A 57,671-nucleotide genomic window follows, 5' to 3' on the forward strand; every position below is an offset into this window, starting at 1 on the left:
CGTGGTGTAGTGGTTAACATGCCTGCCTGTCACGCAGGAGATCGCCGGTTCGACCCCGGTCGGGACCGCCATTTTAATAAGGCTCGGTAGCTCAGTCGGTAGAGCAGAGGACTGAAAATCCTCGTGTCGGCGGTTCGATTCCGTCCCGAGCCACCATTTATTTTAATAAAATACGCCGGCTTAGCTCAATTGGTAGAGCAACTGACTTGTAATCAGTAGGTTGGGGGTTCAAGTCCTCTAGCCGGCACCATGTAAGTTTCGGAGGGGTAGCGAAGTGGCTAAACGCGGCGGACTGTAAATCCGCTCCTTCGGGTTCGGCAGTTCGAATCTGCCCCCCTCCACCATTTACATAGGGGCATAGTTTAAAGGTAGAACTGAGGTCTCCAAAACCTCCAGTGTGGGTTCGATTCCTACTGCCCCTGCCAAATATATTTACACAACATGGCGGTTGTGGCGAAGTGGTTAACGCACCGGATTGTGGCTCCGGCATTCGTGGGTTCGATTCCCATCAGTCGCCCCATTTTTATTTTAAAAATTACAAATAATCTAATGGATACTTACATATAATTAAGTAAGAATTCGATGGGCTATAGCCAAGCGGTAAGGCAACGGACTTTGACTCCGTCATGCGCTGGTTCGAATCCAGCTAGCCCAGCCATTTTTGCGGAAGTAGTTCAGTGGTAGAATACAACCTTGCCAAGGTTGGGGTCGCGGGTTCGAATCCCGTCTTCCGCTCCAATAAAATTTAATATGGCGGCATAGCCAAGTGGTAAGGCAGAGGTCTGCAAAACCTTTATCACCGGTTCAAATCCGGTTGCCGCCTTTTCTTTTGTGCCGATGTGGCGGAATTGGCAGACGCGCACGACTCAAAATCGTGTTCCTTCGGGAGTGTCGGTTCGACCCCGACCATCGGTATCATGAACGGCGTAATAAAAGACTCTACACCAAATGTGTAGAGTCTTTTTATGTTTTCATCACACTATAAAATAAGCAAAAATGGTGTGTTGGTGAAATGGTTATAAATGATTAAGGTAAACTTATTCATTTAGTACATGCGATACAGTTGGGGAAAACTACAAAACAATAAAGGGATAAATTTTTATCCCTTTATATAATTTCATTATTTTATAGAGAATTTCTCCAACCTGGTGACATGAAGTTAAATCCGACGCCACCAGTAGATATTAGTACATGATCAGCTGTTAATTTCGTAATTTCTAAGAACTTCTTTTCAAACTCTTTTCTGTTGTATTTGTACATAGTTGAGTGGCATGACCACATGTGCGTTGAAGTACTCAACCAGTCTCCTAATTCCTTTAATTCAGAAAACGACTCAAATCGAATTGGTTCATCTAATTTCATGAATCTCACTTGATAGATAGTTGGGTTTAATTTTTCTCCTATTCCTTTAAAAGCATGTGATTTTTTGTCTTTTGAATGTGTCATAATTCACCCTCCATCTTTTCTTCAAATTTTTTCCTATTTTTATTATACAACAATAGAAAACAATTATGGGAATAATATGGAAATCTTTATTGGCAATATAAAAAGACTGTAACAGAAATGTTAGAGTCTTTTTGTTAAATTATACTATGTGCTTCTAAAATTCGTAATAAACGTAGGAATTCATGTATAATATAACTTGTCGAAAGAACAAAATGATAGTGATTTATATTATGTCTGTAATATGAATTAAAAATGAACTTTTTATATTTCTTTTAAAAATGTGTTGAACACACATTATATTTCATATTAATATTTTTATGTAGATTTAAAACGGGAAAGAGAGTGGAAAGTATGGGCCGTAAATGGAACAATATTAAAGACAAAAAAGCATCAAAAGATGCAAATACAAGCCGTATATACGCGAAATTTGGGCGTGAAATTTATGTGGCAGCAAAACAAGGCGAGCCAGATCCAGAATCAAACCAAGCACTAAGAGTTGTATTAGAGCGTGCGAAAACATACAATGTTCCAAGAACAATTATTGATCGTGCAGTTGAAAAAGCAAAAGGCGGTTCAGAAGAAAATTATGACGAGCTTCGTTATGAAGGATTCGGACCAAATGGAGCTATGGTTATTGTAGATACACTTACAAATAACGTAAACCGTACTGCAGCAGATGTACGAGCTGCATTTAGCAAAAACAGTGGTAATATGGGTGTGAACGGTTCTGTAGCTTACATGTTTGATGCGACAGCTGTTATCGGCCTTGAAGGTAAAACATCAGATGAAGTTCTTGAAATTTTAATGGAAGCAGATGTAGATGCACGTGACATTCTAGAAGAAGAAGATTCTGTTATCGTGTATGCTGAACCAGATCAATTTCATGCAGTACAATCTGCACTTAAAGGTGCTGGCGTTGAGGAGTTTACAGTTGCAGAATTAACAATGCTTGCACAAAGTGATGTAACACTTCCTGAAGATGCTCAAGCACAATTTGAGAAAATGGTTGATGCATTAGAAGATTTAGAAGATGTTCAACAAGTTTATCACAACGTAGACTTAGGAGAGTAATACGATAGATGACCCTTTTCGCTTAGCGGATAGGGTCTTTTTTATGAAGTTAATTAAGGTGATGAAGTATTAAAGGTATTTTGTTGTAGGTAGGGAATATGATTATAGGGATATATAAAATATTCATTATCTCTAGGAGGCTTAATATGGAACATAAGACACCAAAGCATATCGTTGCTGTAGCAGGTTATTTAACAAATGAAAAAAATGAAGTGTTATTAACAAAAGTGCACTGGCGAGCTGATACGTGGGAGTTGCCAGGAGGACAGGTAGAAGAAGGCGAAGCGCTCGATCAAGCTGTCTGTAGGGAAATAAAAGAGGAAACAGGGTTAACGGTGAAGCCTATCGGAATTACAGGCGTTTATTATAATACTTCTATGCATATTCTAGCTGTCGTTTTTAAAGTAGCATATATAAGTGGTGAAATAAAAATTCAACCTGAAGAAATACAAGAGGCTAAATTTGTTGATTTAAATGAAGAGAACATAGATGAGTATATAACGCGTCCTCATATGAAATCCAGAACGCTTGATGCAATGAGAGCAACACATTTTATTCCGTATGAAACGTGGGAAGTACAGCCGTATAATTTAATAGGAAGATTGTAAAGAAAAGAGTAGCCGATTTGAGATACATTCGAATCACTACTCTTTTTTTGTATACTGTTTAAGAAAAAGGTCAAAATAATAATAGCACTAGTATTGATTTAAGGAACGTTTGTTCTATATAATAAATCTATATGTTATATACATTTAGATTACTAGATAGTCAAAAGTATATATATTTGTAGATGATATAATTAAAGTGTAAAGTGAAAATATAATAGTCTTAAGGGTTTCTCTTTTATTGGTTATTCGTACTTTAATATAACCTATATTCAATATTTCAGATGAATAGTAGATAAAAAAAGACTGTGATACAATACTTTTTTATCCAACTATTTGCTGGGCAGTAAGCTTGATTAATGAGGGCCGATTAAAGTTTCACTTTATACCTTACAATGATGTAAGGTACGTGTAAGAGAAATCGATGGGATATTTTTTTACAACAATGTATTCTTAAAGTAAGAGTTATATGCTGTGTGGAAAAGAGGTGTTCAAGATGAAAGAACGAGTATTATCTAGGGTGAACTATCATCAAAAAGTTGCATTAAATCCAATGACTAAACTTTTTTATAAAGCCATTATATTATTATTATTGTTAAGTTGTACGTTATTATTCATTGGAAATGTAATGATTGAAAAAAGTGATATTAGTAAATTACATGTACCGGCTAAGTTAGAGGTGCCAGAATCATTAACACATGCATTTATTGCGACAGAAGATAAAAGATTTTATCATCATAACGGTTTAGATTATATAGCAATTATTAGGGCCTCTGTTGAGAATATAAAGGCTGGTGGTGTCGTGCAAGGGGGAAGCACAATTACACAGCAGCTATCTAAAAATGCCTTTTTAACGAATGAACGTACATTTTCTCGGAAGTGGAAAGAGATTTTTTATACGAAAAAAATTGAACGCACATTTACGAAGGATGAAATATTAAAATTATATGTAAGTAATATTTATTATGGAGAAGGAGCATGGGGAATTGAAAAAGCAGCAAACCTTTACTTCGGTAAAAAGGTGAACCAATTAACGTTGGCTGAAAGTGCAATGATGGCTGCTGTAGTAAAAGCACCTGCTTATTACTCACCTGCCCAAAATTATGATAAAGCAGTAGAGAGACGTAATGTCGTTTTGAGACTAATGGAGAAAGAAGGCTATATAAGCCATGATGAGTATGTTCAAGCAGTTAGTGAGAAATTGGTAATTCGTCATGATATAAAAATAGAGCAGTCGATGTTAAATAGCGCGCGTAAAAAAGCAGTAAGTTAAGAGAAGTTCCTACAGAGGAGCTTCTTTTTTTTGAATAAATTGTGACAAATTGTGACACAATATCGTCACAATTATTGTGTTTTTGTAATTTATGTGAGCGTGTTCATTGCGTGACGTATATAAGTGTTGATATTATGTGTATTGTGTACAATGCTGTATACAGAATATGAATTTAAAGAGGAATGTATATGAAATCAAATAAACTCATGGCTCTTGGTATAGTTTTTTCTATCGCAGTATTAATTGTAATTGGAACAATTGCGTATAGCATCATAAATGACAAAAAAGATAAAGGGAATGAGATGTTTGCTTATTCTACGCAACAATCTTTAGGGAAAGATGATGCTCCAGTTAAGGTAGTTGAATTTGGAGACTTTAAATGTCCTGCTTGTCGTACTTGGGATGTAACAGTATTACCTCGATTAAAAGAAGAGTATATTGATAAAGGCAAAGTGCAGTTATATTTTATTAACTTCCCATTTATCGGAAAAGACTCAGATTTAGGTGCAGCAGCTGGTGAAGCAATTTATAAACAAGATAAAGATTCATTCTGGATTTTCTATGATGAGATTTATCAAAATCAAAAGAAAGATACGGAAGAATGGATTACAGAAGATTTGCTTCTTAGCATTGTGAAAGAGAAACTGCCAAAAGTTGATGTAGAGCAATTTAAGAAAGACTTACACAGTAAAGACATTAAAGAAAAAGTACGTAAAGATTCAGATCGTGCTCAAAAATTAAAAGTTCAAGGTGCTCCTTCTGTATATGTAAACGGAAATCTTGCAAACCCTGATTTCGATAGTATGAAGAAGGCAATTGATAAAGAATTGAAAAAGTGATGAGGTCTCTCATCACTTTTTCGACTTTTTTCGATAAAATTCTTGCCTCTACTTTTTTTACATGCTATACTACTTTACATAAGTTATTCTAATATCTTATATGTAATTCATATTTGCGGGTGTAGTTTAGTGGTAAAACAAGAGCCTTCCAAGCTCTGGTCGAGAGTTCGATTCTCTTCACCCGCTCCAAATTATATTAAATGTTTTTCTATAAATTGTGATCAACGCAGTGTTTCGTTTCCGAGATAAACGAGGCATTGCGTTTTTTAATGTTTGAAAAACCTAATTACATGCGAAAATAGAAGTAAATAATAGTATTCCAAACGTGAATTACTAACCAATAGAGTCGTTACATAAGGGACGGATTCATCTGAGGAGGCGGTTAAGAGTGGATTTTGAACAATTAAAGCAAGATGTAATTGCGTATAGTAAAACAATTGGCATAGATAAAATAGGCTTTGCGAGCGCTTCTCCTTTTGAGGAATTAAAGCAGCGCTTAATCCAGCAACAACAATTAAATTATCAATCTGGATTTGAAGAGCCTGATATAGAGAAGAGAACGAATCCGCAACTTTTATTACCGGGTGCTAAATCAATTATTGCGATTGCTTTAGCATATCCTTCAAAATTAAAAAATGCACCATTAAGTAAGCGTGGCGAACGCCGTGGGATTTTTTGTCGTGCTTCTTGGGGACAAGATTATCATCTTGTTTTACGAGATCGTTTGCAAAAATTAGAAGCATATTTAATTGAAAAACTGCCGGATATAGAAGTGAAGTCCATGGTTGATACAGGTGAATTAAGTGATCGAGCTGTATCAGAGCGTGCAGGCATTGGCTGGAGTGGTAAAAACTGCTCTATTATTACACCTGAATTTGGTTCGTACGTATACTTAGGAGAAATGATTACAAATGTTCCATTCCCGCCAGATAAGCCGATAGAAGATCAATGCGGGGGCTGTACGAAATGTATCGATATTTGTCCTACCGGTGCTTTAATACAGGGGGGACAGTTAGATTCGAAGAAGTGCATTGCGTTTTTAACACAGACGAAAGGATTCCTACCTGAAGAATATCGCGATAAAATAGGAAATCGTATATATGGATGTGATACGTGTCAGACTGTTTGCCCGAAAAATAAAGGAATGGATTTTCATAATCATCCTGAGATGGAGCCGGATCCTGAGCTAGTTAAACCATTATTAACGCCACTTTTAACAATTAGTAATCGTGATTTTAAAGAGAAATATGGGATTATGTCAGGGTCATGGAGAGGGAAAAAGCCACTGCAAAGAAATGCGATTTTAGCATTAGCACATTTTAAAGAAGCATCGGCAATTCCAGATTTAATTGGTGTTATGAAAGATGACCCAAGACCGGTACTACGCGGAACGGCAGCATGGGCACTTGGGAAAATTGGCGGAGATGGAGTAGGCGAAGCGATTGAGAAAACGATGGAACGTGAGAAAGATGAAGAAGTGCTTCATGAAATGAATCGCGGGCTTGAATTGTTAGCACAGAAAAAAGAGTAGATAATATTTCCCTTTTTCATATTGTAATATGGGAGGGAGACAGAATGGTTGTAAAAACGAAGATTGAAAACCAAGTACAACAATTTTTAGCATATATAACGGAGAAAAGAACGAATGTGGATGGTATTGCTGAGGATTTACTACAAATGGCACTGAGAAAGAAACAATTGTTTCAAAGGCGTAGTGCACATATAGTGAAAGCAACTGCGGATGTTTCTTTCATTAGACAATTAAATAGTAATGACCATCAAGAAATTGATTATCAAATACATTTTAAATATTTAATTAAGCATAAAGAATTATTTTATATTGAAGAGGAACAATTAAAACGAAGAGTTTGTTTAAATAATAGTCGAATTATAGGCGATTCTGCTATTGAAGTGTCAGAAGAAATTAGAATGGGTGAGACATTAGAAAGGGATATTACGAAAGAGAAGTACGGTTCTTATCAGTATAATCGTTTAGAGGCAGTGAAATATGCAGAGCGTTGGTGGGATGACCGGAATCCTATGTATCGTAATTTCCCTGATAATTGTACGAATTTCATTTCTCAATGTCTTCATACTGGAGAAGTACCTATGAACGGGTATCCTAATATTCGTAAAGGATGGTGGCAAAGGGAGAATCAGTGGAGTTGGAGCTGGGCTGTTGCACATTCTTTTTATTGGTATTTGTCAGGTGCTACAACAGGACTTCGAGCAGAGGCGGTAGAGAGGCCAGAAGAACTTATTCTTGGAGATGTCATTGCTTATGATTTCGAGGATGACGGAAGATGGAATCATACGACGATTGTAGTAGCAAAAGATGCAGATGGTATGCCGCTTGTAAATGCACATTCAGCGAATAGCCGTCGACGTTATTGGAACTATGAAGACTCTAGTAAATATACACCACAAATGAAATATAAATTCTTTCATATTATTAATGGGTAGAGATTTTTCGCTCAAGTGGTATAATACGTAGTAGACAAAAAACAGAGGTGAATATCGCGTGGGAGTACATGTTGTTTTATATCAGCCAGAAATTCCAGCAAATACAGGGAATATTGCTCGTACTTGTGCAGCAACTGGAACAGAATTACATTTGATTAGACCGCTTGGATTTTCAACGGATGATAAAATGTTAAAGCGTGCAGGATTAGATTATTGGCAGCACGTAAAAATTACGTATTATGATTCAATTGAAGAATTTTATGAAAAAAATAAAGACGGTGAATTCTTCTATTTAACAAAGTATGGCGAGAAAGCTCATACAGCGTTTGACTATAGCAAGCGTGAGAAGGATTACTATTTTGTATTTGGAAGAGAAACAAACGGCTTACCAGCTAATGTAATCGAAGAAAACTTTGATCATTGTTTACGTATTCCAATGACAGATAAAGTACGTTCATTAAATTTATCTAATACAGCAGCAATTTTAATTTATGAAGCGTTCCGTCAACAAAATTACCCTGGATTAGATTTAGAAATCGTTTATTAAAAGTCGCCATATGGCGACTTTTTTTTATAAAATAAAAATAATATATAATCATACATTTAAAAGAGAGGACATAATCATATAGAATGGGATATATGATTAAAAATAGATAAGACGGGTTGAGATAAATATGAAGGAAGAATATAGTAATCAAAATACCTTTTTAAGTATGATAGATATGGATTTAATTAGACAAGGATTATTACATGCTATTCAAGATTTAGTATTCATATTGAAAGTTATTGATAATGAAACGTTTCAATATATGTATGTGAATAAAATAGGAATGGATTATGCTAGGTTAAGCGAAGAGTGCTATGGAAAAACTTTTGCAGAAGTATTACCAAAAGATATAGCGGGGATATTGCAAAGGCAATATGCAAAAGTAGTGAGAGAAGCGAAAGCACACACCTTTTGTGATGTAGTCAATTTACCAAAAGGTGAGATACATTATGAATCTTCACTTAATCCTGTCTGCGACGAAGAAGGAATATGTCAATTTGTTATTTGCATTACAAGAGATATTACAGCTCAAATTGAGGAGAAGACAAAGATAGAGGAAAAACAAATGTTATTTAAGTCGTTACTGGAATATAATAATGACTCAATTATATCTATAGATTCTATAGGGAGAGTTACATATGCAAATCCGGCAACGTATGAAATATTTGGATACCGGTATGAGGAATTAAATAATAAATTTATTTTTGAATTCATTAATAAAGAATATGAAAAAGATTTTCAAATTATATTTAAGGGATCGATGCAAGGAAAAGCAAAACAAATTGTTTCAAAGAAATATGTTCATAAAGAAGGGTACGAGCTATATATTTCTTTGAGAACTATCCCGATTATTGTGAACGGTGAAATTGTTGGGGTTTATATTGTTACGAGAGATGTTACAAGGCAAGTATTAAACGAAATGCGAACAGAATATTTAGCTTACTATGACCAGTTAACGGGATTAATGAATAGAATTTCATGTACAAATAAGTTAAATACTTTTTTAAATGAGAGTGTAAATTTTGCACTTGTATTTATAGATTTAGATGAGTTTCATCGTATTAATGATACATTTGGTCATAAAGAGGGAGATAAAGTATTACAAAAAGTTACAGAATGTTTAAGCAATCTAAAAATAGAAGGTATGCACTTATTTAGAGAACACGATGATCAATTTGTTATGTTGATAGAAAATATAAAGAAAGAATATGTAGAGGAAGTTGCAAAAAGCATACTGAAAAATATTAGTGAATATTTTGTAATCGAAGAAGAAGATGTATATTTAAGTGCATCAATTGGAATTGTAATGGCTCCAGCAGATGGAGAAGATGAAAAAATACTATTTCAGAGGGTCGATGCTGCTTTAGAAAAAGCAAAAGAAAAAGGAAAAGGACATTATCATTTTTATTGTAGTGGATTAGACTGTGAGCGTGAACAAAGGTTTATAATAGAAAACCAGTTACATCGTGCTATAGAAAAAAATGAATTTTTCTTATATTATCAGCCACAAATTAATATTGAAACGAAAAAAATAGCTAGTATGGAAGCTTTAATAAGGTGGGAGAATAAGGAATTAGGATTTGTTTCTCCAAACCAATTTATTCCGTTGGCAGAAAGAACAGGATTTATTATTAAGCTCGATGAATGGGTAGTAAATCAAGTGTGTCAGCAACTGCGCGAATGGTTAAATAAAGGATATGAAGTGGTCCCAATTGCGGTTAATATTTCAGCTAGACACTTTCGTTCTATTACATTAATAGAGATGATTACACGGGCTTTAAATAAGTACAATGTATCAGCTCATTTATTAGGGATAGAGGTTACAGAAGGAGCTCTTATACATAAAGATATATCAAAGAGAGTGTTACTACAATTAAAAGAACAAAATTTAAAGATTCATTTAGATGATTTTGGAACAGGCTATTCATCTTTAAGTTATTTAAAAACATATCCAATTGATACTTTAAAAATTGATCGTTCTTTTATGGAAGGTATACATATAGATGAACGTGATACGAATATTACAGCTGCAATTATTCATTTAGCTCATACTTTAGAATTGAATATAATTGCAGAAGGAGTAGAAAAAAAGGAGCAAATACAGTTTTTGAAAGAAAAGAATGTGAAGCTTGTACAAGGTTATTATTATAGCCGACCACTATCCAAATATGATATGGAAAATATGTATTATAAATAAAAAAATGATGTGCTAAAAGCACATCATTTTTTATGTGTACCTGGTTTGTCATTGTAACCGGATGTAAAAATAGCTGTAAGAAATGTGAGTGATACACCTAAAATTAATAATAATTTCATACTAATATCCTCCTTACTGTTTTCGGTTTATGAGTTTTATTTATTATCCAAAATGTATGTAAGGTTCTTAGAAGAAAAGAATTTATTTATAATGAATAGCAGTGTAAAAATGTTAATACCTATATTATACAGAATTTTCTTTGAATTTTGGAGAGAATTTTAGCGTGCTATTATATATTTCGTTTTGATTTAAAGAATGTTTAAGGACATCCTAGCATACCTTTTATAATAATCCGATTGAACAAGGAGATGGGGGAGGAGCTATAATGGATATTCTAAAAAAGATTGAACAGCATCGAGCAGCAGAAGAACGTTTACAATGGGAAGGTACGTTTGCGGAGTATTTGGAGCTTGTGAAAGAAAGACCATGGGTGGCTCAAACAGCACACTCTCGCATTTACAATATGATAAAAGACGCTGGAATTGAAGAAGTTGATGGTAGAAGAAAGTATAACTTCTTTAGTAATCAGCTCTTTGGATTAGAGGATGCTCTAGAACGTCTTGTAGAGGAATATTTTCATCCATCTGCAAAACGATTAGATGTTAGAAAAAGAATTTTATTATTAATGGGTCCTGTTAGTGGAGGGAAATCAACGTTAGTTACAATGTTGAAACGAGGATTAGAAACATATTCAAGAACAGATCGCGGAGCAATTTTTGCAATTAAAGGATGCCCAATGCACGAGGATCCACTGCATTTAATTCCACATCATTTACGAGATGATTTCTTTGATGAGTATGGGGTTAGAATTGAAGGGAATTTATCACCACTAAATGTCATGCGTTTAGAGCAAGAATACGGATCAAGAATTGAGGATGTAGTTGTAGAGCGTATTTTCTTCTCTGAAGATCGCCGTACAGGGATTGGTACATTTAGCCCGTCTGATCCAAAATCACAGGATATTGCAGATTTAACAGGTAGTCTGGACTTTTCTACGATTGCAGAATATGGTTCAGAATCAGATCCGCGTGCGTATCGATTTGATGGAGAATTAAATAAGGCAAACCGAGGAATGATGGAGTTCCAAGAGATGTTAAAATGCGATGAGAAGTTTTTATGGCACTTATTATCGCTTACGCAAGAAGGGAATTTCAAAGCGGGAAGATTTGCGCTTATTTCAGCAGATGAATTAATTGTAGCGCATACGAATGAAACAGAGTATCGCTCATTTATAGCAAATAAGAAAAATGAAGCATTGCACTCAAGAATTATTGTAATGCCAGTTCCTTATAATTTACGAGTAAGTGAAGAAGAACATATTTATGAAAAAATGATTCGTGAAAGTGATGTATCGAATGTTCACATTGCACCACACACACTTCGCGTTGCAGCAATGTTCACTATTTTAACTCGTTTAAAAGATCCGAAGCGTCCGGATATTGATTTAATTAAAAAGATGCGTTTGTATGATGGAGAAACGGTAGAAGGTTATAATGCGATTGATGTAGAAGAATTACAACGCGAATATCAAGATGAAGGTATGAAGGGTATTGATCCTCGTTATGTCATTAACCGAATTTCGTCTACAATCATTCGAAAAGAGGTACCATCTATTAACGCGTTAGATGTACTTAGATCTTTAAAAGATGGGCTAGATCAGCATCCATCCATTAGTAATGAAGACCGTGAACGTTACATGAACTTCATCTCATTAGCGAGAAAAGAATACGATGAAATCGCGAAGAAAGAAGTACAAAAAGCGTTTGTTTATTCATATGAAGAATCAGCTAAGACGCTTATGGATAATTACTTAGATAACGTTGAGGCGTACTGCAATAAATCGAAATTACGTGATCCGTTAACAGGAGAAGAAATGAGTCCAGATGAAAAATTAATGCGCTCAATTGAAGAGCAAATTGGAATTTCAGAAAATGCTAAGAAAGCGTTCCGTGAAGAGATTTTAATTCGCATTTCTGCTTATGCCCGTAAAGGAAAACGCTTTGATTATAATTCACATGAACGTCTTCGTGAAGCGATTCAGAAAAAACTATTTGCTGATTTAAAAGATATAGTGAAAATTACAACATCAACGAAAACGCCGGACGAAAATCAGCTTAAGAAAATCAATGATGTTGTTGCGCGTTTAATTGATGAGCATGGTTATAATTCTTCTTCAGCAAATGAATTACTACGCTATGTAGGTAGCTTGTTAAACAGATAGTTTGATAACAAAACGCTGTCTCTTGTATTTTGCGGGACAGCGTTTTATTATCCGTTCATATGTGTATAAAGTGTCATACCTTGTCCAAATGTAATAAATTAAGATGCAATTTTATGAATTTATTGTCAATTATTTTTACAATATGCATATGATAGAGTAACCAACCATTCATACGAAAAAAGCCAACACAATACAATATGTTGCAAAGTAAAAATGTGTGCAACAATGCATTGTGTTTCTTTCTTATCAGTGGCTGAATATTTCTTTCTATTTATGTGAGTGGCAAAATTTTGTTTAGGATGCTCGGGGTATTGTATGAAAAACGTTATAAATGTTTATGGGATGATTTTCTGTGGGCAGTTACCTTTCAAATATTCTAGCTTGCATATTACAGAACAAAATTTATAGATTGCTGTTCATACAGGAAGACAATTACAGTAAGGAGGGAAAGGAATGGGCGAAGAAAATCAACCAAATTATACGATTTCACAGGAAAACTGGTCCCTCCATCGCAAAGGATATGACGACCAACAGCGCCATCAAGAAAAAGTACAAGAGGCAATTAAGAATAATTTACCCGATCTTGTAACAGAAGAAAGTATAGTTATGTCTAATGGCAAGGATGTTGTAAAAATACCAATTCGTTCTCTAGATGAATATAAGATTAGATACAATTATGATAAAAATAAACATGTTGGGCAAGGAAACGGTGACAGCAAAGTTGGTGATGTCGTTGCGAGAGATGGATCAGGTGGTCAAAAACAAAAAGGGCCAGGAAAAGGGCAAGGAGCAGGAGATGCAGCTGGGGAAGATTACTATGAAGCTGAAGTCTCTATTTTAGAATTAGAGCAAGCGTTTTTCAGAGAGTTAGAACTGCCTAATTTAAAGAGAAAAGAAATGGATGAAAACCGGATTGAACATGTTGAATTTAATGACATTAGAAAAACAGGATTATGGGGAAATATCGATAAGAAACGAACAATGATATCCGCATATAAACGAAATGCGATGGGTGGTAAAGCATCTTTTCATCCGATTCATCAAGAAGACTTAAAGTTCCGCACTTGGAATGAAGTATTAAAGCCAGATTCAAAAGCTGTTGTATTAGCGATGATGGATACGAGTGGATCGATGGGAATATGGGAGAAATATATGGCACGTAGCTTCTTTTTCTGGATGACAAGATTTTTACGCACAAAGTATGAAACAGTTGATATTGAATTTATTGCTCATCATACAGAAGCGAAAGTCGTTACAGAAGAAGAATTTTTCTCAAAAGGAGAAAGTGGCGGAACAATATGTTCTTCCGTATATAAAAAAGCATTAGAACTTATCGATAATAAATATTCACCAGACCGCTATAATATTTATCCATTCCATTTTTCAGATGGTGATAATTTAACATCAGATAATGCTAGATGTGTAAAACTTGTTGAAGAGCTAATGAAGAAGTGTAATATGTTTGGGTATGGGGAAGTGAATCAGTACAACCGCCATAGTACACTCATGTCAGCCTATAAAAATATTAAAGATGATAATTTCAGATATTATATTTTAAAGCAAAAAGCAGACGTATTTCATGCGATGAAAAGCTTTTTTAGAGAAGAATCAGGTGAGAAAATGGCATAACCTCTTTTAAAGAGGTTCTTTTTTTGTAAACTTTTTATTTTTTTAGTTGACAATGATAATGAAAATCATTATCATTTACTCGAGAAATGATTACATTTTGAATTATATATTTCGGAGGAGATGTAAAGTTGAAACAAAATAAAAGAAAACGTATAAATGCAATGATTATAGCGGCGGCGTTATCACTTCCGTTTGCTGTGTATTCAACACCTGCTTTAGCGGCAGTAGCAATTGAGGCGAATAAAACTGGACAAGGTTTAGGAGATGGTACATATGACGCTGTTATTAAAGCGTATAAAGATAAAACGAATGAAGAGTCTATGGCAGCTGTTTATATAAAGGATCCGAAATTAACAATTGAGAATGGAAAGAAAATTGTAACAGCAACGTTAAGTGATAGTGATTTCTTTCAATACTTGAAGACAGAGGATATTCACACTCCAGGTGTGTTTCATGATGTGAAAGTAATATCAGAAGACAAAAAGAAAAATGGAACGAAAGTGATTCAGTTTGAAGTAGGGGAATTAGGAAAAAGGTATAATATGCGAATGCATATTTATATTCCAACAATGGCCTATGACAATAAGTACCAAGTACAGTTTGAAGTAAATACATTGAATTTAGAGAACAATGTTCCAGAAAAACAAAAGGAAAATAAAGAGGAGCAACAAGGTGAAAACGGAAATGTAATATTAGATAAGCAATTACAAAAATATATTAATAAATATAACTTAAATAGAGATAATGTAGATGCGCCAATCACAAAGAAAGATTTATTACAAATTAAAACTTTATCCATTTATTCAGGTAAAGGAATAAATAAAATAACTGGTTTAGAGTATATGACAAACTTAGAGAAGTTGACGTTACGAGAGTCTAATGTAAAAGACATATCAGCCATCTCGAAGTTGAGAGGTTTGAAGTACGTTGATTTAACGTCTAATTCAATTGAAAGTATTCACCCAATTGAGCAGTTAGAGAATATTAATATGCTTTTTTTAAGAGATAATAAAATTTCTGATCTTACACCATTAAGTAAAATGAAAAAAATTAAAACATTAGATTTAATCGGTAATAACATTAAAGATATCCAGCCATTATTTACATTATCAACTATGAAACAATTATACTTAGCAAATAATCAAATCAGTGATCTTACGGGAATTGATCGATTAAATAATGTGGAACTATTATGGATAGGGAACAATAAAATTAATAATGTTGAATCTATTAGTAAAATGAGTAATCTTATTGAACTAGAAATTTCTGATAGTGAAATAAAAGATATATCACCATTATCTCAATTAGGAAATTTACAAGTGCTGAATTTAGAAGAGAATTATATCTCTGATATATCGCCGTTGAGCACTTTAACAAATTTACATGAGATAAATCTTGGAGCTAATGAAATTTTTGACGTAAGGCCTGTTGAGGAATTAGGTAAGCGAATTTCAATTGACATTCAAAGACAAAAAATCTTTTTAAATGAAGCAAGTGTAGATGAAGAAATAAAAATCCCAGTATACAACCTTAAAGGAGAGCCACTTCAAAATATTAATCTACAAAGTGAGGGGGCTACTCTGAATAACGGATTTATAAAATGGAATAGTCCTGGAGAAAAAATATATGAATTTAAACTAGATACTAATTCTACTGAAAGTAAAATAAGATTTAATGGCACGGTTATACAGAATATAGTTGAAAAACAAAAAGAAAGTCAAAATGTAATTCTCGATAAAACTTTACAACAACATATTAATAAAGAGAATTTAGGTAGAGAGAATGTAAACGCTCCTATCACAAAAGAAGATTTATTACAGATTAAAAAATTAGAGATACTTAAAGAAAAAGGAAATGAGATAAAAGATATAACAGGTTTAGAATACATGACGAATTTAGAAAAACTTACTTTAGAAGGAGTAGGCCTGAAAAATATTGAGTTCATCTCAAACTTGAAACAATTGAATAATGTGAATGTATCTCATAATCAAATTGAAGATATAACACCACTATCTTCATTGGAAAATTTACAGTGGTTAAATCTTGCGGACAATCATATTAAAGATGTAACGGTTATTGGTTCCATGCTAAACTTATTTAGCTTAAATCTAGCTGGAAATGAGATTCGTGATGTAAGGCCGTTAATACAATTAGGTCAGTGGTTTACAATTGATGTTGGAAGACAAAATATCATTTTAAATGATGCAAAAATAAACGAAGAAATTCAAATTCCTGTATATGATTTAGAAGGAGAAAGTATTGAAAATATTCAATTGGTAAGTGAGGGAGGGACGTTTAATAACGGAGTAATAAAATGGAGTACCCCAGGTGAAAAGGTGTATAAATTTGATTTAGATTCTGATGAAATTAGCATCAGGTTTAACGGAACAGTTATACAGAATATAGTGGAAAAAGAAGAAGAAAAAGAGCCGGTAAAAGAAATTGAAGAAACAAAAGAAGAAGTGAAAGAGCCGGTAAAAGAAGTTGAAGAAACAAAAGAAGAAGTGAAAGAACCAACAAAAGAAGTTGAAGAAGCGAAAGAAGAAGTAAAAGAGCCAACAAAAGAAGTTGAAGAAACAAAAGAAGAAGTGAAAGAACCGGTAAAAGAAGTTGAAGAAGCGAAAGAAGAAGTAAAAGAGCCAACAAAAGAAGTTGAAGAGGTAAAAGAAGAAGTAAAAGAACCAACGAAAGAAGTTGAAGAAACAAAAGAAGAAGTAAAAGAACCAACGAAAGAAGTTGAAGAAACAAAAGAAGAAGTGAAAGAACCGGTAAAAGAAGTTGAAGAAGCGAAAGAGGAAGTGGACGAGCCAACAACAGGAGTTGAAGGATCGAAAGCGGAGGTAAAAGAAACAGGAAAAGAAATTGAAGGTTCAAAAGACGCGGTAAATCAATCAGCAGTAGTCCAAGAACAAAACGTGAATAATCAAGTTGTGAAAGAAAATAAACCAGCTGTTAATAAGCAAGAAGAAAGTAAGAAATCATTAGGAGCAACAGGTGGACAAGAGAATACATCAACATTACTTTCAGGCATAGCGTTAGTTCTTTCAGCACTGAGTATGTTTGTATTTAGAAAGAGATTATTTAAGAAATAAAAAACGTTTTATCTTATTATAACGTAAGATGATTATATGAGTTTTTGAGAAGACATTATCATGGCGATTTCATTTTGAAATATGCTTATGGTGATGTCTTTTTTAGAAGGATATAAATGGAAAAGGTGTGAATATATTAGTGAAGGAGGAGAGGTTATGTATGTCAGTTCTATTTTGAAAATTGAAGAGGTGGCAGCATTTATTGCGAATATGAATAAAGATGCTACTCATCATGTTGGCTATTGTGGAGATGAGAAAGAGGAGTTGTTACAGACAATTATTCATGATTTTTCAGATATAGGCTGGGAACAATCTTTTGTTGCTACTTATGAGAATAATAATTTAATAGGTTTATTAGGATTTGATGTGGATGAAGTAAAGAAATGTGCAGAGATATGGGGGCCGTTTATTATCGCAGAGAATTGGGAAGAAGTTGCTTTACATATGTGGAAGGAACTTATAGAAAAGGTGCCTTTTCATATTGAGAGATTTTATGGTTTTTATCATGTGGAAAATAATAATTGTGCCCGTTTAATGAGGAATTTACATGCAAAAGAACAAGGTCGACATAGTATTCTCGTTTTAAATAATATTGTGGAGCACCGTATTATATGTAATGTAGAAGAGGCTTTACCACAAGTGTTTGAGCAGTTTATCGCTTTACACAATCATGTGTTTTCTAATACGTATTATGACGGAAACGAAATTATTGAACGTTTAAGTAATACGAATAAATTATTTGTAAGTATGAAGAATGATAAGTTAGAAGGTTATGTATATGTGGAAGTAAATCCAGAGTTTCAAGAAGCGAATATCGAATTTATTGCAACCGCTGAAAATAGTAGAAGAAAAGGTGTCGGAGAGCGGTTATTACAAAAGGCAATTCAGTATATTATTTCCTTCCAAGGAATGAAGGAGATAGAATTATGTTTGAATACGAATAATGATCGTGCGATGAAATTGTACAAGAAAGTAGGATTTGAGGAGAAGGCATGTTTACAACACTATATAATAGAGTGAAAACCCATTCGTATGAAAATTATATTTCATACGAATGGGTTTTATTAATCTACTTTTCCCTCAGTTGTTACGGATTCAGAAGTAATTTGAGGTGCTAATCGTTACATAACCTTTTTTATTTTTTTGGGGATTTCTTTCGTTTGCGAATTAACATCTTCTTTTTTTAGCTCTTTAAAAAGAGAAGTGACCATAAGAACGACTACAATAGAAAATGGTAGCGCAGCAATTATAGCTGCGATTTGTAGTGCATTTAATCCTCCAGCTTGTAATAAAATAGCGGCAATTATCGCGATTGTTAATCCCCATATAAGTTTTAAACTATTTTTCGGTGATAAGCTTCCGTTACTCGTTTGCATTGAAACAACAAATGTTGCTGAATCGGCAGAAGTAACGAAAAATGTGGCTACTAAAATTAACCCGATAATCGTTAAAAAGGTAGAAAATGGTAGATGTGAAATAACAGCAAATAATCCAATCTCTGTACCATTTTTTGCAATTTCATCAGCTATTCCAAGCGATTGGAACATTTCCATATGAATTGCGGTACCACCAAATACTGCAAACCAAAATGTACAGATAAGAGTTGGGACTAATACAACTCCAAAAATAAATTCTTTTATTGTGCGTCCTTTAGAAATACGTGCGATAAATGTGCCGACGAATGGAGACCAAGAGATCCACCATCCCCAATAGAAAATAGTCCAGTTTTCAATCCAAGAAGAAGATTTTTCACTAAATGCTCCTAAATTTAATCCCATACTAGGTAAAGCGCCGATATAAGAACCGAGTGTAGATGTGAAATATTTCATAATAAATACAGTTGGTCCTAAAAGTAAGAAAGAGATGAGTAAAATACCTGCAAGAGAGAAATTCAAGTTACTCAAATATTTAATCCCACGATCTAAGCCAGTTTGTGCACTTGTTAAATATAAAACAGCGAAGATAGCTATAAGTACGAGCTGAGTAAGTAAAGTGTTATGAATGGAAGGGAATAAATAGCTTAATCCTCCAGCAATTTGTTGAGCACCAATCCCAACAGATGGTACAATGCCAAATACCGTGGCTAAAACAGCTAGAATATCAACTGTTTTTCCAATACGAGAATTTTTCGATCGATTAAATAATGGAGTAACTGTAGCCCCAATTGTGCTACCTTTTTGTTTGCGGAATGTGAAATATGCAATTGTTAAAGCGACCATTGCGTATAGTGACCACGGAAAGAGTCCCCAGTGGAAAAATGAATATTGCATAGCGAGTTTGGCGCTTTCTTCTGTACCTGCTTTTCCTGTTAACGGATCTGTAAAATGTGAAATCGGTTCAGCGATTCCATAAAAGAGGAGTCCAATTCCCATTCCTGCCCCAAACAACATGGATAGCCAAGATGGATAATTATATTTTGGCTTTTCTCCATCTTTACCAAGACGAATAGAACCGTACTTGGAAAATGCTAAATAAGCAGCCAAAATAATCATTGTAGTCATAAGTAGAGAGTAAAACCATCCAAATTTATTGAGGATAAATGAGTTTAAAGAAGATGTAACACTTTGTAAATCGTAGCCTTGTATCCAACTTGCTGGGGTAATTCCCCATATAATGAATAATGTTGTTAGCAAGAAGGAGATATAAAATACACTGTTTTCTTTTTTTATCATAGAATCCCACCCTTATTTAATAAAGTTAACAATTATAATAATCATAACAATTAAGTTTTTAATTGTCAAAAAATTCCCTTTTTATAATGTGAAAGGATGCAATTTGTTTTAGGGAGGTAAAGAGCAATGCGTTCACGATATGTACAAATTATAGGAAGAAATAATATGAAATATTGCATTTTATATTGTTACATCCAGATTTTATGTTAAATTCTTGAATGGAATATTAAAATAGGGGGTCAGGATATGAACAAGAAATCAAAGATCAATAAAGTGATGCTTAGCATTAGTACAATGGCTTTATCGTTAGGCGCACTTCAAACTCATGCAGCAGCGGAAGAAAAAGTACCGTATAACGTGTTAAAAACGAAACCGGTTGGAATTGAAAAGTCGGTAGATGAAGTTGGACATATTTCAAAAGTTGATGAAACTTTATCATTTCAAGAACGTTTAAAAGTAGGAGATTTTTCACAGCGACCAGCATCTATTACGAAGAAAACTGCAGTAAAGCAGGTTAAAGAAAGCTATTCAATGGCTGATTTAAACAAAATGAATGACCAAGAATTAGTTGAAACGTTAGGCAGTATTAAATGGCACCAAATTACAGACTTATTCCAGTTTAATGAAGATACAAAGGCTTTTTATAAAGATAAAGGAAAAATGCAAGTCATTATAGATGAATTAGCTCATAGAGGTAGTACATTTACGAAAGATGATTCAAAAGGAATTCAAACGTTTACTGAAGTGCTGCGTTCAGCTTTTTATCTTGCATTTTATAATAGTGAATTAAGCGACTTAAATGAAAGAAGCTTCCAGGATAAATGTTTACCTGCTTTAAAAGCAATCGCAAAAAATCCAAACTTTAAGCTTGGTACAGTTGAACAAGATACAGTCGTATCTGCGTACGGTAAATTAATTAGTAATGCTTCAAGCGATGTTGAAACGGTTCAATATGCATCGAATATTTTAAAGCAATACAATGATAATTATACTACTTATGTAAATGATCGAATGAAGGGACAAGCAATATACGATATTATGCAAGGTATTGACTATGATATGCAGTCGTACTTAACTGAGGCTCGTAAAGAAGCGAATGAAACGATGTGGTATGGAAAAGTAGATGGGTTTATTAATGAAATAAATCGTATTGCTCTTCTAAATGAAGTAACGCCAGAAAATAAATGGCTCGTTAATAATGGCATTTATTTTGCTAGCCGTTTAGGGAAGTTTCATAGCAATCCAAATAAAGGATTAGAGGTTGTTACACAAGCGATGCATATGTACCCGCGCTTAAGTGAACCGTATTTTGTTGCGGTAGAACAAATTACAACAAATTATAATGGTAAAGATTATAGCGGGAATACAGTAGATTTAGAGAAAATACGTAAAGAAGGAAAAGAGCAATACTTACCAAAAACGTATACATTCGACGATGGATCAATTGTGTTCAAAACAGGAGATAAAGTATCAGAAGAAAAAATTAAGAGACTATATTGGGCTGCGAAGGAAGTAAAGGCACAGTATCACCGTGTAATTGGAAATGACAAAGCGTTAGAGCCAGGAAATGCGGATGATGTATTAACGATCGTAATTTATAATAGTCCAGATGAATATCAGTTAAATAGACAATTGTATGGATATGAAACAAACAACGGTGGAATTTATATTGAAGAGACAGGTACATTCTTTACATATGAGCGTACACCAGAGCAAAGTATTTATAGTTTAGAAGAGTTATTCCGTCATGAATTTACTCATTACCTGCAAGGTAGATATGAAGTACCAGGTCTATTTGGAAGAGGAGATATGTATCAAAATGAAAGGTTAACTTGGTTCCAAGAAGGAAATGCAGAGTTTTTCGCAGGATCTACTCGTACGAATAACGTTGTACCAAGAAGGAGTATAATTAGCGGATTATCATCTGATCCTGCAAGCCGTTATACAGCAGAGCGTACACTATTTGCTAAATACGGTTCTTGGGATTTCTATAATTACTCGTTCGCATTGCAGTCTTACTTATATACGCATCAGTTTGAAACATTTGATAAAATTCAAGATTTGATTCGTGCGAATGACGTGAAAAATTATGATGCATATCGTGAAAATCTAAGTAAAGATCCTAAGTTAAATAAAGAGTATCAAGAGTATATGCAGCAGTTAATTGATAATCAAGATAAATATAATGTACCGGAAGTAGCAGATGATTATTTAGCTGAACATGCACCGAAATCGTTAACTGAAGTGAAAAAAGAAATTAGTGATACGTTGCCTATGAATGATACAAAAATGACAAAACATAATTCTCAATTCTTTAATACATTTACATTAGAAGGTACGTATACAGGTAGTGTCACAAAAGGTGAATCAGAAGATTGGAAAGAAATGAGTAAAAGAGTAAATGAATCTTTAGAACAATTGGCGCAAAAAGAATGGAGTGGCTACAAAACTGTTACAGCATACTTCGTCAATTATCGTGTGAATAGCTCAAATGAATTTGAATATGATGTAGTCTTCCATGGAATCGCAAAAGATGATGGAGAAAATAAAGCTCCAACGGTTAATATAAATGGCCCTTATAGTGGTCTTGTAAAAGAGGGAATTCAATTTAAAAGTGATGGCTCAAACGATGAAGATGGAAAAATTGCTTCTTATTTATGGGAATTTGGAGATGGAAGCACAAGCGCAGAAGTGAATCCAGTACATGTATATGAAAGAGAAGGTTCTTATAAAGTATCGTTAAGAGTAAAAGATGATAAGGGAAAAGAGAGCAGAAGCGAAACAACTGTTACGATTAAAGATGGAAGTTTAACAGAATCAGAACCAAATAATCGTCCAGAGGAAGCAAATCGTATCGGGCTAAATAGTACTATAAAAGGTAGTCTTATTGGCGGGGACCACACTGATGTTTATACATTTAATGTAGCATCAGCGAAAGATATCGACATTTCTGTTTTAAATGAGTATGGAATTGGGATGACATGGGTACTTCACCATGAATCAGATATGCAAAATTATGCAGCTTACGGTCAAGCCAATGGGAATCATATAGAAGCGAAATTTAATGCAAAACCAGGCAAGTATTACTTGTATGTATATAAATATGATAATGGCGATGGAACGTACTCATTATCAGTAAAGTGAAACTTTAATCATTCATCCCCCAATGATTATTAGCCCACACCAATCGGGGGAAAATAAGCGCTTTTCCAATGTATGTTTAACTTTACTTTTTGTGGAAAATAGTATATTATATAGATATATAATATATCGGTTATTTTCTAGGAGGAGCCTGTCACAATAGGTTTCTCCTGTTCTTTTTTATGGGCCTGTTTTACAGGCTTTTCTTTAAAGAGTAAATAACTGAAAATTAAGAACTATAATCTTTGAAAGAGGTGGGGCATACACATAACAAAAAAGGGATTGTTTAAGAAAGGGGGATAAGAAATGGTCTTGTTTGGTTATCCACTTGAAACAATTTATTTATATGGATTTATTATTGCTACTATACTCACTGTTATTTATATCTTCTTTGGAGATATATTTGAATCGATATTTAGTTTTGGGGGCGGATCTGTATCCGTTGTTACTTTATTACTTAGTTTCTTCGCCATGTTATGTGGGCTTAGTTATATAGGAGAGTACTTATTTTCCTTTAATAGTATTACTATTTTCGGGGCTGCATTTGCTATATCTTTTATCGGTGTTTTCATCATGAAAATACTAATTTTAAAACCGATTGCAGAAGCAGAACAAAATACCGTACAACGTATGGATGAATTTATCGGTTGCAAAGGAGAAGTCATTACGACAATTCCTACAGAAGGATTTGGTGAAGTATTAATTTTATCCCAATTTGGAAGTAATGCAATCCCAGCTAAAACTGTTGGAAAAAAAGATATTTCGCAAGGAACAGAGGTTATTATCGAGGGAGTCCAAGATGGTGTTTTACTTGTACAAAACATCGCTTATTCTTTAAAAAAACCAAAATTATAAGGGGGAATTTACATGACGATTCCATTAATTATCGGTGGAGTTTTACTGGCAATTTTAATTCTACTCATTTTAGTATTCATTACGAAGTATCGTACGGTTGGTCCAGATGAAGCGTTAATTGTTACAGGGAACTGGCTTGGTGGAGGAAAGAATGTTGTTACCACTGATGATGGAAAGAAGATTAAGATTATCCGCGGGGGCGGTACTTTCGTAGTTCCAATTATGCAAAGAGCAGAGCCTTTAAGCCTATTAAACTACAAATTAGAAGTTGGTACACGTGATACGTATACGAAGCAAGGTGTTCCAGTTACAGTAAATGGTGTTTCTATTATTAAAGTAGGTTCTACAATTGAAGAAGTATCTACTGCAGCTGAGCAATATTTAGGAAAAGAAACAGAAGAGTTAAAAGTAGAAGCAAAAGAGGTTTTAGAAGGTCACTTACGTGCAATCTTATCTTCTATGACAGTAGAGGATGCGTATAGTAATAGAGAGCAATTTGCTCAAAAGGTACATGAAGTAGCTTCTACAGATTTAAAGAAGATGGGACTTCGCATTGTTTCTTTCACAATTAAAGAAATAATGGATAAAAACGGATACTTAGATGCGCTTGGTCAGCCGCAAATTGCGACAGTTAAGCGTGATGCAACAATTGCAAATGCAGAGCGTGAAAAAGAAGCACGTATTGAAAAAGCACGTGCTGAAAAAGAGGCAAAAGAAGCAGAATATCAACGTGATGCACAAATCGCTGAAGCTGAAAAACATAAAGAATTAAAAGTACAGTCCTATAAGAGAGAACAAGAGCAAGCACGTGCAGATGCGGATCTTTCTTACGAATTACAACAAGCGAAAGCACAACAAGGTGTTACAGAAGAGCAAATGCGCGTTAAAATCATTGAGCGTGAAAAGCAAATCGAGTTAGAAGAAAAAGAGATTGCGCGTCGTGAAAAGCAATATGATGCAGAAGTTAAGAAAAAAGCCGATGCAGATCGCTATGCTGTTGAGCAATCAGCGGAAGCAGAAAAAGTAAAACAAATTAAAAAAGCCGATGCGGATCAATATAAGATTGAAGCAGAAGCGAGAGCACGTGCAGAAGAAGTACGTGTAGAAGGTTTAGCGAAGGCGGAAATTGAAAAAGCACAAGGTCAAGCGAAAGCGGAAGTACAAAAAGCGCAAGGAACAGCAGAGGCAGATGTTATTAGATTAAAAGGTTTAGCAGAAGCAGAAGCGAAACAAAAAATCGCAGAAGCATTTGAATTATATGGTCAAGCGGCAATTATGGATATGGTTCTTAAAATGCTTCCAAGTTATGCGAAGGAACTTGCAAGTCCGCTTAGTAATATTGATAAAATCACAGTTGTCGATACAGGCGGCGGTGGTAAAAATAGCGGGGCCGGAAAAGTTGCGGGTTATGCGACTGATTTAATGGCAACGATGCAAGAAACGTTAAAAGCTTCTTCTGGCATTGACTTAAAAGAGCTATTAGAAGGATTTGCAGGAAAAGGAGCGGTACAACAATTATCAAGCGATAAACCTGTTGTATCTGTAGTAGAAGATGAGAAAAAAGAAGTAGATAAAGAATAGTAAGGTGGAAAGAACCTCTAGTAAGTGAAATACTAGAGGTTCTCCTATGAATTATAATATTTCGAATAATATACATTTTTATACATTGTTTTAATTATTTAATTTATATAGAATGAAAAAGATATGTATCAATTCTTTAGATGTATAAAAAGATAGAGAGTCTCATTGATACATTTAAATCGTATTATTTTTATAGAAAGATTAAATGTTAATTAATTACATTTAAAACGGTATGGAGGGGTAGAAGTATGTTTCAAGGGAAATTAAGGAGTAGTAGTTTAAAAACAAAGTTACTTGTATCATTTATTATTATTTTAATTCTTCCAAGTATTGTAATTGGTTGGACGTCTTATCAACAGGCGAAGACGAATTTTAATGAAACAATTTTAAACTCGGCGAAAGATAATATAAAAATTTTGGATAATGTAATTAATAAGGAATTGGATAGTAAAAAAATAGATGCAACTTATTTTACGAAATTATTTACACAATCAAGTTACCAAGCAGATCAAATTCAAAACATACAAAATAAACTAGAAGAATACAATAAACTGCATCCAGAAATGGAAGCAATCTATACAGGATCTAGTAATGGACAGTTCATTCAATCACCAGCTATTCAGATGCCAGATGGATATAATCCTACAGAAAGAGATTGGTATAAAGAGGCAGTGAAGAAAAGCGGAGAAGTAATTGTAACTGCTCCATATAAGTCAAAAACGACAGGAAATATTGTTATTACACTAGCAAAACAAAACGAGGATAAAAGTGGAGTTCTTGGGATTGACTTAATCATTAATGATATTGTTACTACTTCTAAGATGGTTAATATCGGTAAGGAAGGATATGTAGCGATATTTGATCAAGATAAAAATGTAGTAGCGCACCCGAAAATGAAGCCAGGAGAGAAATTAGAAGAGAAACTTAGTAAAGAATTGTATAAACAGGAAGCTGGGGATTTTCATTATTCATTAGATGGTGAAGATCGCAATATCACTTTTAAAACGAATAAGAAAACTGGATGGAAAATAGCAGGAATTATGCCTTCCAAAGAAATTATCGAAGCGGCTGAACCTATTTTCTATAAAACAATAACTGTTCTTGGAATTTCACTAATAATCGGTGGGATTGTAATTTACTTCATAATTGCGTCTATTATTAAACCGTTAAAACAACTTGTCATATCATCGAAGAAGATTAGTGAAGGTGATTTAACAGAATCAATTACAGTTCATTCTAAAGATGAAATTGGACAGCTAGGAGAAAGTTTTAACGAGATGGCTGCATCGTTACAAAGTGTCATTTCCAATATAAACACTTCAGCAAGTCATGTAGCGGCATCTTCAGAAGAATTAACAGCTAGTATGAAGCAGACAAGCGAAGCAACGGAACAAATTACACAGGCGATAGAGCAAGTATCAAGTGGTGCAGAAATACAAACGAAAGAAGTTGAAGAAGGAGCAACATTGTTAGAAGAAGTTACAGAAGGAATTCAGCGTGTTGCAGATAGTTCTTCATTAGTATCTACAGCCTCTATGTATACGAAGAAAAAAGCTGAAAATGGTGGGAAGTTAGTTGAACAAACTGTGAATCAAATGCAATTAATTCATGAGTCTGTTTCACAGTCAGACAAAATCATTGGTTTGTTAGACGATAAGTCGAAACAAATTGGAGCAATCCTTGAAGTGATTCAACATATTGCAGAACAGACAAATTTATTAGCGTTAAATGCGGCAATTGAGGCTGCGAGAGCTGGAGAGCAAGGAAGAGGATTTGCAATTGTAGCAGATGAAGTGCGAAAGCTAGCAGAACAATCAGGACAGTCTTCTACGGAAATTGGGAAACTAGTGAAAGAGATTCAATTTGATATAAAAGAAACAGTAAGCTCTATGAATCAAGTTGGAGCAGAAGTACAATCAGGACTTGTAGTTGCAAATGAAACGAAGCAAAGCTTTGCCGAAATATTGAAGTCTACAAATGATACAGTTGTACAAATTGATAGCATGGTAGATGTAGCAAAACAAATGACGGTAGATGCAAAACAAGTAAGTGCATCTATTAATGAAATTGCAGCTACAATTGAAGAAAATGCAGCAAGCGTTCAAAATATTGCTGGTTCTTCAGAAGAACAATTAGCTTCAGTAGATGAAATAAATGCAGCAGCAGTCCATTTATCACAAATGGCAGAAGAATTACAAGAGATGATTAGTAAGTTTAAAGTGTAATAACAAATATTAAGAAACGAGGTAATAATTTTACTTCGTTTCTTTTTTTATGAGAAGAAAAAGAAAGAAATATAGAGTAACCGTGTTATGATTAAGTATAATTAAAGAGACTGTATATTCTTTAAATTCTATCTTTAATCATGTTAGGGGAATGGTTTTGAAATTTAAAAAATTAAAACTCCAACCGAGAATTACATTAACTATTAGTACACTTATTTTAGTGGTACTTCTGCTAACGAGTTATTTATTTTATTACATATTATCTGAAACGGTAGAAGAGCAAATTGGGAAACGGGCTTTGCATGTTGCGAAAACAGTTGCCGCGATACCAGAAATTCAGGAAGCTTTTCAAAAAGAAAATCCAGCTTCTATTATTCAGCCAATCGCAGAAAAAATTCGAATGGATACAGAGGCTGACTTCATTGTAGTTGGAAACAAAGAGGGGATTCGTTATGCGCATCCTGAGCGAGATAAAATAGGAGAAAAAATGGTTGGCGGAGATAATAAAGGCGTTTTATTAGAAGGAAAATCATATGTTTCGAAAGCAACTGGATCATTAGGCCCTTCATTACGCGGAAAAGTTCCAATCCGTAATCAGGAAAATGAAATCATTGGTGTGGTGTCTGTTGGATTTTCAATGGCTGATATTCATGGAGCGGTAGAAGTGTATGGAAAGCGTGTATTTTGGATTACAATAATAGGGCTATTAATTGGAGTAATCGGCTCTATATATTTAGCGGCAAGTATAAAAAGAATGATGTTCGGGATGGAACCAGAAGAAATTTCATCTTTATATGAAGAGCATAGTACAGTGATTCAATCTGTACGTGAAGGGATTATTGTAATCGATAAAAATGGCATGATTAGTTTAGTCAATCAAGCAGCTTATGATATTCTTTCGCTACATAAACAACAAAATATTATTGGGGAATTTATTTTAAATGTAATTCCTAATTCAACGATACTAGATGTACTTCAAACTGGTGAAGAACAGTTTGATCGCCAATTAAATATAAAAGGACAGGCTGTTATTGCGAACCGTCTACCTATTAAAGTAAAGAATAAAGTAACTGGCGTTGTATCGAGCTTACGTTTGAAATCTGAAATGGATCAGTTAACAGCAGAATTATCTCAGACGAAGCAATATACAGAGGCATTACGAGCGCAAGCGCACGAATATAACAATTTATTGTATACGCTTTCAGGTCTTATTCAATTAGAATCATACGAAGATGCTTTAGAGCTTATTCATAAGGAAACAGCGGTATATCAAGATTTTGTTCAATTTATTATGAAGCGGATTCAAAATCCATGGCTAGGTGGAATTTTAATTGGATTTTATAATAGAGCACGAGAGTTGAAGATTGATTTTATGCTAGATAGAGAAAGTGGTTTAGAAAAATTAAGTCCACATATTGAGAGTAATTATGTCGTTTCTATTTTAGGAAATTTAATTACGAATGCATTTGAAGCAATTGAAAAAAATGAAGAGAATGATAAGAAAGTAAGGATGTTTGTAACTGATATTGGAGAAGAAATATTAATTGAAGTGGAAGATTCAGGGCAAGGGATTCATGATGAAATAATTACTAGCATATTCTATAAAGGCTTTTCGACGAAAGAAGGAGGAGAGCGAGGATATGGATTAGCAAAAGTGAAAGAGTTAGTAGAAGATTTAAATGGAAGTATTGCAATTGAAAAAGGGGATTTAGGTGGTGCGTTATTTATTATTGCACTACCGAAAGAGAGAGGCGAATAGTAATGGGTGAGGAGATTGAAGTATTAATTGTAGAAGATGATATTCGGATTGCTGACATTCATCGTCGTTTTACTGAGAAAATTGAGGGATTTAAAGTAATTGGAACGGCAACGACTGGAGAACAAGCGAAAGAATGGCTAGAGCTTGTGAAGCCACAGCTTGTTTTATTAGATGTGTACTTACCTGATATGCAAGGAACGGAACTTGTCACATATATTAGGCATCATTTGCACGATACAGATATTATTATGATTACAGCGGCATCGGAAACAGATGTAGTGAGGCACGCCCTGCGGGGCGGAGTAACAGATTATATCGTAAAGCCACTAATGTTTGACCGATTTAAAGCAAGTCTGGAAGGCTATCAAAAAAAGATTATACAGTTAAAGAAAAATAATCAATTATCTACGGAGCAAATTGAATATTTATGGTCTCAAAGAGGGGTGAAGGGAGATCAAATAGAATATGCCCCGAAAGGGATAGATCCTTTAACTTTAGCGAAAATAAAAAAGCATATGTTAACAGTTAATGAAGAAGGGATTACAGCAGAGGTGCTAAGTTCAATGGTAGGCGTAAGCCGATCAACTGCAAGGCGTTATTTAGAGTATTTGATATCTGGGAAGAAAGTCCACGCAGAGCTAATATATGGAAGTGTTGGGAGACCCGAGAGACGTTATTTTCTTGTTTCTTCATAATAAAAAACAGTAGAGGATTTTATTCCTTCTACTGTTTTTTTGCATCTTATATTGGAATAATCCCAATTACAATTCCGGTAATTAACATAACCATTGTCGTTCCAACGGCCCACAATAAAGTGAAGCGTTGATGTTCACCGAAATCAACTTTTGCCATTCCGACCAATAAATAAGTGGAAGCGACAAGAGGACTTAATAAGTGAACGGGTTGCCCAAGTAAGGAAGCACGTCCCATTTCAGCTGCACTAATTCCGTAAGTAGCAGCAGCTTTCGTCAAAATAGGTAATACCCCGAAGTAAAATGCATCATTAGACATGAAAAATGTGAATGGCATACTGAGAAGTGCTGTAATAATTGGCAATTGTGGTCCAAGTGCATCTGGTATAAGAGTTACTACACTGTTAGCCATTGCATCTACCATTTTTGTTCCAGATAAAATACCAGTGAAAATACCGGCAGCAAATACGAGAGAAACAACTGCTAATACATTCCCAGCATGAGAAGCAATACGTTCTTTCTGTTGCTCTAAGTTTGGATAGTTAATCATAACAGCGATAGCAAAAGCGACTGTAAATAAAACAGGTAATGGCATAACTTCTAGTATGAGACAGACAAGTAATGTGGCGGTTAATAAAAAGTTAATCCATAGAAGTTTAGGGCGTTTATGCACTGCTGCTTCGACAGTTGCAGCTTGCTCATCCATTGTTTGCATTTGTTTTAAATACTGTACATCCATAATTCCTAAACGTTTTCTTTCTTTTTTTCCAAGATAGTAGGCAACGAAAACAACCCAAATTGCACCAGCAATCATTCCTGGAATAAGAGGTGTAAATAATTCGGAAGCCTCAAGCCCAAGTGCGCTCATAACACGAGCTGTGGGTCCACCCCAAGGTGTAAGATTTGTTACCCCTGCCCCTAACATAACAACTCCAGCTAATATGAGGGGGTTCATTCCAAGGCGCTTATATAGTGGATACATTGCGGAAACTGTAATCATGTATGTTGTTGTACCATCACCATCTAGAGAAACGATAATAGTTAATATAGCCGTTCCGACAACGATTTTTAAAGGATCTCCTTTTACAAATTTTAAAATCTTACTAATGACAGGATCGAATAAACCGCTATCAATCATAATCCCAAAATATAAAATAGCGAACATAAGCATAATACCAGTAGGTGCTAATTTTTGGATCCCCTCTAACATCATAGGTCCCATATCGGCATAGAATCCGCCAATTAATGCAAAAATACTCGGAATTAATATTAATGCTACTAGCGCTGACATACGTTTCGTCATAATTAAAAACATAAAGACAAATACCATCGCAAATCCAAGTAGTGCTAACATGTAATTTCCCCCTCAAAAGAATGATTGCGCTTTCAAAATAGAATAAAAATTCAGAAAAAGGTTTTTTATTTATAATAAAAGCATCTATTCAAATGGTAAATAATTTGAAAAATAACATCATTAGAAGCATAATTTTTATTTTGTTCATTTTGTTCACGGTAGTTAATTTGAATTTTTAAAAAGTAAGCTGCTTCTCGTAAGAATGGTAGAATAAGATGAAAATAGTGAAGTGTGAAATAGGGAGTAGATGTTATATGAAAACGAGAATTGAAGAGATTTATAGCTCTTATGAAGGAAAAGTAGAGGAGATTTTTATTAATGAATCTTCTTACGTATATGAATGGGAAAAATTACTGATGATCCGAAAAAATGACGGTGAGCTTAAAAAAATTGCAGTCGGGATTAGTGGAAATATAAGATTGGTAAATGTAGAAGTTGGACAGGAAATTAGTGCGGATACATTATTAGTTAAATTAGAAGATGATTTGTTAATTACAGGTTGCGAGTGATGAGAGATGTGTAGAAATAACTACACATCTTTTTTTGTTTCCTATATTACAAAAAGCACATTGTTTTTTCACAAATCTCACACAACCTTTTGGTATTCTTTTCGTGGAGTATACGGTTTCTAGGGAGGAATATTGATGAAAGTAAAATATGTCGTACTTGCTATATGTTTATGTTTCGTATTTACGGTAGTCGGGTGTGGGAAAAAGGAAACAGCAGCTGTTGCCATTGATGAGAAACATGATAAATGTGATATTTGCCAAATTGGGGTAACAGATAATCAATTTGCAACAGAAATTATTTTAGAAAATGGAAAAGCGTTAAAGTTTGATGATATCGGTTGTATGTATAAATGGATGGAGATCAACTCAGATGAAAAGACGAAAGAGAAATTTGTCCGAGATTATGATTCGAAAGATTGGATTTCGTTAGAAGACGCTACTTACGTATATGATAAAACAATAACGACACCGATGGCTTATAATGTCATTTCATTTAAAAATAAAAAAGATGCAGAGAGCTTTGTATCTAACTATAAGGGGAAAGTTCTTTCGTATAAAGAGCTAGCAGAGCATAAATGGGAAATGAATAAAGAGATGATGGGGAAACCGAAAGCAGGAAATCATGGTGGACATCATTAATAGAAAAAGACAACTATGTAGTTGTCTTTTTCTATTATTACTCAGGTGCAAATATAGAAAAGGTGTAAAATTTTTAGCAGAACGGTTACAATGGAATATAGTAACCTAAAGCAATCATTTATGTACTTTTTAGAAATGTATACAAATGCGGTAAAAACGTGCTAAACTAATTGCTTCATAATGTTAATGATGGGGCCATCAGGCGTATCATTTCAATAGGTTGAGAAACATAGTATAAGCTTAAGATAATCCGATTAAAGAAGGAATCTAAAGGGCTTATGGATAAATGTACTCAAGAAGAGTTATTGTATGTGATGGAGGAATGGTTAAGAAAACATTATCTTTCATAGGAGCTGTAGTTGTGAGAAAACAAAAAATTTTATTATGTATTTTATTAGGACTTTTAATGACGGTAGTGGCTTGCGATAAGCAAGAAGAACCAGAATCGAAACCGGTTCATGTGAAAAATGAGAAGAAAAAAGAGAAGCATAAAGAACAGGAAGAATCTAAAGAAGAGAAAAGTATAAATTTAATGGACAAACAGTTGTTACTTTCAGCTACTCTTGGAGACACAGAGACAGCTATGAAGTTGATTCAGGATGGAGCGAATATAAACGTAGAAGGTGACAACGGAGAAACGCCTGTCCTTGCAGCGACGTACCAAAATCATGTAGAGACAGTTAAAGCATTAATTGGTGCAGGTGCTAATATTGAAATTAAAGATGAGAAAAAAAGTAATCCACTTCTTTATGCAAGTAGAGAAGGATATACGGATATTGTAAAAGTATTAATTAATGCAGGAGTTAATACGAAAGAAACGACTAGGTCAGGTGGGACAGCACTTATTTCTGCATCTGAGCGTGGCCATGTAGAGGTTGTTAAAGAATTATTAGAGCATACAGATATTGATGTGAATTATAAAAATGAACGTGGTGGAACAGCGTTATTAGAAGCAATTGTATTAGGAAATGGTAGTGAAAACCATAAGAAAGTAATTCAATTACTTATTGATCACGGTGCAGATGTAAACATGGCTAACAAGGAACATCTGACGCCACTGCAATACGCTGAAAAAAGAGGTTTTAAAGATATTGTAAATATGTTGAGGGTAGCTGGAGCGAATGAAGTAGTACAGCCACAACAACCAGTAGAGTAAAAAACGAAAAATAATCCCATTTAGATAGACAGAATGAAGAAATCAGTTAGTATGATGGATTCAGTAATGTGTATTTGAATGGGATTTTTATTTTGAACATGAAAAATAGATTATGAATGGATGGTAAATGGAGTAAATAAGGAGGCAACCTTATTTGGCAATTGTAAAAAATGAAAAAGTAGTTTCTGTTTGTTGCAGTGCCAGAAGTACGCCCGTAGCTGCTGAGGCAAGTGTGGAAACTTTAGCGGAGTTTCAAGGGAACGGATATGGTACTGATGTTGTTACAGCCTGGGCCATATCAATACAAGAGAAAAGGCGCATTCCACTTTATAGTACTGCTTGGGATAACTTTAGTTTGCAAGCAGTGGCAAGCAAACTAAAAATCATTAACTATGGAATGAATTTACATATTGATTGAATTTTAAGTATTGTTTCGTTCTATTTATTTATATTTTAATATCTAGATTAATGTAAATAATGATATGGTGAATATTAACATTCGATTAACACCTAATTAACAATCTATCAAAACTGACTTAATAAATGCGTAATATAGTAAAGGTAACAAAATAACTAGGGTAGAGAACATTTGAGAACACCCACTTACATATAATGTGCCACTTTCTTAGGTGTGCTCTATTCCTTAGAGTTCAAATAAGGAGAAAGGCGTTCTATGTAAGTAGGTGTTTTTAGTTTGGATAAAAATAGAACAGTTAGGTGGAATAAATGTTTAAAGAACCTTATATTGCGATGATAAAGGATTGGAAAGGATACAAAGCATACAAAAAATTGCCGAAAACAGTTTTTCTTATGACTGGTTCAATGCTGGAATTACCAGAGCGTGTATATGAATTGCAGAAACATGGACATGATGTATTTCTTCATTGTGATTTTATACAAGGCTTAAATACGAATACAGAGGAAGCGCTTTTGTATATTCAAGATGTTATCGGGGCACAAGGTATTATTTCAACAAAGGGTTCAACAATTCGAAATGCTAATAAAATTGGATTGAAAACAATTCAACGTATTTTTATTGTAGATACTTTATCTCTTACTAAATCAATTGAAAATTGTAAAACGACTAAACCAAATGCAGTAGAGATTATGCCGGGGATTATGCCTTCTATTATTAAGCAGCTAGTAGAGGAAATAGAGTTTCCTATTATTGCAGGAGGGCTGATTCAAACGCGAGAAGATGCGGAAATTGCAATTCGTGCAGGAGCAAGTGCGATTTCAACAAGTCATTATGAAGTATGGATACAAGAAGAAAAAAGGAGTGCAACCTTGTGATTGAATTGAAAAATGTTTCAAAGGTATATAAAAATGCAGAAGAGACAGCGGTTAAAGGCGTATCGGTTCATATTAAGAAGAGTGAATTTTTTGTTTTAGTTGGACCTTCGGGATGCGGGAAAAGCACATTATTACGAATGATCGCTGGCTTAGAAGAGATTTCTTCAGGAGATTTAATTATTAATGAACGTGTTGCAAATGATCTAGAGCCGAAAGACCGTAATCTATCAATGGTATTTCAAAATTATGCATTATATCCACACTTATCTGTAGAAGAAAATATTTTATTTGGACTTAAGGTAAGAAAAGTACAAAAAGAAGAGCGACAAAAGCGATTAATGGAAGCTATTGAAATGGTAGGACTGAAAGAGTATGTGAAAATGAAACCAGGCCAATTATCAGGCGGACAAAGACAGCGTGTTGCACTTGCCAGGGCAATTGTGAGTCAAGCGCCAATCTGTTTAATGGATGAACCACTTTCGAATTTGGATGCGAAATTACGTGCGCAAATGAGAATTGAAATTAGAGAAATTCAGCAGCGATTAGGAATTACGATGATTTACGTTACCCACGATCAAATAGAAGCGATGACTATGGGTGATCGTATCATGGTTTTAAATAAAGGAAGTATACAGCAAGTTGGAACACCACTTAACATATATAACGAACCAGCAAACGAATTTGTTGCAAGCTTTATAGGTTCTCCTTCTATGAATATAAATCATGGGGAAGTAAATAAAGAAAAAGGTGTATTACATATAGGACAATTGCAAATTCCATTATCTATTAGACAGTTAAAGCAATTACCAGAAGGAACAATTCGCATAGGCATGCGCCCTGAGCATATTGCACTGTCTGAGGAGGGACAAGAAGTGACGTTGCAATCTGTAGAAGTATTAGGGAATGAATCTATATTGAACTTTGCGGTAAATGGAACAACTTGGAGTGCGAAAGTTATCGGACAGTTACTCCTGAACAAAGGTGACAAAGTAAAATTATTATTCTCGCAAGAAAAGTTATGCTTCTTTAACGAAAACACGAATGAACGCTTAAAAGTGGTAGGTGAAGAAGAGTTGAAAGTGGTGGCGAAATAATGATCGAAGTAAGTAAGTTACCAGTTCAAACAAAGGTGTCAAAAAAGAAAAAATTATGGGAGAGAACGAAAGATTTAAGAATAGGATTATTGTTTTTGGCGCCATCTATTTTGCTATTTTCGATTTTTCTGTTCTATCCATTGTTTAGGACGATTTATTATAGTTTTTATTTAACCGATATACATGGAGAAGCTAATCTTTTCGTTGGCTTAGAAAATTATCAATATTTATTCTCTGATCCAGCCTTCTACAAAAGTATAAAATCAACTTTATTATTTGTTTTATATACAGTTCCTACGAGTATTATATTTGCTTTGTTTCTTGCATTGATTGCAAATGGAAAGGTAAGAGGTATTGGGTTATTCCGAGTTCTGTTTTCTTCGACGATGGGAATATCAGTAGCTGCTAGTGCAGTGATTTGGCTATTTTTATTTCATCCAAGTGTAGGATTATTTAATAATATATTAGCCTCTATGAACCTTCCTGCAATCGCATGGTTAACGAGTCCGGACTGGGCACTATTCTCTGTATCAGTTACAACAGTTTGGGTGAATACAGGTTTTGCATTTTTAGTTATATTAGGTGGTTTACAAAATATTGATACGTCTTTATATGAGAGTGCATCTATAGATGGTGCTAGTTATTTATATAAGCTTCGCCGTGTTACATTACCGATGCTATCACCAACTTTATTTTTTATTGTAACAGTAACATTAATTAGTGCGTTCCAAAGCTTTGGACAAATTGATATTTTAACGCACGGTGGACCAAATGATGCAACGAATTTAATTGTGTATTCGATTTACAAAGAGGCGTTTGTGAATCATCAATTTGGAACAGCAAGTGCACAAGCGATGGTATTATTTGTTTTCATTTTCGTTGCTACATTACTTCAATTTAAGTTTGCTGAGAGAAAGGTGCATTATAAATGATTGTTAAACAGTGGAAACAAAATTTCCTATTATACATGCTACTCATTATTAGTGCAGTGATGGTATTTTTTCCTGTACTGTATGCATTTTTAATAAGCTTTATGACACCAGACGATATTCAAATGAGAAGGTTATTTCCGACCCAGTTTACTTTTGATAATTTCATTAATATTTTTCAAAAAGTACCGCTTTTTACATACTTATATAACAGTTTAATTGTATCGACAGTCGTTATGATTGGACAACTTATCGTATCAAGTTTAGCAGCTTATGCTTTTGTTTTTCTTCAGTTTAAAGGGAGAAACTTAATTTTCTTCCTGTTTATTTCAACGATGCTTATTCCGTGGGAAGCAACGATGGTGCCTAACTTTTTAACGATTCAAAACTTTGGCTGGATCAATAGTTTCGCCGGGATGACAGTGCCGTTTTTTGCAACAGCTTTCGGTATTTTCTTGTTACGTCAACATTTTATGACACTCCCGAATGAACTGAAAGAAGCTGCTTTTATTGAAGGGATTGGAAATATAAGATTTTTATTCAGCGTTGTAATACCGTATTGTAAAACGAGTTTTATTACGCTTGGAGTATATAGCTTTTTAACAACATGGAATATGTATTTATGGCCACTTTTAGTGACCACTGATGAAAAAGTAAGAACAGTGCAAATCGGTGTAAAGCAGCTTCAGTCTCAAGAAGTTGCAACTGATTGGGGAAGCGTAATGGCCGGTGTTACGGTTATCGTTATTCCAACATTGATTTTACTATTTTTAGGGCAAAAGCAATTACAACAAGGATTAACAAAAGGTGCAATTAAATAACTAAGAGAAGGTGAGATTTAAATGAGTCTAGTTAAAAAAGGTGCTGCTCTATTAATGGTAGCAACAATGGCATTATCTAGTGCAGCTTGTTCAAATAGTAAAACAGAGGGAAAACCTGAAGTACAGGCAAAAGTAGCACCAGTTGAAAAAAATGGTGATAAAACTGTAATTCGCTTCTGGCATGCGATGGGTGGAAAAACACAAGGAGTATTAGATGGTCTTGTTGCAGACTATAATAAGTCGCAAAATAAATATGAGATAAAGGCAGAGTTCCAAGGGACATATGAAGAGTCTTTAACGAAATTTAGAACGATGTCTGCAACGAAAGAAGCGCCAGCTCTTGTTCAATCGAGTGAAATTACAACGAAATATATGATTGATAGCAAAAAAATCACACCAATTGATAGCTGGATAAAAAAAGATAAGTACGATACGTCAAAATTAGAAAAAGCAATTACAAATTATTATTCAGTTGATGGAAAAATGTATTCTATGCCATTTAATTCATCTACACCAGTATTAATTTATAATAAAGATGCTTTTGCAAAGGCGGGCTTAGATCCAGAGAAAGCTCCAAAAACATATGCGGAATTACAAGAAGCAGCGAAAAAGTTAACGATTAAAGAAGGCGGAAATGTAAAACAATATGGATTCTCCATGCTTAACTACGGTTGGTTCTTTGAAGAATTGTTAGCGACACAAGGTGCTTTATATGTAGATAACGAAAACGGCCGTAAAGATGCTGCAAAGAAGGCGGTATTTAACGGTAAAGAAGGACAGAAAGTATTTGGAATGTTAGATGATTTAAATAAAGCTGGCGCACTTGGAAAGTATGGAGCAAGTTGGGATGATATTCGTGCCGCGTTCCAATCTGGACAAGTTGCTATGTATTTAGATTCTTCAGCAGGTGTTCGTGATTTAATCGATGCATCTAAGTTTAATGTAGGTGTTTCATATATTCCGTATCCTGAGGATTCGAAACAAAATGGTGTTGTTATTGGTGGAGCATCATTATGGATGACGAATATGGTTTCAGAAGAAACGCAACAAGGTGCTTGGGACTTTATGAAATATTTAACGAAGCCAGATGTACAAGCAAAATGGCATACTGCAACAGGTTATTTCTCAATTAATCCAGATGCATATAATGAGCCATTAGTAAAAGAGCAATATGAAAAATATCCACAGTTGAAAGTAACAGTAGATCAATTGCAAGCGACGAAGCAATCTCCAGCAACACAAGGGGCTTTAATTAGTGTATTCCCAGAATCACGAGATGCAGTTGTAAAAGCATTAGAAGCGATGTATGACGGGAAGAATAGTAAAGAAGCGTTAGATGAAGCTGCCAAAGCAACAGATAGAGCAATTAGCATTTCAGCTCGTACGAGTCAAAAATAAGAGAAAGCCGTATCCTTAAAAGGGATACGGCTTTCTTTATAGGGAGATAAGGGATCAAAGAAATGATGAAGTCTTATCTCTTTTATATGAGTAAAGGGTCTAGAGTGAATGTTGTCCTTTTCATTATTTATTTAACTCCATTGCGACTTGTTTACCATTTACGAAACCCTCTACTACCGCTACTACAACTTCCATTACTTTTTTCATCTCTCATCTCTCCTTATTTTTTGTTTCATTTCTTACTCTCAGTATAAGGAAATACAGTAATTACAACTATCGAATTGGATGACAAGAGACTTACATTGTTGTAAGGATAATAGTTTAGTTTGTAATAAAGTGAAACTGTAATCAGTGGAGGGCTTACTGCCCGTTAATGCGGGATTTCAATTCTGAACTTTCTGTCGTTTTGAACTATAATTAGAAAGAGGGGGGATAATATGAAAAGAATTCTTGTTATTAGTGATATTCATGGAGAGATAGAAAAGTTCGAACATTTATTGGAAGAAGCTCAATATGATGCGAAACAGGATCAATTAATCTTACTGGGAGATTATGTAGATCGTGGTCCAAATGCGCGTGCTGTAATTGAAAAGGTAAGAGAATTGAAAAAAGATGGAGCACTCATTTTAAAAGGAAATCATGAAGATATGATGATTAAGGCGTTAACGACAAATGAGGAACGTTCATGGAACCATTGGGTAAAAAGAAATGGTGGAGATAAGACATTATATAGCTATGGATTTGTAGAAGAAGATATTGCGGTTAATGAGAAAGACTTCCAAAAACCGATTTTACACTCTCGTGTATTAGAGGAACATATAAAGTTTATTCAAGAATTAGATCATTACATTGAAACAGAAGAGTATATATTTGTACATGCTGGGGTTGAACCGATGAAACGAGTTTCTGAATCTGAACCATATACATTAATGTGGATCCGTAATGAATTTCATAATGGATATAGCGGTGAAAAGGTTATTGTATTTGGGCATACGGAAACAAAAACGCTTCATGGTAGTGAGGATTGCGGAGTGTATTTTGGTAGTAATCGTATTATTGGGATTGATGGCGGGGCTGTGTATGGCGGTCAGCTAAATTGTTTAGAGTTGCCGAGTAAAAAGGTATATGTAATAAAAAATTGAAAGAGATAAGAGGAATCTTATTTCTTTCAATTTTTTATTAAGCTAAATTTAAGACAAAGTTTTTATAATAAAACTTCAAAATTTTAGAAGGAAATAGTTAAAAATGAAATTACGTAATGTAACTACATTCTTTTGTTATGAAGAGAAGAAATGTAATAATAAATAGAATTGAACTATTTGATGGAAGGTGAGAGCATGCGTTTACTTGTAGTAGAAGATAATGCTTCGTTATTAGAGTCTATCGTACAAATTTTACGTGATGAATTTGAAGTAGATACGGCAATAAATGGAGAAGATGGATTGTTTTTAGCTCTTCAAAATATATATGATGCAATTTTGCTGGATGTGATGATGCCAGGGATGGACGGATTTGAAGTGATTCAAAAAATACGAGATGAAAAGATTGAAACACCAGTCCTGTTTTTGACAGCGAGAGATTCTTTAGAAGATCGGGTGAAGGGATTGGACTTTGGTGGAGATGACTATATTGTTAAGCCATTTCAGGCCCCTGAATTAAAAGCGAGAATTCGTGCTTTACTACGCAGAAGTGGTAGTTTAACAACGCAGCAAACAATTCGCTATAAAGGCATTGAATTGTTCGGAAAAGATAAAGATGTTCAAGTAGATGGAAAAGGTATGAAGTTATCATTAAAACAATATGAGCTTCTAGAGTACCTTGTTCAAAATAGCGGAAAGATTTTAATGCGTGAACAAATTTTTGATCGCGTCTGGGGATTTGATTCAGATACGACAGTAGCGATTGTAGAAGTGTATGTGCATCATTTACGTAAAAAATTAGAGCCATTCGGTTATCAGAAAGATATTCAAACCGTTCGAGGTATTGGATACATATTAAAAGAACAATGAAAAAGGGAAGCATGTTTCAGAAGACGCGCATTCGATTGACTATAATAAATTCGTTAGTATTTATCATTTTGATAGGCGTATTAGGCAGTATTATTTATTCGTACACATACAAGCGTATTTATAGTGAAGTAGATCAATCTATAAAAATGATAGCTCAGTATAGAGAAAAATTAGATGTTAAAGTACCACCAAGAAAACGCATGGAGAATATCCAAATTGGAGATCCGCGAGTAACTAGAATAACTTGGAATGGGAAAATAGTGAAAATAGAGGGCGATAACCGTAAATTCCGTTCTATTTTTGAAGAGAATTTGGAAAGTTTTTCTCCCGAAAAATTAGAGGAGTTACAAGATATTGAAGTACAAGGACGATATTTTAGATCATTTTCGCTTCAAAAAGATGGAGAAATAGTTCAAATCGTGCGAGATATAACAGCGGAAGAAGGAATGTTAAATACTTTATTTTTAATTCTCGTTATAGGTTGTAGCATAGGAAGCCTCTGTGCGATAGGTATTGGCTTTTTCCTAGCTGGTAGAGCACTTGTACCTATTCAAAGTTCATGGGAGAAACAGCAACAATTCGTTTCTGATGCATCACATGAACTCAGGACACCACTTGCAGTTATTCAATCAAAAACGGATGTTTTATTCCAGTCACCATCCGCTACGATAGAAGAAAAAGCGATGGATATTTCTACAATTTCAAAAGAATGTAGGCGGTTATCGAAACTCGTTAGTAATTTATTATTGCTAGCACGTTCTGATTCTAATCAAATTGAGATGGATAAGAAAACATTTGAACTTGATAAATTGTTAGAAGAAATAGTAGCTCCATATAAAGAGATTGCTTCTTATCAAGAAAAAGAAATGATGCTAAAAGTAGAACGTGGTGTATCTTTTATGGCTGATAGAGAGCGGATTCATCAAATGATGGTCATACTGTTAGATAATGCGATGAAGTATACAAACGAAGGTGGGCATATTCAAATTGATTGCACGCAAACGAGTAGTTCAATTCGCATACAGGTGAAAGATGACGGGATAGGAGTGAAAGAAGAAGATATTCCGAAATTATTTAATCGTTTTTATCAAGGGGATAAAGCAAGAAGTACGTCAGAAGGAGCTGGATTAGGTCTTTCAATCGCAAATTGGATTGTAGAAAAGCATTACGGAAAAATATCAGTAGAGAGCAAATGGGGAGATGGCACTTGTTTTGAAGTGATTTTCCCTAAAAACCAAAAAATATAAGTAAGAAGACGACCTTGTTTTTACAAGGTCGTCTTTTTTTAAGGGAAAGTTAAGAAACTATTTATATTATGTATGGCATAAAGAAAGTTCGTTACATGAAGAAGAGATTAGGTGTATGTGAGTGGGGTTTATCAATCATAATGTTATCTCAAGCAGCGATGAGATGTATGTATAGTATTAAAAAAACTAGGGGAATGATGGGAAAGAAAGTATAAGAGGGAGGAATTAATTTTGAAAAAGAAAATGATGACGGTATTCACTATTGGAGTAATGAGTTTAAGTATATTAGGGGGTGCCTCTCCTTCTGAAACACAAAAAGGAAAGACAGATTACACGCAGCGCAGTAAAGAACAATTGAACAATGGTAAGATACATGCAGTGCATACAGAAGAAAAAGCAGAGAAACTAGGTATTGAAACGGAAGGAAAAGAACAAATTACACTAGAAAAAGAAATTCATGAAACAGAAGTAGGAAGGGAAGCAGAGCAGTTAGGCATATCGATTGAAGGAAAAGATGTTGGGATGCTGTCAGAAGAAATCTATGAAACAAAAGTAAAGCAAGAAGCGTTAAAGCTAGGTATATCTATAGAGAATACATCAATTGTAGATTTAATTACTCAAATTAATGCGATTAAAATTAAAGATGAAGCAGATAAATTAGGCATTTCGACAGATGGAAAAGAAATCGAAGACATCGCGGAAGAAATCTACGGAAAGAAAGTAAGAGAAGAAGCAGGAAAGTTAGATATTTCTCAAAAAGGAAAAGAAATTGAAGAGTTAGCACAAGAAGTGTACGAACAAAAAGTACAGGAAGAAGCAAAAAAATATCATATTGATTTGTATGGTAAAGATATATATCAAATATTAAGAGAAATTAATGAACAAAAGGTGCTACAAATGGCAGATGAGCTTAATATGGATAAAATGAATATGAATATTCAAGAGTTAGCGGAAAAGATAAAAAAAGATCAGCCTGAAAAAGGAAAAGAACTAAATTTTGTACCGATGATACGAACGGATGCTGACGCATTTTATTCTTATTTAACGAATTAATAAGGACGTGAAAGCGATAAGAAAATTGAAGTGGTATATATGTATAGCTTTACTAGGTGCAGTAATATGGAGTGTATATACAAATGGAATTCCAAAGTATATAGAGAAGTTTACATTCTCAAATATACAAAGAGGAAAAGAAACGGAGTTTAGTAATAACGATGAAAAAGTCATCTTATCAAATGTTCCATTAATTCAGCAGTTACCAGAATTGGATAGAGGCTGTGAAGTGACAAGCTTAGCGATGATGTTACAATACGCTGGTGTTTCAGTGGATAAGATGACATTAGCAAATGAAATAAAAAAAGTTGATTTTATAGATGATGGTGTGCGCGGGAATCCGAATGAAGGATTTGTAGGTAATATTTACACATTTTCTGAATCAGGATACGCTGTATATCATGGACCACTTTTTCAGTTAGCGGAAAAATATTTACCTAATAAAGCTGTAGACTTAACAGGGAAGAATATAGAAGAAATTTATAAGAGTATAAAAGCAGGACAACCGGTAGTTATGATTACGAATGCAACATTTGCACCATTAGATGAAGCTGAATTTACTACATGGGAAACAAATAGTGGAGATGTTTCTATTACGTATAATGAACATTGTGTTGTACTTATTGGGTATGATCAGGAATCTGTATATATTCGAGATCCACTTGAGGATAGCTTAGATGTAAAAGTACCGAGAGAAACCTTTGAACAGGCATGGGTACAAATGGGAAGTCAGGCAATTAGTTATGTAAAGAGCGCTAAATAAATTAGGACGAAGATTTTTAGTAATATGACTATAAGGTGAAGGATAAAACATTTGAGGATTATAAGAGAAGTTTTATAGAGTAGAAGCTGTTAAGAAATAAGAGAACTTTAGCATATATAATGCTAAAGTTCTCTTATTTTTATGATTAAAATACGTATAAGGAGTGGATATGCAAAAATGCATAATTGACGAAAAAATTACATGTTATCATTATATATTGTTTTATATATATTAATTGTATAAAATGACACAAGTATCCACATTACATAAAGGAGGCTTATTATGCAAAAAATATTTAACTGGGTTAAATGTATGAGTATCAATAAAAAATTAATCATTTCATTTTTTATTATTTTAACTATACCAGGAATTATTATCGGTGGTGTTTCATATCAAACTGCCAAAACAAATTTTGAGCATCAAATGACAGATAAGGCAAAGGAGAATATTTCGATTTTAAATACTGTTATTTCTCAAAATATAGAAGAGAAATTTGTTGATGCGACGTACTTTGCAGACATCTTAACAGAGGATACATATCTAAATGGACAAGAAGAAATAGTAAGAACGAAGTTAGCACAATATATAAAGCTTCATCCAGAAGTAGAAGGTATTTATATTGGAACAGAGACGGGAAAGTTTATAAGAGAACCATTTATTCAAATGGCTGATGGGTATAATCCAACAGATAGATCTTGGTATAAAGAAGCACATGAAAATAAAGGGAAAGTAATTGTTACTGCGCCATATCAGTCAGCATCTACAAAAAATATGGTAGTGACGATTGCGAAAGAAGTAAAAGATGGTAAAGGTGTTATAGGAATTAATTTAAATTTAGATAACATCTTAAAAATTTCCAAAATGATTAACATTGGTGAAAAAGGTTATGCAGTTATTTTAGATCAAAATAAGCAAATTGTTAGTCATCCATCTAGAAAACCAGGTGCAAAAGTTACTGATCCTTGGATTAAACCAATTTATGAAGATAAACAAGGAAATGTGTCTTATACAGAACAAGATGATAAAAAGAATTTAATCTTTGCAACAAATGAGAAAACGGGCTGGAAAGTAGTTGGTGTTATGTTCGATGAAGAAATTACCCAAGCTGCCAGTCCAGTGTTTTATAAGACTTTGATTGTCATTGCTATCGCTATTGCATTTGGTAGTATATTAATTTATTTCATTACAAAGTCTATTACAAGGCCATTACGAAAAATAGCTGAATCGGCATATAAAATTAGTAAGGGAGATTTAACAGAGAAAATTACAATCCATTCCAAGGATGACATAGGGAAATTAGGGAATTCATTTAATGAAATGTCTACGTCTTTACAAGATGTTATTACCCAAATTAGCTTTTCAGCAGAACATGTTGCAGCATCGGCAGAAGAGTTAACAGCGAGCGTACAGCAAGCAAATGATGCGACAGATCAAATTACAATTGCAATGGAACAAGTATCAGGTGGGGCTGAATCACAAAGTCAAGGTGTTGAAGAAGGTGCGGCTACATTGCAACAAGTAAATACAGCAATTCAAGATGTAACTGGAAGCGCAGAGTCAATTTCTATTTCCTCATTACATGCGCGAGAAAGAGCTGAAGAGGGAGAAGATTTAGTTGAACAAACTGCAAAACAAATGCAGTCTATTTCTAGGTCGGTATCCGAGTCAGATGCTATTATTAAACTGCTTGATGAGAAATCAAAGCAAGTAGGAGCTATTTCTGAAGCAATTCAAAACATCGCAACTCAAACAAACTTATTAGCTTTAAATGCGGCTATTGAAGCAGCAAGAGCAGGTGAACAGGGACGAGGATTTGCTATTGTAGCAGATGAGGTTAGAAAATTAGCAGAGCAATCAGGAGAGTCATCTGGAGAGATTGCAAATTTAATTGCAGAAATTAAGGCGGATATTGAACATACTGTTAAGGCGATGGATAATGTGAATGGAGAAGTTCAACAGGGCCTTGATGTTGTAACAAAAACGAAAGTAAGTTTTACGGAAATTTTAAGTTCTACTACACATATTGTTTCTCAAGTTAATCAAATGGTAGAAACAACGAAGAGAATTGCTGGGGATGCAAATGAAGTGACAAATGCTATTGATGAAATTGCAGCTGCTGCAGAAGAAAATACAGCTAGTATGCAAAGTGTTGCAGCTTCAACAGAAGAACAGGTTAATTCCATGGAGGAAATTAGTTCAGCTTCGCAAAACTTAGCTGAGATGGCAGAAGAACTACAAGCGATGACTAGTAAATTTAAAGTATAATAACAGCAGATAAGTAAGGTGAAAATAATATCACCTTACTTATTTTTCTATTCAGCAATTAGGGGAGTCATTAACGGGATGAAAAAAAGAAAAAGACTATGGAATTTATGGAAAACGATTACATTGTTAGTTTGTACAGTTGTAATTTTTTCTTTACTTGTGACAGATATATTAATTAGTCATAATGTAGAACGGACGACGGAGGATAGCCAAGCAGAGAAGGCAAAAACAATTGCACACATTGTGGCGAATGATTCGATTGTAATCGATGGTTTGGTTGGGAAAGCAGATACCTCTGCAATCCAAACGTATACAAATAGAATATTACAAAACACAGGTGTTCAGTTTATTGTAGTTATGGACATGAATGGAATAAGAAAGTCACATCCAAATCCTCAAAAAATAGGGCATCATTTTATTGGGGGAGATGAAGGGCCTGCATTGAAAGGAAAAGAACATGTATCGTTAGCAGAAGGAACTTTAGGTATTTCCATGCGAGTGTTTGTACCAATATTTTCTGAAACAGGTGAACAACTTGGAGCTGTGGCTGTTGGTATTTCAGCAGATAATGTAAAAGAGAGAGTTAAGGAAAGTAGACATATCATTTATATTGGTGTCGGAGTTGGTGTATTAGTCGGAATTATAGGAGCAATATTGCTAGCTAGACATATAAAGAAAAGTTTATTCGGTCTTGAGCCGCACAGGATAGCAAAAATTCTTGAAGAAAGAAATACGATGCTACAATCTGTAAAGGAAGGTATTATTGCTGTAGATAAAGAGGCTAGAGTAACATTAATTAATAATGAAGCGAAACGTCTATTTAAAAAAAGCGGACTTGAAGAAGATTTTATCGGTAAAGATGTTGAGTTGTATATGCCAAATTCACGTATAAAAGAAGTATTGCAAACGGGAGAAGTACAATTAAACGAAGAACAAAATATTTATGGAATTACGATTGTGACGAATCGAGTTCCTTTATATGTAAAAGGAGAAATAGTTGGTGCAATTGCAACATTTCGTGATAAAACAGAGATTAGAAAACTAGCAGAGGAACTAACTGGTATTAGACTATATGCAGAAGCATTACGGGCACAATCTCATGAGTTTATGAATAAGATGCATGTCGTATTAGGGCTTACACATATGAAGCAGTATGAAGAATTACAGAAGTATATAAGCGGCATGGTATCAGAGCATCAATATGAAATTGGTGGAGTTATGAAAAGAATAAAAAGTCCAGTATTTGCTGGTTTTTTACTAGGTAAGCTCAGCTATGCTAGAGAGAAAAATATAAAATTAATTATAAGTGAAGATTCTTATATGCCGGAAATAGATGATGAAAGTATTACTCATGAACTTATTACGATTGTCGGAAATTTAATTGATAATGCATTAGAGGCAGTTACGAATTGTGAAAAGAAGCGAGTTGAAGTTAAGATACAACATGGGGATATACTAACTATTACAGTACAAGATACGGGAAAAGGTATACAAGAAAAAGAAATAGAGCAATTATTTACGAAAGGTTATTCCACAAAGGGAGATAACCGCGGTTATGGTTTGTATCTTGTAAAAGAAAGTATACAGCGAATAAATGGAGAAATTCATATGCATTCATTAGTAGGTAAGGGAACAACGATAACAATTGAAATACCTAAAGGTAGGGATGAGAGGCAAATATGATTAAAGTTTTAATTGTAGAAGATGACCCGATGGTAGCAATGCTAAATACGCATTATTTAGAGCAAGTAGGAGGATTTGAACTTGTTCAAGCAGTTAACTCAGTAAAGTCGGCGATCGAAATATTAGAGAAATCACGAGTAGATTTAGTATTACTTGATATTTTTATGCCTGAAGAGACTGGTTTTGAGCTTTTAATGTATATCCGGAACCAAGAAAAAGAAATTGATATTATAATGATTTCAGCTGTACATGATATGGGAAGTATTAAAAAAGCATTACAATATGGTGTAGTAGATTATTTAATTAAACCATTTACATTTGAACGATTTAAAGAGGCATTAACTATATATCGAGAAAAACTTACTTTCATGAAAGAACAACAAAAAATTAGTCAATCGGAATTAGATTCGTTAATTTTACAAAAAGAAAAAAGGGAGCCTACTGTCACGAAAGAGCTTCCGAAAGGGTTAACGAAGCAAACGTTGCAATTAATTTGGCAGAAGATCGAGTCGTTGAATGGAAGAGTGTTTACAACAGATGAAATGGCACAATTAGTTGGAATTTCAAGAGTTTCTATTCGAAAATATGTAATGTTTTTGACTGACATTGGAGTGTTAGAAAACGAAATGATGTACCAACATGTGGGCAGACCTGTAAGTAAATTAAGATGTGTTGATCAAAAGAAAATAGAGTTTTACGTATAAGCGACTTAATATAAGTCGCTTATACTTTTTTTAATTACAAAATCAATTACAAAACTTACAAAAACTATTTTTACTATTGAAAGCGTTTTAATATTGTTATTAAGAAAACGAGGGGGTGCCATATGGGAATTCAAAAGAATGTGGAAGCGGTATCATTTTCTGAAGGAAATGAAGTACAAAGAGAATCTTTCGCTTCTAAAATTATGAATGTAAAAATCGGTGTTATACCTTTACCGTTATATGTAGTATTGGCTGCTATTATTTATGGGGCATCTGTATATAATAAATTGCCAGCAGATATGATTGGTGGATTTGCAGTTATTATGATCATGGGGATTTTCTTAGGCGATATTGGGATGAGAATTCCAATTTTAAAAAATATCGGCGGTCCAGCAATACTTTCGTTATTTATTCCATCATTACTTGTATTTTTTAACTGGATGAATCCAGCTTCAATGGAAGCTGCGACTATGTTAATGAAAAAATCGAACTTTTTATATTTATATATTTCTTGTTTAGTAGTCGGAAGTATTTTAGGAATGAACCGTAAAGTGTTAGTACAAGGTTTCGTTCGCATGTTTATTCCTTTAGTAGTAGGGACGTTAGCTTCTGTAGCAGTAGGGTTATTGGTCGGTTCATTATTTGGATTTGAAATGAAGCACACATTCTTCTTTATCATCGTACCAATTGTGAGTGGTGGTATCGGGGAAGGGATTTTACCATTGTCGCTAGCTTATAGTGATATTTTAAATGAATCATCAGCGACGTTTGTATCACAGCTTATTCCAGCAGCTATTATTGGAAATATGTTCGCAATTGTAAGTGCAGGGTATATGAAGCGTTTAGGTGAGAAGAAACCGGAGCTTAGTGGTAACGGTGTATTAGTGAAAACAGACAATCAAGCAGAATTATTAAAAGAACAAAATACAGAGAAGCCAATTGACTTCTCATTAATGGGAGCAGGTTTATTAATTGCGTGTACGTTCTTCATCTTTGGAGGATTTGCTTCTAAGTTCATCGGTATTCCTGGGGCAATCATTATGATTTTTTCAGCAGCACTTGTGAAATACTTTAAATTAATGCCAGCAAAAATGGAGCAAGGAGCATTCCATTTATATAAATTTATTTCGAAGAATTTAACTTGGCCTTTAATGGTTGGATTAGGATTGCTATATATTCCGTTAAAAGACGTAGCAGCAGTTCTTTCAGTAGGATATGTTGTTGTGTGCGCATCGGTTGTTCTTACAATGGTAGCATCAGGTTTTCTTGTAGGGAAAGTGATGAAGATGTATCCAGTTGAATCGGCGATTGTAACTGGATGTCATAGCGGTTTAGGCGGAACTGGAGATGTTGCTATTTTATCGGCTTCAAATCGTATGGAATTAATGCCGTTCGCGCAAATTTCAACTCGTTTAGGCGGGGCGGCAATGGTTGTAACGGCGACAATATTATTAAAAATGTTTTCATGATCAAACAAGCTAGCTATATTCATATAGCTAGCTTGTCAAATTAAGGGGAGATTATAAGTATGTTAGCAAATCAAATTAATGAAAGATCATTGTTATTGCATAAAGAATTAGTAGGGAAAATTGAAATTACAAGTAAAGTGGAGGTAAATTCAGCGGATGATTTAAGCCTGACGTATACACCAGGTGTAGCGGAGTCTTGTAAAGCAATTGCGGCAGATGAAGAAACAGTGTATGACTATACAGCACGTGGCAATATGGTGGCAGTTGTTTCAGATGGAACAGCGGTACTCGGTTTAGGAAACATTGGACCGAAAGCGGCTATGCCTGTTATGGAAGGAAAAAGTATTTTGTTTAAGAAGTTTGCGAATGTAGATGCTTTCCCATTATGTTTAGGCACAACGGATGTAGATGAAATCGTTACCCTTGTGAAAAATTTAGAGCCTACATTTGCAGGGATTAATTTAGAAGATATTGCAGCACCACGTTGTTTTGAAATTGAAAAACGATTAAAAGAAGAGACGAATATTCCTGTATTCCATGATGATCAACATGGAACAGCTATTGTCGTTTTAGCAGCTGTTATTAATGCATTAAAAGTTGTTAGCAAACAAATGGATAATGTGAAAATCGTTATTAACGGTGCGGGTTCGGCAGGAATTGCAATTGGAAAATTATTATTAAAGGCTGGTGCAAAGCACATTACGTTAGTTAGCCTAGAAGGTATTGTTTGTGAAGGTGAAACATGGATGAACGAAGCACAAATTGAAGTTTCAAAAAAGACAAATCGTGAACATGTGCGTGGAACGTTAAAAGAAGCAATTCACCAAGCTGATATTTTTATTGGCGTATCTGCTCCTAACGTATTAACGAAAGAACTTGTACAGACGATGAATGAGAAAGCAATTGTGTTTGCAATGGCGAATCCAATTCCAGAAATCTTCCCTGAGGATGCATTAGAGGCTGGGGCAGCTGTAGTAGGAACTGGACGCTCGGATTATGCGAATCAAGTAAATAATGTATTGGCGTTTCCCGGAATATTCCGCGGTGCGTTAGATGTGCGCGCAACTGATATTACAGAAGAGATGAAATTAGCGGCAGCATATGGGATCGCTAACATCATTACTGATGAAGAACGTAATGCGAATTATGTAATCCCGAATCCATTAGATAAAAGAGTTGTTCCAAGTGTTGCAGAAGCAGTAGCGAAAGCAGCTATTGATTCAGGCGTGGCACAAATTACGAAAATACCACGTTATTAATAGCGAAAAGCAGTGCCTAAAAGGCACTGCTTTTTTGAGATAAGAAATCAAAATAATGAAGAAGTGTAGAATTATTTATGTTTCTTCATTATTTATTTAATTCCATTGCAACTTGTTTACCATTCACTAAAACCTCAGTTACTGCTACGATCACTTCTATCATTTTTTTCATCTCTCATCTCTCCTCGTTTCATTTCTTACTTTAAGTATAAGAGAAGAGAGATAATTCAACTATCGAAGTACATGACGTAGAAATTACATTGTTGTAAGAAAGTGGTTTATTTTTGTCACTTTACTCAGCAGTGATTACAAACTGATCATAATATTTTTCATTCACATATATATTTAATAACCATAATCCAGATGAAGGTAGTGACATAGTGAGAGGGAGTTCGTTTGTAGTAGAATCGATTGTATTTGAAGTAGTCCAAGTTTGTTTGGAAGTTTCTTTTTGAAAGAGTACTTGTGTCGGAGTTACAGATCCTTGTTTTAGCGCAATAATAGACAATTTTCCAGTTGGTATTTCAGAATCTAGAAAGTGCCACATTATTTCATTTTGTTCATTTGCGATAATAGGACTATCAGCCATTGCGACTTTACCTTCGATGCCTTTTAAAGGCATTTTTCCTTCTACGAAAGAAGGTGTTTCTTTCCAATTTACATCTTTTAAAACACTAAGGTGAAAGAAGGAAGGTGCGTTCACTTGAGTGGATGACGTTGCTATTACGTCTTTTTTTTGTTCTTTTGAATCCGGTTGCGTTTGTGTGCATCCAGTGATGAGGAAGGAGAGAAGTAGCATAGTTCCGATTTTTTTCATGGTGCCACACTCCTAGTTTTTTTCATGGTGCCACACTCCTAGTTTTTATTGTTAGTGTAATTGTATTTGCTAGAAGGCGGGACAATTCCTTTAAAGTATAAAAAGAGGTCGTAAGTTTTGTACGACCTCTTTTGACATTTTTATCCCGTAAAAGCCCGATTGGTGTAGGTTAATAATTAGTGGGAGATAGTCCCCACTAATTAAAGTTTCATTTTATATTTGTTCCGTTGTATAGGTTGGTTCGGTTTCTTTTTGAGGCATCGTCAAAAAAATAACGGACAGAACGATACATACGCCGCCTAATAATTGATATGTTCCAAAAGATTCATTTAGCCAAGTGATTGAAACGATGGCAGCTACAAGGGGTTCAATGCTAGATAAAATGCTTGTTTCTGTTGCTGCTAAATATTTAAGACTACCGATATATAGAAGGAAAGAAAGGGTACCACTAATAATGATAAGAATAAGCATAGAAAAAGTTTTTAGTGTAAGGGTTTGTGAAAATTGATTCCACCCGAATGAACGATTATAAATAAGTAGTGCAATTCCTCCGATTAACATCCCCCAACCAATTACTACAGTTGTCCCGCATTCTTTAATGAGAGAAGCCGGATGAAGGGTATAAAATGCAAATCCGATTGCTGTTAATAGTCCAAAAATAATAGCTTCTTTGGATAAAACAATATTTTCAATTGAGCCATTTGTAATAATAAAGTATGTTCCTATTAGCGCGGCTATAATTGCGAATAGTTGCATGGAAGCAGGGAATTTTCTTTGTTCAAATGCAACATACATGGTAATAAGAACAGGACCTAGAAATTGAAATAGCGTTGCTGTGACTGCATTACTAATATGAACCGTTTCGATAAAGGCGTATTGCGCACCGAGCATGCCGAGAATAGAAAAAATAATAAGTTGTATAGAATATCTAGGGTGTTTCCAAATTTGAAATATATTTTGTTTCTTTATAAGTAAGAAAGACAAAATAAATATTCCTGCAAGCAACAATCGAATTGTTAAAAAATCAATTGAGGATACATTAGTATGCTGAAATAGCCACTGAATCATTGGACCAGATAATCCCCATAATGTAGCCCCTGTAATAATCATAATAAGTCCGATACGTCTACCATTGTTCATTATCATGTTTCTCCTCTCCGGTATTTGATTTTTTATGTGTGACATGATAATAGGAATTATATATAACTTCTGGTACTGTAAAAAGTATCAGATTTTAGTTTTATTAAGGGGTCAGATACTATGTTAGAATTAACGCCTAATTTAAATATGAATAGTAAAAAGGCATTATATGTGCAATTGTATGAGTATATAAAAAAAGAGATTAAAGATGGATCAATTGTCCCTTTTACGAAATTACCGGCTAAGCGAAAGTTAGCGATACATTTACAAGTAAGTAAAAATACAGTAGAGGCAGCGTACGAACAATTACTTGCAGAAGGTTATATTGAGTCAATATCGAGAAAAGGTTATTTTGTATGCAAGATTGAGCAAATGGCTCATGTAGAGGATAGCGGAGAGAGAATAGAAGAAGTACCGTTTCAGGAGAAGAGTTATAAATTTGATTTTACACAAACAGGAATTGATACAAATGCTTTTCCATTCAATATGTATCGGAAAATAGTAAATGAAATATGGCAGCCGCATAATAACGAACTTCTCTTTCTAGGACACCCTCAAGGAGAAGCGAGCTTAAGAGAAGAGATTACGAATTATTTGTATGAATCTAGAGGTGTACGTTGTTCAGCTAGTCAAATTGTATTAGGAGCGGGAACACAAATATTAGTGAAACTGTTGTTTCAATTGTTAAAGGGAAGCAATTATGCAGTTGAAAACCCAGGGTATCATAGAAAGATGGTTGTTTTTGAACAGGGAGAAGCAAGAGTCCAAATGTTATCTTTAGATAGAGATGGAATTTGTATTGCAGATTTAGAAAATAGCAATGCGAATGTTGTATTTGTTACACCTTCCCATCAGTTTCCGTATGGAATGATTATGCCTATTACGAGAAGGATGCAACTTTTACAATGGGCCAAGAAAGAAGAGAGCAGGTATATTATTGAAGATGATTATGATAGTGAATTTCGCTATTCTGGAAAGCCTATACCGGCGCTGCAAGGGTTAGATACAGAGGGGAAAGTTATTTATATGGGGACGCTATCTAAAGCATTATTGCCATCGCTACGGATGAGCTATATGGTGTTGCCGAAGAAATTAATTAAAAAGTATCAACAGCAATATTTATTTTATACACAAAGTGTTTCAAGAATGGACCAAGAAGTGATTAGAAGATTTTTAAATGAAGGCTATTGGGAAAAACATATTCATAAAATGCGTGTCGTCTACCGAAAGAAGAGAGATCGACTTGTTTTTGAAATAGAGAAATATTTCTCTAATCGTGTTGAAGTGATAGGAGAAGATTCGGGATTACACATTTTATTAAAAGTGCATAATAGAATGCGGGAAGAAGAATTAATTCAAGAAGCTGCGAAACATAGTATCAAAATATATCCTGTGTCTACGTACTATAAAGACGGTACGGCGCCTGAGAATGTAGTTTTACTTGGGTTTGCGATATTATCAGAGGAAGAAATTGCGAAAGCGATTCAATTATTACACACGGCATGGTTTACAAGAAAGTAAAAAACATCCTCCAAACATGAGGATGTTTTTTATTATTTATTTTCATCTAAGAATAAGACCATATGCTCTTCGTCCCAATATTGTCCGTTATATTTTAATGAACGTTCTTGTACACCGAATGTTTTAAAACCTAATGATTCATAAAGTTTTTTCGCTCCATCGTTGCCAACAACAACATCAAGCATAACTTGTTCTACTTCTAAAGATTTAGCAAGCTCAAGACATTCTTTAATAAGTGCTTTTCCTGCTCCAAGTCCGCGCGCTTTTGGAGATACATATACAGAACCGATTTTAGCTTTATGTTCTTGTTTTACATATGGTTTCGTTTCCAGTGTTGCAACCCCGATTAATTTTCCATCTTTAAATGCACCTAGCGTATAGTTTTCATCTTGTGCTAATTTTTGTGCTTTATATTCAATCGCACACTCTTTATTAATAATATCTTCATAAGAAGAGCTGAATGCTTCAGGGTTTTGCTTTAAACCTTCTACGCGAAGTTCTAAGTAAATTTCTGCTTCGTCTTTTGTTAATACATGGATATCCAATTATATCACCCTCCAAATCTTTGCAAATGTACCTTTATTTTATATTGAAATAAGAATAATTTCAAAAGCTTAGCTTATATGAGCTGTTGTTATGAACAAAATAACACCAGTAGTGTTTACTACTACTGGTGTTTTCACACGCATATTATTCAAAAGGTAGCTCGATTATAAAGTTTGTTCCCGCTCCTAATTGGCTTGTTACTAGAATAGAACCGTTATGCAATTCTACAATTTCTTTTGCAACAGCTAGCCCGATGCCTTTTCCACCTGTAGCTCGTGTTCTGGATTTATCAACACGATAAAAACGGTCAAAAATATGCGGGATATCTTCTTCAGGAATACCTTCACCTTCATCTTGTACACTTATTGTAAAAGAATCTGTTTCCATGAGTACACGTATCGTAATGGCTGTGTTTTCTGGCGAATGTTGATAAGCGTTGTGTAATAAATTTAACATAACTTGTTCCATACGTCTTTCGTCTATACAAACTTCTAAATCATCTTTGCAATATACATGAAGTTGCATTTGCTTATTTGTTAATGTTGTTTTTGTTTTTTCTACCATTCGTTCTAAAAATGGCTGAAGAAGCACTTTTTGTTTTTTTATAACAAATTGGTGTTGTTCTAATTGTACAAGCATAAATAAATCTTGGACGAGATCGGTTACACTATCCGTTTCATCCTCAATAATTTGTAAGTATTCTTCTCGCTCCTCTTTTGTTAAAGAGTCTCTCTTTGCTACCTTCGCATAACCTTTCATATAGGTCAATGGAGTTAATAGTTCATGAGCGACAGTAGCGAGAAATTCATTGCGCTCTTTTTTCATATACGTAAGTTCACTCGATAAATCTTCAATTGTTTTTGCTAAACTTCCGAGTTCATCATTTCGTTTAATACCTAATTGAATTGGCTTGTTTAATTTTGACATTTTTTCTGTCGCTCTCTTCATTTTTACAAGTGGTTCTGTAATAACGCGTGAAAAAACAAAGACAGAAATTGTTGTTAAAATAATTGTTAAAACGCTAATGATAAGAAATTGGTTCATGAGTTTAAGTAACATATTTTCTAGGAAAGATGTTTTTAATAACATATATAGCTTTCCTTGAAACTTTGTTGTGTTAAGTGGGCTTACTGTTGTGATGAACTTTGATTTTTTCCAGTTCCTTTCAACGACCAATCCGCCGTCTGGGACAGTTTCTGTTTTACAAGTAAGTTGTTTTTGCATATCTTTTGTTACGGGTTCTGAGGTGGAAATAATTTTGCCGTTATGGTCAGTAATAATGATAGCTATATCGGAGTTAGAAATTGATTCCGATTCAACTAAGTGTGCAGCCTCATTCGTAATATCGAACTCAGGGTACACAGGACGTTTAGGATTTTTATTATGTTCAGCGTGTTTCATTTCTTTATAATATTCATCCCGTCTCTCGCGGCTTTTAATTTTTTTACTATAGCGATTACCTTTCTCTAAAAGAGCATCTGTTTCCTCTACAATACGCATTTTTGAAAGGCTTTTATAAAAAGATACGAAAGCAATTGTTTCAATACATAAAGCTAATATTAAAAAGTATGTCCCAATTTTAAGGGAAAGTTTACTCATTTTTTCACCATACCTTATTCATAATAAAGAGTCAG

General features: G+C 34.3%; 44 protein-coding genes, 11 tRNA genes and 2 pseudogenes. 50 read left to right on the forward strand and 7 right to left on the reverse strand.

What is annotated here, in order from left to right; translation table 11 throughout:
- Position 1: 1 nt before the first annotated feature.
- The 10 genes from ACS2QP_RS12190 (at position 2) to ACS2QP_RS12235 (ending at position 915) form a co-directional block, all read left to right on the forward strand.
- Positions 2 to 71 (forward strand) — tRNA-Asp (locus tag ACS2QP_RS12190).
- Between the two features lie 9 nt (positions 72 to 80).
- Positions 81 to 156: transfer RNA gene (locus tag ACS2QP_RS12195), tRNA-Phe, on the forward strand.
- An 18-nt stretch (positions 157 to 174) separates the two neighbouring features.
- Positions 175 to 250 (forward strand) — tRNA-Thr (locus tag ACS2QP_RS12200).
- A gap of 10 nt (positions 251 to 260) precedes the next feature.
- A tRNA-Tyr gene (locus tag ACS2QP_RS12205) sits at positions 261 to 344 on the forward strand.
- A gap of 7 nt (positions 345 to 351) precedes the next feature.
- Positions 352 to 425, forward strand: a tRNA-Trp gene (locus tag ACS2QP_RS12210).
- Between the two features lie 19 nt (positions 426 to 444).
- Positions 445 to 520: transfer RNA gene (locus ACS2QP_RS12215), tRNA-His, on the forward strand.
- A gap of 63 nt (positions 521 to 583) precedes the next feature.
- Positions 584 to 658, forward strand: a tRNA-Gln gene (locus tag ACS2QP_RS12220).
- A 5-nt stretch (positions 659 to 663) separates the two neighbouring features.
- Positions 664 to 738: transfer RNA gene (locus ACS2QP_RS12225), tRNA-Gly, on the forward strand.
- Between the two features lie 14 nt (positions 739 to 752).
- Positions 753 to 823 (forward strand) — tRNA-Cys (locus tag ACS2QP_RS12230).
- Positions 824 to 833: 10 nt separating this feature from the next.
- Positions 834 to 915, forward strand: a tRNA-Leu gene (locus tag ACS2QP_RS12235).
- Positions 916 to 1,125: 210 nt separating this feature from the next.
- On the opposite strand, the gene ACS2QP_RS12240 is transcribed toward ACS2QP_RS12235, so the two are convergent.
- Entirely contained in the window at positions 1,126 to 1,446 is a 321-nt protein-coding gene (locus ACS2QP_RS12240; RefSeq protein ID WP_211477915.1) for a DUF3884 family protein, read from the reverse strand.
- 351 nt (positions 1,447 to 1,797) lie between these two features.
- Between ACS2QP_RS12240 and ACS2QP_RS12245 the strand changes: the two genes are divergently transcribed.
- The 13 genes from ACS2QP_RS12245 (at position 1,798) to ACS2QP_RS12305 (ending at position 18,463) form a co-directional block, all read left to right on the forward strand.
- Entirely contained in the window at positions 1,798 to 2,517 is a 720-nt protein-coding gene (locus tag ACS2QP_RS12245) for a YebC/PmpR family DNA-binding transcriptional regulator (RefSeq protein ID WP_000532952.1), read from the forward strand.
- Positions 2,518 to 2,663: 146 nt separating this feature from the next.
- Positions 2,664 to 3,125, forward strand: coding sequence for an NUDIX hydrolase (locus tag ACS2QP_RS12250; RefSeq protein ID WP_000400455.1), 462 nt, complete (start codon positions 2,664 to 2,666; stop codon positions 3,123 to 3,125).
- Positions 3,126 to 3,618: 493 nt separating this feature from the next.
- Positions 3,619 to 4,395, forward strand: coding sequence for a transglycosylase domain-containing protein (locus ACS2QP_RS12255; RefSeq protein WP_000664715.1), 777 nt, complete (start codon positions 3,619 to 3,621; stop codon positions 4,393 to 4,395).
- 188 nt (positions 4,396 to 4,583) lie between these two features.
- Positions 4,584 to 5,234, forward strand: a complete 651-nt coding sequence (locus tag ACS2QP_RS12260; protein WP_000841306.1) for a DsbA family protein — start codon at positions 4,584 to 4,586, stop codon at positions 5,232 to 5,234.
- 115 nt (positions 5,235 to 5,349) lie between these two features.
- Positions 5,350 to 5,423 (forward strand) — tRNA-Gly (locus ACS2QP_RS12265).
- 199 nt (positions 5,424 to 5,622) lie between these two features.
- Positions 5,623 to 6,765, forward strand: a complete 1,143-nt coding sequence (queG, locus tag ACS2QP_RS12270; RefSeq protein ID WP_438882463.1) for a tRNA epoxyqueuosine(34) reductase QueG — start codon at positions 5,623 to 5,625, stop codon at positions 6,763 to 6,765.
- Positions 6,766 to 6,809: 44 nt separating this feature from the next.
- Positions 6,810 to 7,697 carry an amidase domain-containing protein gene (locus tag ACS2QP_RS12275; protein ID WP_000260591.1) on the forward strand — a complete coding sequence of 296 codons (888 nt, stop codon included), beginning with the start codon at positions 6,810 to 6,812 and terminating at the stop codon, positions 7,695 to 7,697.
- A gap of 58 nt (positions 7,698 to 7,755) precedes the next feature.
- Entirely contained in the window at positions 7,756 to 8,244 is a 489-nt protein-coding gene (trmL, locus tag ACS2QP_RS12280; protein WP_000538147.1) for a tRNA (uridine(34)/cytosine(34)/5-carboxymethylaminomethyluridine(34)-2'-O)-methyltransferase TrmL, read from the forward strand.
- A gap of 127 nt (positions 8,245 to 8,371) precedes the next feature.
- Positions 8,372 to 10,441, forward strand: coding sequence for a sensor domain-containing protein (locus ACS2QP_RS12285; protein ID WP_438882464.1), 2,070 nt, complete (start codon positions 8,372 to 8,374; stop codon positions 10,439 to 10,441).
- 385 nt (positions 10,442 to 10,826) lie between these two features.
- Complete coding sequence (locus ACS2QP_RS12290) at positions 10,827 to 12,722, forward strand: PrkA family serine protein kinase (protein WP_000353273.1); 1,896 nt, start codon at positions 10,827 to 10,829, stop codon at positions 12,720 to 12,722.
- Positions 12,723 to 13,175: 453 nt separating this feature from the next.
- Positions 13,176 to 14,351 (forward strand): sporulation protein YhbH, encoded by a 1,176-nt coding sequence (yhbH, locus tag ACS2QP_RS12295; protein ID WP_006925084.1) that lies wholly within the window; start codon positions 13,176 to 13,178, stop codon positions 14,349 to 14,351.
- 128 nt (positions 14,352 to 14,479) lie between these two features.
- Complete coding sequence (locus ACS2QP_RS12300; RefSeq protein WP_438882465.1) at positions 14,480 to 17,443, forward strand: leucine-rich repeat domain-containing protein; 2,964 nt, start codon at positions 14,480 to 14,482, stop codon at positions 17,441 to 17,443.
- Positions 17,444 to 17,599: 156 nt separating this feature from the next.
- Positions 17,600 to 18,463 carry a GNAT family N-acetyltransferase gene (locus ACS2QP_RS12305; RefSeq protein WP_000289531.1) on the forward strand — a complete coding sequence of 288 codons (864 nt, stop codon included), beginning with the start codon at positions 17,600 to 17,602 and terminating at the stop codon, positions 18,461 to 18,463.
- Between the two features lie 101 nt (positions 18,464 to 18,564).
- On the opposite strand, the gene opuD is transcribed toward ACS2QP_RS12305, so the two are convergent.
- Positions 18,565 to 20,115, reverse strand: coding sequence for a glycine betaine transporter OpuD (gene opuD, locus ACS2QP_RS12310; RefSeq protein ID WP_000591573.1), 1,551 nt, complete (start codon positions 20,113 to 20,115; stop codon positions 18,565 to 18,567).
- Between the two features lie 246 nt (positions 20,116 to 20,361).
- Between opuD and colA the strand changes: the two genes are divergently transcribed.
- From colA to ACS2QP_RS12345, 7 genes and pseudogenes are all read left to right on the forward strand, one after another.
- Positions 20,362 to 23,259, forward strand: coding sequence for a collagenase ColA (gene colA, locus ACS2QP_RS12315; protein ID WP_326263102.1), 2,898 nt, complete (start codon positions 20,362 to 20,364; stop codon positions 23,257 to 23,259).
- Positions 23,260 to 23,562: 303 nt separating this feature from the next.
- Complete coding sequence (locus ACS2QP_RS12320; RefSeq protein WP_000242445.1) at positions 23,563 to 24,111, forward strand: NfeD family protein; 549 nt, start codon at positions 23,563 to 23,565, stop codon at positions 24,109 to 24,111.
- A gap of 12 nt (positions 24,112 to 24,123) precedes the next feature.
- Positions 24,124 to 25,692 carry a flotillin family protein gene (locus ACS2QP_RS12325; RefSeq protein WP_000155008.1) on the forward strand — a complete coding sequence of 523 codons (1,569 nt, stop codon included), beginning with the start codon at positions 24,124 to 24,126 and terminating at the stop codon, positions 25,690 to 25,692.
- A 248-nt stretch (positions 25,693 to 25,940) separates the two neighbouring features.
- A pseudogene (locus ACS2QP_RS12330) lies at positions 25,941 to 26,975 on the forward strand (HAMP domain-containing protein); the annotation flags it as partial.
- Positions 26,976 to 27,056: 81 nt separating this feature from the next.
- Complete coding sequence (locus ACS2QP_RS12335) at positions 27,057 to 27,917, forward strand: methyl-accepting chemotaxis protein (protein WP_370622813.1); 861 nt, start codon at positions 27,057 to 27,059, stop codon at positions 27,915 to 27,917.
- A gap of 151 nt (positions 27,918 to 28,068) precedes the next feature.
- Positions 28,069 to 29,676 (forward strand): ATP-binding protein, encoded by a 1,608-nt coding sequence (locus tag ACS2QP_RS12340; protein ID WP_438882466.1) that lies wholly within the window; start codon positions 28,069 to 28,071, stop codon positions 29,674 to 29,676.
- A 2-nt stretch (positions 29,677 to 29,678) separates the two neighbouring features.
- Complete coding sequence (locus tag ACS2QP_RS12345) at positions 29,679 to 30,371, forward strand: response regulator (protein ID WP_000503461.1); 693 nt, start codon at positions 29,679 to 29,681, stop codon at positions 30,369 to 30,371.
- Positions 30,372 to 30,417: 46 nt separating this feature from the next.
- Here ACS2QP_RS12345 and ACS2QP_RS12350 read toward each other — a convergent pair whose 3' ends face one another.
- Positions 30,418 to 31,722: a CitMHS family transporter gene (locus ACS2QP_RS12350; protein WP_103622894.1), complete on the reverse strand. Its 1,305-nt coding sequence runs from the start codon at positions 31,720 to 31,722 to the stop codon at positions 30,418 to 30,420.
- Positions 31,723 to 31,976: 254 nt separating this feature from the next.
- Here ACS2QP_RS12350 and ACS2QP_RS12355 point away from each other — a divergent pair, with 254 nt between their 5' ends.
- The 19 genes and pseudogenes from ACS2QP_RS12355 to ACS2QP_RS12445 all read left to right on the forward strand — a co-directional run bounded on the left by ACS2QP_RS12355 (position 31,977) and on the right by ACS2QP_RS12445 (position 52,013).
- Entirely contained in the window at positions 31,977 to 32,231 is a 255-nt protein-coding gene (locus ACS2QP_RS12355) for a hypothetical protein (protein WP_000857376.1), read from the forward strand.
- A 135-nt stretch (positions 32,232 to 32,366) separates the two neighbouring features.
- Positions 32,367 to 32,870, forward strand: a complete 504-nt coding sequence (locus tag ACS2QP_RS12360) for a nitrous oxide reductase accessory protein NosL (RefSeq protein ID WP_000865665.1) — start codon at positions 32,367 to 32,369, stop codon at positions 32,868 to 32,870.
- A 286-nt stretch (positions 32,871 to 33,156) separates the two neighbouring features.
- Positions 33,157 to 34,026 carry an ankyrin repeat domain-containing protein gene (locus tag ACS2QP_RS12365; RefSeq protein ID WP_000287336.1) on the forward strand — a complete coding sequence of 290 codons (870 nt, stop codon included), beginning with the start codon at positions 33,157 to 33,159 and terminating at the stop codon, positions 34,024 to 34,026.
- 142 nt (positions 34,027 to 34,168) lie between these two features.
- Positions 34,169 to 34,444, forward strand: a pseudogene (locus tag ACS2QP_RS12370) (GNAT family N-acetyltransferase); the annotation flags it as partial.
- 308 nt (positions 34,445 to 34,752) lie between these two features.
- Entirely contained in the window at positions 34,753 to 35,319 is a 567-nt protein-coding gene (locus tag ACS2QP_RS12375) for a glycerol-3-phosphate responsive antiterminator (RefSeq protein WP_000472003.1), read from the forward strand.
- Entirely contained in the window at positions 35,316 to 36,413 is a 1,098-nt protein-coding gene (locus ACS2QP_RS12380; protein WP_438882467.1) for an ABC transporter ATP-binding protein, read from the forward strand. The genes ACS2QP_RS12375 and ACS2QP_RS12380 overlap by 4 nt, the downstream gene beginning before the upstream one ends.
- Positions 36,413 to 37,345: a carbohydrate ABC transporter permease gene (locus tag ACS2QP_RS12385; RefSeq protein ID WP_000573797.1), complete on the forward strand. Its 933-nt coding sequence runs from the start codon at positions 36,413 to 36,415 to the stop codon at positions 37,343 to 37,345. Before ACS2QP_RS12380 ends, ACS2QP_RS12385 begins: the two co-directional genes overlap by 1 nt.
- Complete coding sequence (locus ACS2QP_RS12390) at positions 37,342 to 38,163, forward strand: carbohydrate ABC transporter permease (protein ID WP_000635946.1); 822 nt, start codon at positions 37,342 to 37,344, stop codon at positions 38,161 to 38,163. Before ACS2QP_RS12385 ends, ACS2QP_RS12390 begins: the two co-directional genes overlap by 4 nt.
- Before the next feature lie 21 nt (positions 38,164 to 38,184).
- Positions 38,185 to 39,561, forward strand: a complete 1,377-nt coding sequence (locus ACS2QP_RS12395) for an ABC transporter substrate-binding protein (RefSeq protein WP_000060609.1) — start codon at positions 38,185 to 38,187, stop codon at positions 39,559 to 39,561.
- A gap of 437 nt (positions 39,562 to 39,998) precedes the next feature.
- The gene (locus tag ACS2QP_RS12400) at positions 39,999 to 40,703 is read left to right on the forward strand and encodes a metallophosphoesterase family protein (RefSeq protein WP_000821949.1); all 705 of its coding nucleotides are present in this window, start codon (positions 39,999 to 40,001) and stop codon (positions 40,701 to 40,703) included.
- 195 nt (positions 40,704 to 40,898) lie between these two features.
- Positions 40,899 to 41,570 carry a response regulator transcription factor gene (locus tag ACS2QP_RS12405; protein ID WP_001238621.1) on the forward strand — a complete coding sequence of 224 codons (672 nt, stop codon included), beginning with the start codon at positions 40,899 to 40,901 and terminating at the stop codon, positions 41,568 to 41,570.
- Positions 41,567 to 42,817, forward strand: a complete 1,251-nt coding sequence (locus tag ACS2QP_RS12410) for a sensor histidine kinase (RefSeq protein WP_438882468.1) — start codon at positions 41,567 to 41,569, stop codon at positions 42,815 to 42,817. The genes ACS2QP_RS12405 and ACS2QP_RS12410 overlap by 4 nt, the downstream gene beginning before the upstream one ends.
- Positions 42,818 to 43,048: 231 nt before the next feature.
- On the forward strand, positions 43,049 to 43,870 hold the full coding sequence (locus ACS2QP_RS12415; protein ID WP_000728586.1) for a hypothetical protein: 822 nt from the start codon (positions 43,049 to 43,051) through the stop codon (positions 43,868 to 43,870).
- Positions 43,871 to 43,877: 7 nt separating this feature from the next.
- The gene (locus ACS2QP_RS12420; RefSeq protein WP_065211570.1) at positions 43,878 to 44,633 is read left to right on the forward strand and encodes a C39 family peptidase; all 756 of its coding nucleotides are present in this window, start codon (positions 43,878 to 43,880) and stop codon (positions 44,631 to 44,633) included.
- Positions 44,634 to 44,915: 282 nt separating this feature from the next.
- Positions 44,916 to 46,898, forward strand: coding sequence for a methyl-accepting chemotaxis protein (locus ACS2QP_RS12425; protein WP_001169211.1), 1,983 nt, complete (start codon positions 44,916 to 44,918; stop codon positions 46,896 to 46,898).
- Between the two features lie 78 nt (positions 46,899 to 46,976).
- Positions 46,977 to 48,581 carry a sensor histidine kinase gene (locus tag ACS2QP_RS12430; RefSeq protein ID WP_000746421.1) on the forward strand — a complete coding sequence of 535 codons (1,605 nt, stop codon included), beginning with the start codon at positions 46,977 to 46,979 and terminating at the stop codon, positions 48,579 to 48,581.
- The gene (locus ACS2QP_RS12435) at positions 48,578 to 49,285 is read left to right on the forward strand and encodes a response regulator (protein WP_000598666.1); all 708 of its coding nucleotides are present in this window, start codon (positions 48,578 to 48,580) and stop codon (positions 49,283 to 49,285) included. Before ACS2QP_RS12430 ends, ACS2QP_RS12435 begins: the two co-directional genes overlap by 4 nt.
- 122 nt (positions 49,286 to 49,407) lie before the next feature.
- Positions 49,408 to 50,754 (forward strand): 2-hydroxycarboxylate transporter family protein, encoded by a 1,347-nt coding sequence (locus ACS2QP_RS12440; protein WP_000512722.1) that lies wholly within the window; start codon positions 49,408 to 49,410, stop codon positions 50,752 to 50,754.
- A gap of 59 nt (positions 50,755 to 50,813) precedes the next feature.
- On the forward strand, positions 50,814 to 52,013 hold the full coding sequence (locus ACS2QP_RS12445) for an NAD(P)-dependent malic enzyme (RefSeq protein ID WP_000880780.1): 1,200 nt from the start codon (positions 50,814 to 50,816) through the stop codon (positions 52,011 to 52,013).
- A 292-nt stretch (positions 52,014 to 52,305) separates the two neighbouring features.
- On the opposite strand, the gene ACS2QP_RS12450 is transcribed toward ACS2QP_RS12445, so the two are convergent.
- Both ACS2QP_RS12450 and ACS2QP_RS12455 read right to left on the reverse strand, forming a co-directional pair.
- Complete coding sequence (locus tag ACS2QP_RS12450) at positions 52,306 to 52,830, reverse strand: DUF4871 domain-containing protein (RefSeq protein ID WP_119682933.1); 525 nt, start codon at positions 52,828 to 52,830, stop codon at positions 52,306 to 52,308.
- Positions 52,831 to 53,043: 213 nt separating this feature from the next.
- Positions 53,044 to 53,970: a DMT family transporter gene (locus tag ACS2QP_RS12455; RefSeq protein WP_001059054.1), complete on the reverse strand. Its 927-nt coding sequence runs from the start codon at positions 53,968 to 53,970 to the stop codon at positions 53,044 to 53,046.
- Positions 53,971 to 54,090: 120 nt separating this feature from the next.
- On the opposite strand from ACS2QP_RS12455, the gene ACS2QP_RS12460 reads away from it, so the two are divergent.
- Positions 54,091 to 55,491: a PLP-dependent aminotransferase family protein gene (locus ACS2QP_RS12460; protein WP_065211573.1), complete on the forward strand. Its 1,401-nt coding sequence runs from the start codon at positions 54,091 to 54,093 to the stop codon at positions 55,489 to 55,491.
- Between the two features lie 32 nt (positions 55,492 to 55,523).
- On the opposite strand, the gene ACS2QP_RS12465 is transcribed toward ACS2QP_RS12460, so the two are convergent.
- Positions 55,524 to 56,036: a GNAT family N-acetyltransferase gene (locus ACS2QP_RS12465; RefSeq protein ID WP_000351212.1), complete on the reverse strand. Its 513-nt coding sequence runs from the start codon at positions 56,034 to 56,036 to the stop codon at positions 55,524 to 55,526.
- A 145-nt stretch (positions 56,037 to 56,181) separates the two neighbouring features.
- Positions 56,182 to 57,636 carry a HAMP domain-containing sensor histidine kinase gene (locus ACS2QP_RS12470; protein WP_438882469.1) on the reverse strand — a complete coding sequence of 485 codons (1,455 nt, stop codon included), beginning with the start codon at positions 57,634 to 57,636 and terminating at the stop codon, positions 56,182 to 56,184.
- Between the last annotated feature and the right edge of the window lie 35 nt (positions 57,637 to 57,671).

The sequence above is a fragment of the Bacillus cereus group sp. Bce019 genome, from assembly GCF_051781745.1.
In the GTDB taxonomy this organism is placed as follows: Bacteria; Bacillota; Bacilli; order Bacillales; family Bacillaceae_G; genus Bacillus_A; species Bacillus_A cereus.

Bases quoted from the DNA above. Each gene is read 5' to 3' on its own strand.
- ACS2QP_RS12240 (WP_211477915.1), bottom strand. From the start codon at position 1,446: ATGACACATTCAAAAGACAAAAAATCACATGCTTTTAAAGGAATAGGA.
- ACS2QP_RS12245 (WP_000532952.1), top strand. From the start codon at position 1,798: ATGGGCCGTAAATGGAACAATATTAAAGACAAAAAAGCATCAAAAGAT.
- ACS2QP_RS12250 (WP_000400455.1), top strand. From the start codon at position 2,664: ATGGAACATAAGACACCAAAGCATATCGTTGCTGTAGCAGGTTATTTA.
- ACS2QP_RS12255 (WP_000664715.1), top strand. From the start codon at position 3,619: ATGAAAGAACGAGTATTATCTAGGGTGAACTATCATCAAAAAGTTGCA.
- ACS2QP_RS12260 (WP_000841306.1), top strand. From the start codon at position 4,584: ATGAAATCAAATAAACTCATGGCTCTTGGTATAGTTTTTTCTATCGCA.
- ACS2QP_RS12275 (WP_000260591.1), top strand. From the start codon at position 6,810: ATGGTTGTAAAAACGAAGATTGAAAACCAAGTACAACAATTTTTAGCA.
- ACS2QP_RS12285 (WP_438882464.1), top strand. From the start codon at position 8,372: ATGAAGGAAGAATATAGTAATCAAAATACCTTTTTAAGTATGATAGAT.
- ACS2QP_RS12290 (WP_000353273.1), top strand. From the start codon at position 10,827: ATGGATATTCTAAAAAAGATTGAACAGCATCGAGCAGCAGAAGAACGT.
- yhbH (WP_006925084.1), top strand. From the start codon at position 13,176: ATGGGCGAAGAAAATCAACCAAATTATACGATTTCACAGGAAAACTGG.
- ACS2QP_RS12305 (WP_000289531.1), top strand. From the start codon at position 17,600: ATGTATGTCAGTTCTATTTTGAAAATTGAAGAGGTGGCAGCATTTATT.
- opuD (WP_000591573.1), bottom strand. From the start codon at position 20,115: ATGATAAAAAAAGAAAACAGTGTATTTTATATCTCCTTCTTGCTAACA.
- colA (WP_326263102.1), top strand. From the start codon at position 20,362: ATGAACAAGAAATCAAAGATCAATAAAGTGATGCTTAGCATTAGTACA.
- ACS2QP_RS12320 (WP_000242445.1), top strand. From the start codon at position 23,563: ATGGTCTTGTTTGGTTATCCACTTGAAACAATTTATTTATATGGATTT.
- ACS2QP_RS12325 (WP_000155008.1), top strand. From the start codon at position 24,124: ATGACGATTCCATTAATTATCGGTGGAGTTTTACTGGCAATTTTAATT.
- ACS2QP_RS12335 (WP_370622813.1), top strand. From the start codon at position 27,057: ATGAAGCAGACAAGCGAAGCAACGGAACAAATTACACAGGCGATAGAG.
- ACS2QP_RS12340 (WP_438882466.1), top strand. From the start codon at position 28,069: ATGGTTTTGAAATTTAAAAAATTAAAACTCCAACCGAGAATTACATTA.
- ACS2QP_RS12345 (WP_000503461.1), top strand. From the start codon at position 29,679: ATGGGTGAGGAGATTGAAGTATTAATTGTAGAAGATGATATTCGGATT.
- ACS2QP_RS12350 (WP_103622894.1), bottom strand. From the start codon at position 31,722: ATGTTAGCACTACTTGGATTTGCGATGGTATTTGTCTTTATGTTTTTA.
- ACS2QP_RS12355 (WP_000857376.1), top strand. From the start codon at position 31,977: ATGAAAACGAGAATTGAAGAGATTTATAGCTCTTATGAAGGAAAAGTA.
- ACS2QP_RS12360 (WP_000865665.1), top strand. From the start codon at position 32,367: ATGAAAGTAAAATATGTCGTACTTGCTATATGTTTATGTTTCGTATTT.
- ACS2QP_RS12365 (WP_000287336.1), top strand. From the start codon at position 33,157: ATGTACTCAAGAAGAGTTATTGTATGTGATGGAGGAATGGTTAAGAAA.
- ACS2QP_RS12375 (WP_000472003.1), top strand. From the start codon at position 34,753: ATGTTTAAAGAACCTTATATTGCGATGATAAAGGATTGGAAAGGATAC.
- ACS2QP_RS12385 (WP_000573797.1), top strand. From the start codon at position 36,413: ATGATCGAAGTAAGTAAGTTACCAGTTCAAACAAAGGTGTCAAAAAAG.
- ACS2QP_RS12390 (WP_000635946.1), top strand. From the start codon at position 37,342: ATGATTGTTAAACAGTGGAAACAAAATTTCCTATTATACATGCTACTC.
- ACS2QP_RS12395 (WP_000060609.1), top strand. From the start codon at position 38,185: ATGAGTCTAGTTAAAAAAGGTGCTGCTCTATTAATGGTAGCAACAATG.
- ACS2QP_RS12400 (WP_000821949.1), top strand. From the start codon at position 39,999: ATGAAAAGAATTCTTGTTATTAGTGATATTCATGGAGAGATAGAAAAG.
- ACS2QP_RS12405 (WP_001238621.1), top strand. From the start codon at position 40,899: ATGCGTTTACTTGTAGTAGAAGATAATGCTTCGTTATTAGAGTCTATC.
- ACS2QP_RS12410 (WP_438882468.1), top strand. From the start codon at position 41,567: ATGAAAAAGGGAAGCATGTTTCAGAAGACGCGCATTCGATTGACTATA.
- ACS2QP_RS12425 (WP_001169211.1), top strand. From the start codon at position 44,916: ATGCAAAAAATATTTAACTGGGTTAAATGTATGAGTATCAATAAAAAA.
- ACS2QP_RS12430 (WP_000746421.1), top strand. From the start codon at position 46,977: ATGAAAAAAAGAAAAAGACTATGGAATTTATGGAAAACGATTACATTG.
- ACS2QP_RS12435 (WP_000598666.1), top strand. From the start codon at position 48,578: ATGATTAAAGTTTTAATTGTAGAAGATGACCCGATGGTAGCAATGCTA.
- ACS2QP_RS12440 (WP_000512722.1), top strand. From the start codon at position 49,408: ATGGGAATTCAAAAGAATGTGGAAGCGGTATCATTTTCTGAAGGAAAT.
- ACS2QP_RS12445 (WP_000880780.1), top strand. From the start codon at position 50,814: ATGTTAGCAAATCAAATTAATGAAAGATCATTGTTATTGCATAAAGAA.
- ACS2QP_RS12450 (WP_119682933.1), bottom strand. From the start codon at position 52,830: ATGAAAAAAATCGGAACTATGCTACTTCTCTCCTTCCTCATCACTGGA.
- ACS2QP_RS12455 (WP_001059054.1), bottom strand. From the start codon at position 53,970: ATGAACAATGGTAGACGTATCGGACTTATTATGATTATTACAGGGGCT.
- ACS2QP_RS12460 (WP_065211573.1), top strand. From the start codon at position 54,091: ATGTTAGAATTAACGCCTAATTTAAATATGAATAGTAAAAAGGCATTA.
- ACS2QP_RS12470 (WP_438882469.1), bottom strand. From the start codon at position 57,636: ATGAGTAAACTTTCCCTTAAAATTGGGACATACTTTTTAATATTAGCT.